The organism is Alteraurantiacibacter palmitatis (assembly GCF_037154115.1).
In the GTDB taxonomy this organism is placed as follows: domain Bacteria; phylum Pseudomonadota; class Alphaproteobacteria; order Sphingomonadales; family Sphingomonadaceae; genus Alteraurantiacibacter; species Alteraurantiacibacter palmitatis.
Map to the genome: position 1 here is coordinate 56916 of NZ_JBANRO010000004.1, position 56416 is coordinate 113331.

General features: G+C 63.7%; 54 protein-coding genes (2 of these 54 only partly in view). 29 read left to right on the forward strand and 25 right to left on the reverse strand.

Translation table 11 applies throughout. The features are described from left to right. From gltB to WFP44_RS05520, 3 genes are all read left to right on the forward strand, one after another. Positions 1-4166 carry the 3' portion of a glutamate synthase large subunit gene (gltB, locus tag WFP44_RS05510; protein ID WP_452039003.1) on the forward strand. 478 nt of this gene lie to the left of the window's left edge, so only the last 4166 of its 4644 coding nucleotides appear in the window; the start codon falls outside the window, past its left edge; the stop codon is at positions 4164-4166. A gap of 13 nt (positions 4167-4179) precedes the next feature. Beyond that, positions 4180-5616: a glutamate synthase subunit beta gene (locus WFP44_RS05515; protein ID WP_336925408.1), complete on the forward strand. Its 1437-nt coding sequence runs from the start codon at positions 4180-4182 to the stop codon at positions 5614-5616. Between the two features lie 115 nt (positions 5617-5731). Beyond that, complete coding sequence (locus WFP44_RS05520; RefSeq protein WP_336925409.1) at positions 5732-6223, forward strand: 2,4'-dihydroxyacetophenone dioxygenase family protein; 492 nt, start codon at positions 5732-5734, stop codon at positions 6221-6223. Positions 6224-6226: 3 nt separating this feature from the next. Here WFP44_RS05520 and WFP44_RS05525 read toward each other — a convergent pair whose 3' ends face one another. The 3 genes from WFP44_RS05525 to WFP44_RS05535 all read right to left on the reverse strand — a co-directional run bounded on the left by WFP44_RS05525 (position 6227) and on the right by WFP44_RS05535 (position 8827). Continuing rightward, the gene (locus tag WFP44_RS05525) at positions 6227-7084 is read right to left on the reverse strand and encodes a sulfotransferase domain-containing protein (RefSeq protein ID WP_336925640.1); all 858 of its coding nucleotides are present in this window, start codon (positions 7082-7084) and stop codon (positions 6227-6229) included. 81 nt (positions 7085-7165) lie between these two features. After that, complete coding sequence (locus WFP44_RS05530) at positions 7166-8101, reverse strand: TauD/TfdA dioxygenase family protein (RefSeq protein WP_336925410.1); 936 nt, start codon at positions 8099-8101, stop codon at positions 7166-7168. A gap of 42 nt (positions 8102-8143) precedes the next feature. Continuing rightward, positions 8144-8827: a uracil-DNA glycosylase gene (locus WFP44_RS05535; RefSeq protein ID WP_336925411.1), complete on the reverse strand. Its 684-nt coding sequence runs from the start codon at positions 8825-8827 to the stop codon at positions 8144-8146. 57 nt (positions 8828-8884) lie between these two features. Between WFP44_RS05535 and WFP44_RS05540 the strand changes: the two genes are divergently transcribed. From WFP44_RS05540 to WFP44_RS05550, 3 genes are read left to right on the forward strand one after another with little or no spacing between them, the layout of a single operon-like run. Continuing rightward, positions 8885-9502 (forward strand): ribonuclease D, encoded by a 618-nt coding sequence (locus tag WFP44_RS05540; protein ID WP_336925412.1) that lies wholly within the window; start codon positions 8885-8887, stop codon positions 9500-9502. A 27-nt stretch (positions 9503-9529) separates the two neighbouring features. Further along, positions 9530-10234, forward strand: coding sequence for an LPS export ABC transporter periplasmic protein LptC (locus tag WFP44_RS05545; RefSeq protein ID WP_336925413.1), 705 nt, complete (start codon positions 9530-9532; stop codon positions 10232-10234). Between the two features lie 41 nt (positions 10235-10275). Beyond that, a complete protein-coding gene (locus WFP44_RS05550) occupies positions 10276-10836 on the forward strand; it encodes an LptA/OstA family protein (RefSeq protein ID WP_336925414.1) in 561 nt (186 codons plus the stop codon). Positions 10837-10857: 21 nt separating this feature from the next. Here the strand turns inward: WFP44_RS05550 and WFP44_RS05555 are convergent, their stop codons facing one another. From WFP44_RS05555 to WFP44_RS05570, 4 genes are all read right to left on the reverse strand, one after another. Further along, on the reverse strand, positions 10858-11571 hold the full coding sequence (locus WFP44_RS05555; RefSeq protein WP_336925415.1) for a hypothetical protein: 714 nt from the start codon (positions 11569-11571) through the stop codon (positions 10858-10860). Beyond that, positions 11568-12926, reverse strand: coding sequence for an O-antigen ligase family protein (locus WFP44_RS05560; RefSeq protein WP_336925416.1), 1359 nt, complete (start codon positions 12924-12926; stop codon positions 11568-11570). The genes WFP44_RS05555 and WFP44_RS05560 overlap by 4 nt, the downstream gene beginning before the upstream one ends. A 136-nt stretch (positions 12927-13062) precedes the next feature. Continuing rightward, the gene (locus tag WFP44_RS05565) at positions 13063-13329 is read right to left on the reverse strand and encodes a hypothetical protein (RefSeq protein WP_336925417.1); all 267 of its coding nucleotides are present in this window, start codon (positions 13327-13329) and stop codon (positions 13063-13065) included. 117 nt (positions 13330-13446) lie between these two features. Beyond that, the gene (locus WFP44_RS05570) at positions 13447-13971 is read right to left on the reverse strand and encodes a lasso peptide biosynthesis B2 protein (RefSeq protein ID WP_336925418.1); all 525 of its coding nucleotides are present in this window, start codon (positions 13969-13971) and stop codon (positions 13447-13449) included. A gap of 166 nt (positions 13972-14137) precedes the next feature. Between WFP44_RS05570 and WFP44_RS05575 the strand changes: the two genes are divergently transcribed. Genes WFP44_RS05575 through WFP44_RS05595 form a run of 5 tightly spaced genes read left to right on the forward strand, consistent with a single transcriptional unit; the run spans position 14138 to position 18515 of the window. After that, positions 14138-16033: an asparagine synthetase B family protein gene (locus WFP44_RS05575; RefSeq protein ID WP_336925419.1), complete on the forward strand. Its 1896-nt coding sequence runs from the start codon at positions 14138-14140 to the stop codon at positions 16031-16033. An 8-nt stretch (positions 16034-16041) separates the two neighbouring features. Beyond that, positions 16042-16185: a hypothetical protein gene (locus tag WFP44_RS05580; RefSeq protein ID WP_336925420.1), complete on the forward strand. Its 144-nt coding sequence runs from the start codon at positions 16042-16044 to the stop codon at positions 16183-16185. A 40-nt stretch (positions 16186-16225) separates the two neighbouring features. After that, on the forward strand, positions 16226-17347 hold the full coding sequence (locus WFP44_RS05585) for a class I SAM-dependent methyltransferase (RefSeq protein WP_336925421.1): 1122 nt from the start codon (positions 16226-16228) through the stop codon (positions 17345-17347). Positions 17348-17358: 11 nt separating this feature from the next. Beyond that, entirely contained in the window at positions 17359-18219 is an 861-nt protein-coding gene (locus WFP44_RS05590) for a hypothetical protein (protein ID WP_336925422.1), read from the forward strand. Further along, entirely contained in the window at positions 18219-18515 is a 297-nt protein-coding gene (locus WFP44_RS05595; protein ID WP_336925423.1) for a PqqD family protein, read from the forward strand. Before WFP44_RS05590 ends, WFP44_RS05595 begins: the two co-directional genes overlap by 1 nt. Before the next feature lie 19 nt (positions 18516-18534). On the opposite strand, the gene WFP44_RS05600 is transcribed toward WFP44_RS05595, so the two are convergent. After that, a complete protein-coding gene (locus WFP44_RS05600; protein WP_336925424.1) occupies positions 18535-20244 on the reverse strand; it encodes an ABC transporter ATP-binding protein in 1710 nt (569 codons plus the stop codon). Continuing rightward, positions 20241-21347, reverse strand: coding sequence for a nucleotidyltransferase family protein (locus tag WFP44_RS05605; RefSeq protein WP_336925425.1), 1107 nt, complete (start codon positions 21345-21347; stop codon positions 20241-20243). The genes WFP44_RS05600 and WFP44_RS05605 overlap by 4 nt, the downstream gene beginning before the upstream one ends. A gap of 338 nt (positions 21348-21685) precedes the next feature. Here WFP44_RS05605 and rfbA point away from each other — a divergent pair, with 338 nt between their 5' ends. Genes rfbA through WFP44_RS05650 form a run of 9 tightly spaced genes read left to right on the forward strand, consistent with a single transcriptional unit; the run spans position 21686 to position 29708 of the window. Continuing rightward, entirely contained in the window at positions 21686-22567 is an 882-nt protein-coding gene (gene rfbA / locus WFP44_RS05610; protein WP_336925426.1) for a glucose-1-phosphate thymidylyltransferase RfbA, read from the forward strand. A 12-nt stretch (positions 22568-22579) separates the two neighbouring features. Continuing rightward, the gene (gene rfbC / locus WFP44_RS05615) at positions 22580-23125 is read left to right on the forward strand and encodes a dTDP-4-dehydrorhamnose 3,5-epimerase (protein ID WP_336925641.1); all 546 of its coding nucleotides are present in this window, start codon (positions 22580-22582) and stop codon (positions 23123-23125) included. Then, a complete protein-coding gene (rfbD, locus tag WFP44_RS05620) occupies positions 23122-23979 on the forward strand; it encodes a dTDP-4-dehydrorhamnose reductase (RefSeq protein ID WP_336925427.1) in 858 nt (285 codons plus the stop codon). Before rfbC ends, rfbD begins: the two co-directional genes overlap by 4 nt. After that, positions 23972-25027: a dTDP-glucose 4,6-dehydratase gene (gene rfbB / locus WFP44_RS05625; RefSeq protein ID WP_336925428.1), complete on the forward strand. Its 1056-nt coding sequence runs from the start codon at positions 23972-23974 to the stop codon at positions 25025-25027. Before rfbD ends, rfbB begins: the two co-directional genes overlap by 8 nt. Positions 25028-25049: 22 nt before the next feature. After that, the gene (locus WFP44_RS05630; protein WP_336925430.1) at positions 25050-26507 is read left to right on the forward strand and encodes an oligosaccharide flippase family protein; all 1458 of its coding nucleotides are present in this window, start codon (positions 25050-25052) and stop codon (positions 26505-26507) included. A 2-nt stretch (positions 26508-26509) separates the two neighbouring features. Then, the gene (locus tag WFP44_RS05635) at positions 26510-27382 is read left to right on the forward strand and encodes a capsular polysaccharide synthesis protein (protein ID WP_336925431.1); all 873 of its coding nucleotides are present in this window, start codon (positions 26510-26512) and stop codon (positions 27380-27382) included. Further along, positions 27379-28284: a sulfotransferase family protein gene (locus tag WFP44_RS05640; RefSeq protein WP_336925432.1), complete on the forward strand. Its 906-nt coding sequence runs from the start codon at positions 27379-27381 to the stop codon at positions 28282-28284. Before WFP44_RS05635 ends, WFP44_RS05640 begins: the two co-directional genes overlap by 4 nt. A 7-nt stretch (positions 28285-28291) precedes the next feature. Beyond that, a complete protein-coding gene (locus WFP44_RS05645; protein ID WP_336925434.1) occupies positions 28292-29137 on the forward strand; it encodes a sulfotransferase family 2 domain-containing protein in 846 nt (281 codons plus the stop codon). After that, complete coding sequence (locus WFP44_RS05650; RefSeq protein WP_336925435.1) at positions 29130-29708, forward strand: acyltransferase; 579 nt, start codon at positions 29130-29132, stop codon at positions 29706-29708. Before WFP44_RS05645 ends, WFP44_RS05650 begins: the two co-directional genes overlap by 8 nt. Here WFP44_RS05650 and WFP44_RS05655 read toward each other — a convergent pair. Both WFP44_RS05655 and WFP44_RS05660 read right to left on the reverse strand, forming a co-directional pair. Continuing rightward, complete coding sequence (locus tag WFP44_RS05655; protein WP_336925436.1) at positions 29705-31846, reverse strand: hypothetical protein; 2142 nt, start codon at positions 31844-31846, stop codon at positions 29705-29707. The two genes, WFP44_RS05650 and WFP44_RS05655, sit on opposite strands and share 4 nt — an antisense overlap. Beyond that, positions 31846-32121 (reverse strand): spike base protein, RCAP_Rcc01079 family, encoded by a 276-nt coding sequence (locus WFP44_RS05660; protein WP_336925438.1) that lies wholly within the window; start codon positions 32119-32121, stop codon positions 31846-31848. Before WFP44_RS05660 ends, WFP44_RS05655 begins: the two co-directional genes overlap by 1 nt. Before the next feature lie 139 nt (positions 32122-32260). Between WFP44_RS05660 and WFP44_RS05665 the strand changes: the two genes are divergently transcribed. Next, positions 32261-33583, forward strand: coding sequence for a hypothetical protein (locus WFP44_RS05665; protein ID WP_336925439.1), 1323 nt, complete (start codon positions 32261-32263; stop codon positions 33581-33583). A 45-nt stretch (positions 33584-33628) separates the two neighbouring features. Here the strand turns inward: WFP44_RS05665 and WFP44_RS05670 are convergent, their stop codons facing one another. From WFP44_RS05670 to WFP44_RS05685, 4 genes are all read right to left on the reverse strand, one after another. Next, entirely contained in the window at positions 33629-34603 is a 975-nt protein-coding gene (locus WFP44_RS05670; RefSeq protein ID WP_336925440.1) for a glycosyltransferase family 2 protein, read from the reverse strand. After that, positions 34600-35811: a glycosyltransferase gene (locus WFP44_RS05675; RefSeq protein ID WP_336925642.1), complete on the reverse strand. Its 1212-nt coding sequence runs from the start codon at positions 35809-35811 to the stop codon at positions 34600-34602. Before WFP44_RS05675 ends, WFP44_RS05670 begins: the two co-directional genes overlap by 4 nt. Before the next feature lie 106 nt (positions 35812-35917). Further along, positions 35918-38137: a GumC family protein gene (locus WFP44_RS05680; RefSeq protein ID WP_336925441.1), complete on the reverse strand. Its 2220-nt coding sequence runs from the start codon at positions 38135-38137 to the stop codon at positions 35918-35920. Between the two features lie 14 nt (positions 38138-38151). Next, a complete protein-coding gene (locus WFP44_RS05685; protein WP_336925442.1) occupies positions 38152-38901 on the reverse strand; it encodes a polysaccharide biosynthesis/export family protein in 750 nt (249 codons plus the stop codon). Between the two features lie 224 nt (positions 38902-39125). On the opposite strand from WFP44_RS05685, the gene WFP44_RS05690 reads away from it, so the two are divergent. Continuing rightward, entirely contained in the window at positions 39126-39695 is a 570-nt protein-coding gene (locus WFP44_RS05690; protein WP_336925443.1) for a hypothetical protein, read from the forward strand. On the opposite strand, the gene WFP44_RS05695 is transcribed toward WFP44_RS05690, so the two are convergent. The 4 genes from WFP44_RS05695 to WFP44_RS05710 are packed head-to-tail and all read right to left on the reverse strand — an operon-like array spanning position 39631 to position 43918. Continuing rightward, positions 39631-40905, reverse strand: a complete 1275-nt coding sequence (locus WFP44_RS05695) for a glycosyltransferase family 4 protein (protein WP_336925444.1) — start codon at positions 40903-40905, stop codon at positions 39631-39633. The two genes, WFP44_RS05690 and WFP44_RS05695, sit on opposite strands and share 65 nt — an antisense overlap. Then, positions 40902-42167, reverse strand: a complete 1266-nt coding sequence (locus tag WFP44_RS05700; protein WP_336925445.1) for a nucleotide sugar dehydrogenase — start codon at positions 42165-42167, stop codon at positions 40902-40904. Before WFP44_RS05700 ends, WFP44_RS05695 begins: the two co-directional genes overlap by 4 nt. Further along, the gene (locus tag WFP44_RS05705) at positions 42164-42859 is read right to left on the reverse strand and encodes an FkbM family methyltransferase (RefSeq protein WP_336925447.1); all 696 of its coding nucleotides are present in this window, start codon (positions 42857-42859) and stop codon (positions 42164-42166) included. Before WFP44_RS05705 ends, WFP44_RS05700 begins: the two co-directional genes overlap by 4 nt. A gap of 39 nt (positions 42860-42898) precedes the next feature. Continuing rightward, positions 42899-43918: a nodulation protein NodZ gene (locus tag WFP44_RS05710; RefSeq protein WP_336925448.1), complete on the reverse strand. Its 1020-nt coding sequence runs from the start codon at positions 43916-43918 to the stop codon at positions 42899-42901. A 284-nt stretch (positions 43919-44202) separates the two neighbouring features. On the opposite strand from WFP44_RS05710, the gene gmd reads away from it, so the two are divergent. Together gmd and fcl are read left to right on the forward strand one after the other, a co-directional pair. After that, positions 44203-45273, forward strand: a complete 1071-nt coding sequence (gene gmd / locus WFP44_RS05715) for a GDP-mannose 4,6-dehydratase (protein WP_336925449.1) — start codon at positions 44203-44205, stop codon at positions 45271-45273. Beyond that, positions 45273-46205: a GDP-L-fucose synthase gene (gene fcl / locus WFP44_RS05720; protein ID WP_336925450.1), complete on the forward strand. Its 933-nt coding sequence runs from the start codon at positions 45273-45275 to the stop codon at positions 46203-46205. The genes gmd and fcl overlap by 1 nt, the downstream gene beginning before the upstream one ends. A 41-nt stretch (positions 46206-46246) precedes the next feature. Here the strand turns inward: fcl and WFP44_RS05725 are convergent, their stop codons facing one another. From WFP44_RS05725 to WFP44_RS05745, 5 genes are all read right to left on the reverse strand, one after another. Continuing rightward, positions 46247-47701, reverse strand: a complete 1455-nt coding sequence (locus tag WFP44_RS05725; protein WP_336925451.1) for a sugar transferase — start codon at positions 47699-47701, stop codon at positions 46247-46249. 216 nt (positions 47702-47917) lie between these two features. Next, entirely contained in the window at positions 47918-48952 is a 1035-nt protein-coding gene (holA, locus tag WFP44_RS05730; protein ID WP_336925452.1) for a DNA polymerase III subunit delta, read from the reverse strand. Beyond that, entirely contained in the window at positions 48949-49452 is a 504-nt protein-coding gene (lptE, locus tag WFP44_RS05735; protein WP_336925453.1) for an LPS assembly lipoprotein LptE, read from the reverse strand. The genes holA and lptE overlap by 4 nt, the downstream gene beginning before the upstream one ends. After that, positions 49449-51992, reverse strand: a complete 2544-nt coding sequence (gene leuS / locus WFP44_RS05740) for a leucine--tRNA ligase (protein WP_336925454.1) — start codon at positions 51990-51992, stop codon at positions 49449-49451. Before leuS ends, lptE begins: the two co-directional genes overlap by 4 nt. Positions 51993-52015: 23 nt before the next feature. Next, positions 52016-52492 (reverse strand): DUF3576 domain-containing protein, encoded by a 477-nt coding sequence (locus WFP44_RS05745; protein ID WP_336925455.1) that lies wholly within the window; start codon positions 52490-52492, stop codon positions 52016-52018. 363 nt (positions 52493-52855) lie between these two features. Here WFP44_RS05745 and WFP44_RS05750 point away from each other — a divergent pair, with 363 nt between their 5' ends. From WFP44_RS05750 to WFP44_RS05765, 4 genes are all read left to right on the forward strand, one after another. After that, positions 52856-53617 carry a hypothetical protein gene (locus WFP44_RS05750; protein WP_336925456.1) on the forward strand — a complete coding sequence of 254 codons (762 nt, stop codon included), beginning with the start codon at positions 52856-52858 and terminating at the stop codon, positions 53615-53617. Between the two features lie 128 nt (positions 53618-53745). Then, the gene (gene phbB, locus WFP44_RS05755) at positions 53746-54468 is read left to right on the forward strand and encodes an acetoacetyl-CoA reductase (RefSeq protein ID WP_336925457.1); all 723 of its coding nucleotides are present in this window, start codon (positions 53746-53748) and stop codon (positions 54466-54468) included. 52 nt (positions 54469-54520) lie between these two features. Continuing rightward, complete coding sequence (locus WFP44_RS05760; protein ID WP_336925458.1) at positions 54521-55324, forward strand: ion transporter; 804 nt, start codon at positions 54521-54523, stop codon at positions 55322-55324. After that, complete coding sequence (locus WFP44_RS05765; RefSeq protein ID WP_336925459.1) at positions 55324-55590, forward strand: ribbon-helix-helix domain-containing protein; 267 nt, start codon at positions 55324-55326, stop codon at positions 55588-55590. The genes WFP44_RS05760 and WFP44_RS05765 overlap by 1 nt, the downstream gene beginning before the upstream one ends. On the opposite strand, the gene WFP44_RS05770 is transcribed toward WFP44_RS05765, so the two are convergent. Continuing rightward, positions 55584-55796: a hypothetical protein gene (locus WFP44_RS05770; protein WP_336925460.1), complete on the reverse strand. Its 213-nt coding sequence runs from the start codon at positions 55794-55796 to the stop codon at positions 55584-55586. The two genes, WFP44_RS05765 and WFP44_RS05770, sit on opposite strands and share 7 nt — an antisense overlap. Before the next feature lie 142 nt (positions 55797-55938). Between WFP44_RS05770 and WFP44_RS05775 the strand changes: the two genes are divergently transcribed. Beyond that, positions 55939-56416 carry the 5' portion of a UTP--glucose-1-phosphate uridylyltransferase gene (locus WFP44_RS05775; RefSeq protein WP_336925461.1) on the forward strand. Its footprint extends 398 nt past the window's final position, so the window shows 478 of its 876 coding nt (coding positions 1-478); it begins with the start codon at positions 55939-55941; its stop codon lies beyond the right edge, outside the window.

Genomic DNA, 56416 nt, shown 5'->3' on the forward strand with positions numbered 1-56416 from the left:
ATCAGGATGCGTTCGAACGCAAGCTGGTGGTGATCCGCAAGCAGACGCAGAACCCGCTGGCCGCGCTGGCGGAAAAGCACAATCTGCCGGGCCTGACGCAGCTGTATATGCCCAGCTTTTCCAGCCGCACCATGGTCTACAAGGGCCTGCTGCTGGCCACGCAGGTGGGCAGCTTCTACGAAGATTTGCAGAACCCGGATTGCCAGTCGGCGCTGGGGCTGGTGCACCAGCGCTTTTCCACGAACACCTTCCCCAGCTGGCGGCTGGCGCATCCGTTCCGTTTCATCGCCCATAATGGCGAGATCAACACGGTGCGCGGCAACACCAACTGGATGAATGCGCGCCGCCGCACGATGGAAAGCGAACTGCTGGGCGCGGATATGGACAAGCTGTGGCCGATCGTGCCGCATGGCCAGTCCGACACGGCCAGCCTCGACAACGCGCTCGAACTGCTGGTGGCGGGCGGCTATCCGCTGGCCCACGCGATGATGATCCTGATGCCCGAAGCCTGGGCCGGGAACCCGCAGATGGAGCCCAAGCGCCGCGCCTTCTACGAATACCATGCCGCGCTGATGGAGCCGTGGGACGGCCCGGCCGCCGTGGCTTTCACCGATGGTCGCCAGATCGGCGCCACGCTGGACCGCAACGGCCTCCGGCCCGCACGTTTCTGCGTGACCAAGGATGATCTGGTCTGCCTCGCTTCGGAAAGCGGCGTGCTGCCCTTTGCCGAGGAAGACATCGTGCGCAAGTGGCGCCTCCAGCCCGGCAAGATGCTGCTGATCGACATGGAAGAAGGCCGCATCATCGAGGATGAGGAACTGAAGGCCAGCCTCGCCAATGCCCAGCCTTACGAGGAATGGCTGCACAAGGCCCAGTACAAGCTGAAGGATCTGGAGGCGATCGAAACCTCCAGCGAAGCCGTGCGCCTGTCGGACGAGACGCTGCTCGACCGGCAGCAGGCCTTTGGCTACACGCAGGAAGACATCGCCAAGTTCCTCGAACCGATGGCGGTGAACGCGGATGATCCCATCGGTTCGATGGGCACCGACACGCCAATCGCCGTGCTCTCAAACAGGAGCCGCCTGCTCTACGATTATTTCAAGCAGAACTTTGCGCAGGTCACCAACCCGCCGATCGACCCGATCCGCGAGGAACTGGTGATGAGCCTGCTGTCGATGATCGGCCCGCGCCCCAATCTGCTGGGCATGGATGCCGGCACGCACAAGCGGCTGGAGGTCGAGCAGCCGATCCTGACCAACAAGGACATGGAGAAGATCCGCTCGGTCGAAGCCAGCCTCGACGGCGCGTTCCGCACCGCCACCATCGACATGACATGGGACGCGGAAACCGGTGCCGAAGGGCTTGAGGCCGCGATCAAGGAAATGTGCTGGGCCGCGACCGAAGCGGTTTTGCAGGATCACAACATCCTGATCCTGTCCGACCGCGCCGCCAGCCCCTCACGCATTCCCATGCCCGCTTTGCTGGCGACGGCTGCCGTGCATCACCATCTGGTGCGGCAGGGCCTGCGTATGCAGACCGGCCTTGTCGTGGAAACCGGCGAAGCGCGCGAAGTGCATCACTTCTGCGTGCTGGCGGGTTATGGCGCGGAAGCGATCAACCCCTATCTCGCCTTCGAAACGCTGGAAGCGATCCGCGCGGACAAGCACGCCGATCTGGCGCCCGAACAGGTGCAGAAGAATTACATCAAGGCGATCGGCAAGGGCATTCTGAAGGTCATGTCCAAGATGGGCATCTCGACCTACCAATCCTATTGCGGCGCGCAGATCTTTGACGCGGTGGGCCTGTCGTCCGCCTTTATCGATCAGTATTTCACCGGCACCGCCACCACGATCGAAGGTATTGGCCTGCCGCAGGTGGCGGAAGAAACCGTGCGCCGCCATCAGGCCGCGTGGGGCAACAACCCGATCTACCGCAATATGCTCGATGTGGGCGGGATCTACCAATATCGCCTGCGCGGCGAGGATCATGCCTGGACGCCCACCAATATCGCGCACCTGCAACACGCGGTGCGCGGCAACAAATGGGCCGATTACGAGGCGTTTGCGCGCAGCATCAACGAACAGTCCGAACGGCTGCTGACGATCCGCGGCCTGATGGAGCTGAAGAAAGCGGACAAGCCGCTGGACATCAGCGAAGTGGAGCCGGCAAGCGAGATCGTGAAGCGTTTTGCCACCGGCGCGATGAGCTATGGCTCGATCAGCTGGGAAGCGCACACCACGCTGGCCGTGGCGATGAACCGCATCGGCGGCAAATCGAACACCGGCGAAGGCGGCGAGGATCCGGCGCGCTTCACGCCGCTGGAAAACGGCGATTCGATGCGTTCGGCGATCAAGCAGGTCGCCTCGGGCCGTTTCGGCGTGACCACCGAATATCTCGTCAATTCGGACGATATCCAGATCAAGATGGCGCAGGGCGCAAAGCCCGGCGAAGGCGGCCAGTTGCCGGGGCACAAGGTCGACAAGACGATCGGCGCCACCCGCCACTCGACGCCGGGCGTGGGCCTGATTTCGCCCCCGCCGCACCACGACATCTACTCGATCGAGGATCTTGCCCAGCTGATTCACGACCTCAAGAACGTCCAGCCCACCGCACGCATTTCGGTGAAGCTGGTGTCCGAAGTGGGCGTGGGCACAGTGGCTGCGGGCGTTTCCAAGGCGCGCGCGGACCATGTGACGATTTCGGGCTATGAAGGCGGCACCGGCGCATCGCCGCTGACCTCGCTCACCCATGCCGGTTCCCCGTGGGAGATCGGCCTTGCCGAAACGCAGCAGACCCTCCTGCTCAACGATCTGCGCAGCCGTATTGCGGTGCAGGTCGATGGCGGCCTGCGCACGGGCCGCGATGTCGCCATTGGCGCGCTGCTGGGCGCGGACGAGTTCGGCTTTGCCACCGCCCCGCTGATTGCGGCAGGCTGCATCATGATGCGCAAGTGCCACCTCAACACCTGCCCGGTGGGCGTGGCAACGCAGGACCCGGTGCTGCGGGCGCGTTTCGTCGGCCAGCCGGAACACGTGATCAACTACTTCTTCTTCGTGGCCGAAGAACTGCGGCAGATCATGGCCGAAATGGGCTTCCGCACGCTGGATGAAATGGTGGGCCGCGTGGACCGCATCGACATGAAGCGGGTGGAACGCCACTGGAAGGCGCAGGGCATTGATCTGTCGCGCCTGCTGCGCCGCATCGAAGTGCCCGCGGGCAAGGAACTGCGGCACACCGAAGGGCAGGATCACGGCCTCGAGAACGCGCTCGATAACGAGCTCATTCAGGCCGCACGTCCGGCGCTGGAACATGGCGAGACGCTGGTGCTCGATTTCCCGATCCGCAACGTCAACCGCACGGTGGGCACCATGCTGTCGGGCGAGATTGCGCGCCGCTTCGGCCATGCGGGTCTCAAGCCCGATCAGCTGCGCATCAACTTCACCGGGGTCGCCGGGCAGAGCTTCGGCGCATGGGCCGCGCACGGCCTGACGCTCGATCTGGTGGGCGATGCCAATGACTATGTCGGCAAGGGCCTGTCGGGCGGGCGCATCATCGTGCGCCAGCCCGCGGGCGTTGACCGCGATCCCACCGCCAACATCATCGTGGGCAACACGGTGCTGTATGGCGCGATTGCGGGCGAGGCCTATTTCAACGGCGTTGCCGGTGAACGCTTTGCCGTGCGCAATTCGGGCGCCATTGCGGTGGTCGAAGGCACGGGCGACCATGGCTGCGAATACATGACCGGCGGCGTGGTCTGCGTGCTTGGCCCCACGGGCCGCAACTTTGCCGCCGGGATGAGCGGCGGCATCGCCTATGTCTATGATCCGGATGGGACTTTCGCCAACCGCTGCAACATGGCGCAGGTGGAATTGCTGCCGATCGACGCCGCGCCTTCTGTGATGGAGGGCACCGGCCGGCCGCAGCAGCGCGCGGTGAGCGTCACCGATTTCGGGATGGGCGATCCGCTTTATCACGATGCCGAACGGCTGCGCATTCTGGTGGAACGGCACAAGCTGCACACCGGCTCGGCCCGCGCGGCGGAATTGCTGGAGAACTGGGACGAGGCGCTGGCAAAGTTCGTCAAGGTCATGCCGACCGATTACGCGCGCGCGCTGAAGCAACTTGAGGCCGAGCGCGAGGCCGTCGCCTCTGTGGCGGCGGAATAAAGGTTACGATACGATGGGTAAGGAAACCGGTTTTCTCGAAATCGACCGCCAGGATCGCACCTATGCCGATCCCAAGGAACGGCTGCAGCATTACAAGGAATTCGTGATCCCGCATCCCGAACCTGCGCTGCGCGCGCAGGCGTCGCGCTGCATGAATTGCGGCATTCCCTATTGCCACAATGGCTGCCCGGTGAACAACATCATCCCCGACTGGAACCATCTGGTCTATGAAGGGGACTGGAAGAACGCGCTGGAAGTGCTGCATTCCACCAACAATTTCCCCGAATTCACCGGCCGCATCTGCCCCGCCCCGTGCGAGGCGAGCTGCACGCTCAACCTCACCGACCAGCCGGTGACGATCAAGAGCATCGAATGTGCGATTGTCGATCGCGGGTGGAAGGAAGGCTGGATCGAGCCGCAGGTTCCCGCCAAGAAGACGGGCAAGAGCGTGGCGGTGGTCGGTTCCGGCCCGGCGGGCATGGCCTGTGCGCAGCAATTGGCCCGCGCGGGCCATTCGGTGACGCTGTTTGAAAAGGCCGACCGGATCGGCGGCCTGCTGCGCTACGGCATTCCCGACTTCAAGATGGAAAAGCACCTCATCAATCGCCGCGCGGTGCAGATGGAGGCCGAAGGCGTCACCATCCGCACCTCCACCGAAGTGGGCGTGGATGTCTCGATGAAGTCGCTGAAGGAAAACTTCAACGCCGTGGTAATGGCAGGCGGCGCGGAAGATGCGCGTATGCTCAACATCCCCGGTGCAGAGCTTCCCGGCGTGCGTCTGGCGATGGAATTCCTGACCCAGCAGAACAAGCGCGTGGCGGGCGACAGCGAGGAACGCGCCGCGCCGCGCGGAACGCTTGTGGCCACGGGCAAGGACGTGATCGTGATCGGCGGCGGCGATACCGGCTCCGACTGCGTGGGCACCTCCAACCGGCAGGGCGCAAAGTCGGTCACCCAGATCGAAATCATGCCGCAGCCTCCGGAAAAGGAGAACAAGCTGCTGACCTGGCCCGACTGGCCGATGAAGCTGCGCACCTCCACCAGCCACGAAGAAGGCGTGAACCGCGACTGGGCCGTGCTCACCAAGGAAGTGGTGAGCGAGGACGGCGTGGTGACCGGCCTGAAATGCGTGCGTGCCGACTGGAGCGAGGGCAAATTGCAGGAAGTGCCGGGCAGCGAATTCGTGCTGAAGGCCGATCTGATCCTGCTCGCCATGGGCTTTGTCGGCCCGCGCAAGGCCGGCATGGTTGAACAAAGCGGCGTGGCGCTGGATGCGCGCGGCAATGTGATGGCCGATACCGACAGCTACCGCACCACCGATCCGCAGATCTGGGCCTGCGGCGATATGCGCCGCGGGCAATCGCTGGTCGTCTGGGCGATCCGCGAAGGCCGCCAATGCGCGCGCAGCGTGGACGAGGCGCTGATGGGCGTTTCCGAATTGCCGCGCTGACGCTGGGGCAAGGCTGAACATTTGCGGGGCGCGAAGGCTACGGGCTTTCGCGCCCCGCTTGTTTCCTCACCCGGCCTTTGGCACTCTTGCGCAAACACAAGAGGAGAGGCCGCGCATGATCCCCGAAAGCTACCACGCCGATACCGATGCCCTGCCCTGGGCGGAAAGCTGGGCGGATGACCCGGCGATCCGGCTGAAACTGCTGATGGCCGATGTCGAAGGCGGGCGCTTTGCCGTGCGGATGGGCTTTGCGCCGGGGACGCAGGTTTTCCCGCACAAGCATACGGGCGAAGTCCACGCCTACACGCTGGCGGGCAAGTGGTCCTACCTCGAATATCCGGACAGCCCGGCCAATGTGGCAGGCTCCTACCTGTTCGAGCCGCCGGGCAGCACCCACACGCTGAAAGTGGCCGATGATGCGGACGGGGAAACCGATATTGTGTTCGTGATCTATGGCGCGCTGCTGCATCTGGATGAAGGCGGCAACCCGGTGGCGATCACCGATGCCGCCAGCGTGATCGAGGAATATGGCCGCCGCCTGCGCGATGCGGGCGTGGATGCACCCAAGGTGCCGGTTGGCGGGTCGATGGGATACCGTGCGGTCTAGGCGCTAATCCAGGTCGTAGCCCAGCTGTTCCAGCAGCGGGCCGGCCTTGGCAACAAAGCGGCGGTTCTGTTCGGGTGTGAAAACATTGCGCCAGCCGCGCGGGGCGGGCTTCTCTCCCGCCGGCTGAACCTCATCCGCCTCATCGGCTGAGTTTACACCGCCTGAAAACTGCGTCTTGCGGGCACTGCGGAAGGTGCGGAAGGTCTGGTGCACCTTGTCGAGCGAACTGTCCGCCACCGCGGCTTCCACCTGCTCGGCGCTCAGTTCCAGGCCGCAAAAGGCAAAAATCTGCGCCGCCGTGCCCACGGGATCGGCGCGCATATCCTCGAACCGGATCAGCAGCAGATTGGGATGGCCACGATGCGCCACCCACGACCCGGCATTATGCGCCCACGAACCATAACGCACCCGGCCAGCCAGCGTCTTTGTCAGAAAATCGTCGAAGCTGCCCTGATAGCGGTGAATGTGCCGGAAGTAATCGTAATAGGAAATGGTCGAATCGCGCCCGTCGCGCACGATGTAGACAACCTTCCCCTTCAGGAAATACTCCGAATACGGCAGATGCGACTTGAAGAAGCGCAGACCGCCCGGCAGCGGCTTCATCCAGGCCAGCCGCTTGCGGAATTCCAGCGCGTCAATCGTGGGGCTGGCATTCTCCAGCGCGGCAAAGCCCGAGACCTCGCCGCGCATGGTGGCGTGGTAGACGATATGGCGAAGCCAGGTATTGCCCGATCGCGGCCACGAAAACAGGAAGCGGTCCTGCGGCTGGACGTCCATCCATGGGACGCCGGCGACCCGGTGGATCAAATCGCGTTTGACCTTGCGCACCATGCGCACGGCCACTTTCACCTTGTTCCCCATCACCTGCCGCTTGCCTTTCGCAAAAGGATGGCAAGGGCTTAGGTCAGCCACTCCTATTGTGCAAGTGCAGCATAAGCAGCCCTATTTGGCGGATGCCTGCTCCTCCGCCGCGCGGCGTGATGCAGCGAACATTTGCGTGAAATGGTCGTCCGGGGCAACAACCCCCGCCTCGCGGATGGTGGTGCGGCGCATATCGCGGCGCCACGCCGTATCGTCGAAATCGCCGGCGCGGTGCATGGTGCACAGATTGTCCCAGATGCTCATGTCGCCGGCGCAGTATTCCACCGCGATCACATATTTGTCCTGCGTGGCGTGTGCGTTCAGCTCGTCGATCAGCGCACGGCCTTCTTCGCGGCTCAGCCCCACAATGTCCCGCGCATGTGCACCCAGATAGAGACCGCGCCGCCCGCTGGCCTTGTGCTCCATCACCACCGGCTGCACCGCGTGCGGCATGGCGTCCAGTTCCTCCTCCGTGGTGGGATATCCGGCTTTCATGCGCGAATAGAAGTAGCAATGCCGCGCCCGGAGCCCCTCCAGCCGTTCCTTCATGCTCTGCGGCAGATCTTCGTATGCGCTGCGTGTATCAGCAAACAGCGTGGGCGCGGATATGCCCGGAGGCGGCGCTTCATGGCACAGCAACAGCGCCTGTGCGCTGCGCACTTTCATGTAGCTGCTGTCAATATGCCAGAGGCGGTTGCCAGCATTGATCAGGCGGCGCAATTCGTTGTCTATGATCCGCCCATCGGCATCGATGTTGCTGGCGTCGAACAGCTCGGGATGGGCAAAGCGCGGCGGCTTGCCCTTGTGCACCGGGGCAAGTTCGACATGGCCGAAGATCCGGCTGAAGGCGACATGGCCGGCATCATCCAGCCTCGTATCGCGCCACACGGTGACGCCCCATTCATCCTGCGCGGCACGGATGGCGGCTTGGGTTTCGGCATCCAGCGGGCGCGTGATGTCCACACCCGAAATCTCGGCACCGAAGCGGGGTGACAGCGGGCTGATGGCAAGCGGCATGGCAATTCCTCTCCGTAGGCTGCTATATCCTTAGCTTCCTAACTAATCCAGCCGCCAATCGATCGCGCCGCGCCCGGCGCTATCCAGAAAGGCATTGGCGCGGCTGAACGGGCGCGACCCGAAAAAGCCGCGATGGGCCGATAGCGGGCTGGGATGCGCCGACTGGATCAGCAGATGCCGCCCGGATTGCAGCGCCGGGATGCGGCTCGCCTTCTTCTGCGCGTGGGAGCCCCACAGGATGAACACGCTCGGCACCGCCCGTTCGGCGACGGCCCTCACCAGTGCATCGGTGATGGCTTCCCACCCGCGCCCGGAATGCGAGGCGGGCTGGCCGTCCTCCACCGTGAGGCAGGCATTGAGCAGCAATACCCCTTCCCGCGCCCAGCTTTCCAGATTGCCATGTGCGGGCGGCTCCACCCCCAGATCGGCGCGCAATTCCTTGAAGATGTTCTGCAAGGAGGGCGGCGGGCGCACACCGTGCGGCACCGAAAAGGACAGGCCGTGCGCCTGTCCCGGCCCGTGATAGGGGTCCTGCCCCAGGATCACCGCCTTGACCGAATCGAGCGGTGTCAGTTCCAGCGCGCGCAGCCGCGCCCCGCGCGGTGGATAGATCGCCTTGCCCGCCGCCTCCTGTTCGCGCAGCCAGCCGCCCAATTGCCGCGCCGCCGGCGTTGCCAGCACAGGCCCGAGCGCCGCGCGCCAACTCTCCGGGATTGCCTGATCCATTCTGCGCTCCATCGCGCCCTTTCCCTCTGCACCCAATCCGCCTAAGGCAATCAGGCTATGGCTGTCTATTTCCACGAAGAAGATCTGCCCGCCGATGTGCTGGCGCCCGGCCCGGTTGCGGTCGACACCGAAACCATGGGGCTGGTCACCCACCGGGACAGGCTCTGCCTGCTCCAGATCAGCGACGGCGGCGGAGACGAACATCTGGTGCGTTTTGCCAGAGGCAGCGCGTTTGATGCCCCCAACCTCAAGGCCGTGCTGGCCGATCCGTCGCGGCTGAAGCTCTACCATTACGCCCGCTTCGATCTGGCGGCGATCCGGCATTATCTGGGCGTGGTGGCCGCGCCCGTATTCTGCACCAAGATCGCCAGCAAGCTGACGCGCACCTATACCGACCGGCACGGCCTGAAAAATCTGGTCAGCGAATTGCTGGGCGAGGATATTTCCAAGCAGCAGCAATCGAGCGACTGGGGCGCGCCTGTGCTGAACGAGGCGCAGCGCGAATATGCTGCGTCCGATGTCCGCTATCTGCACCGCCTGCGCGATGTGCTGATCGACCGGCTGGAGCGTGAAGGGCGGCTGGAGATGGCGCAGGCCTGTTTCGATTTCCTGCCTACGCGCGCCGCGCTGGATATGGCCGGATGGATCGACAAGGATATCTTCAGCCACGAGTAAGGCTGGCTTTGCCACGGGCGGGACTGCATGACCATTCAGGCTGACAGGATGAGGGGCCGCCGCCAGGCCTTTGCCGCCCCCGGTTCGCGGCTTGACCGGATCGTGCGGTTTCTGGCGGTGGCCCTGCCCGCTGGCGTGGGCGTGGTGGCGGCGATGATGCTGATCACACCGCTTGGCCCGCGCGGCGAAGTGTCCTTCCTGCTCGATCGCAACAAGGTGGCCATCGCGGATGACCGGCTGCGCATGGACAATGCGCTGTATCGCGGGGTGGATGGACAGGGCCGCCCCTTCTCGATCGAAGCGGGCGATGCCGTGCAGACCAGCAACACCGTGCCGCTGGTGGAAATGCACCGCCTGGTGGCGCGCATCGTCCTCCCCGAAGGTCCGGCCGTGCTGAGCGCGGCGGCAGGCACCTACAATATCGAGACCGAACGCGTGACCATTCCCGGCACGGTGCAGTTCACCGCCAGCGATGGCTATGCCATTACCGCCAGCAATGTGTCGGTCTTTCTGCCCGAACGCCGCCTGCTTGGCGAAGGCGGAGTAGAGGGTGTTCTGCCGGCGGGCACGTTCTCGGCGGACCGGATCGAGGCCGACCTGCCCGCGCGCAATGTCGCGCTGATCGGCAATGCAAGGCTGCGCATGGTGCCGGGGCAGATGCGTCTCCCCAGCGGCTTTTCGGTTGGCCTGAACGGCGGGCGGCCGGACAGCAAGGGTGGGCCGCGGCAATGATACGCTTGCACCATGTCTCTGATCGGCTATCGCTCGACGGCATGAACAACACGCGCCGCCTCTCGCTTGCCGCCCTCGCCCGCCGCGGATTGCTGGGCGGACTTGTCGCCGGCGCGGCGGGCGCGCTGGGCTTCGGCTCGCTGGCCGGCGCGCAGTCCATCGCCGGGTTCAATTCCAACCAGCCCGTCAGCTATGCCGCCGACCGTATCGAATTGCAGGACCGGCAAAAGCGCGTGGTCTTGTCGGGCGATGTCGTGATCCAGCAGGGTGACCTGCGGCTTACCGCGCAGCGCACAACCGTCGCCTATACCGATCAGGGCAGTTTGCAGATCCAGCGCATCGATGCGACTGGCGGCGTGGTGGTCACGCGCGGGGCCGAACGCGCGAGCGGCGCATCGGGCGTTTACGATTTTAACCGCCGTGTCATCGTGCTGGCGGGCGGCGTGGCGTTGCGCCGCGGCACCGACACGCTGAACGGCGGACGTCTGGTGATCGACCTCAACACCGGCCTCGCCAGCGTGGACGGCAGCGCGGCCGGATCGGGAACAGCGGGCGGAAGCGGCCGTGTTTCGGGCACCTTCAGCGTTCCGCAACAGAATTGACCGCCGGGCCGCACAAGCGGCCTAACCGCGCTGGCAATTCAGTTCCGCAAGACGCGCGGCCCCTTCGTAATCGCGCGCACGCCGCAAAGCGCTGACCGCGCTATCCCGCAGGGGACAGGCAAGGCCGCCCTCCTCATTTGCGGCAAGGCGCAGCATTTCCTCGTAACCGCCGGACGGAAACAGGCGCGGCCGGGCAAGCACGCCGGCCTGCCAATAGCCGGGCTGCGCGAGCTGCCGCGCCAGCGCGGCCCGGCCCTGGGGCGTGGCCGCCAGTTCGGCCAGGATTGGCTCGGTCACATCGGCCCCGGCGGCGCCCGTTGCGAGCAGCGCGGCAAGGCGCTGCGCCGCCGCGTCGGGATTGCCCGCCAGCAGCGCGGCACGTGCCATCGCGGCCTGGGAATAGGGTTCCCGCCAGCCGCGCCGCCCGGCTTCCTCCAGCGCGGCAAGGCCCGCATCGCTCATTCCGGCGCGCAATTCAGCCTGCGACAGCAGCGTCAGATGTTCCGCGGGGAGCGGGCGCGCGCGCACCAGTTGGCGCGACAGGCGCAAGGCCTCCTCGGACTGCCCATGGACCATTGCATCTTGCGCCAGATGCACCAGCGAAAAACTGCGAAAGGGTGTCGGCACCAGCGGGGCCAGTTGAGGGGCGTAGCGCGAAGCGCGGTCAATCTGCGCAGCCCCGATCACCAGGCCCATAACCGCCAGCGCGCCGATCCAGGCGATGCGGCCCATCATTCGGCCTTCTCCCGCAAGCGTGTTGCCAGCAACACCACCAGCAAGCCCGCCATGCACAGCAGCGTCTGGTTGCGCAGCGGGTAATCGATCAGCGCTTGCGCAGCGATGGCTATCCCGGCCATGCCCGCGCCGACACCCGGCCACCACGGCCCGCGCCGCAAATGCTGCCAGCTGGAAAAGAGGACGAAGAGAAGCCAGCCCGCTGCCAGCACCAAGCCGGCAATTCCCGATTCGAGCGTTACCTCCAGCCAGTCACTGTGCGCCCGGCCCGCCTTGCGCGGGGACACATATTCCAGCGATTCGTGCAGCTGGAACACCTCGTCAAATGTCGCCGCACCGCTGCCTGCGGGCCAGTATTGTCCGGCTGCATAGAGCGTGTCTTCCCACATTTCCGGCCGGTCAGTCCGCCGGTCCTCGAACCGGACGATGGCATCGGCTACGCGCCCGCCCTGCGCGGCGGAATAGGCAATCGCGCCCAATGTCAGCGCCCCGCCAAGCGCCAGGAACAGGCCGACGGCGGCAACCTTGCGGTCGGCGCGCGGCCCGCGGCGCAAGGCAAAGGCGATCAGGCGCAAGAGCAGCAGCGCCAGCGGCAGGGCGGTCAGAACCATGCTCGATCGTGACTGGGTGAGGATCGCGCCGATCAGCAGCAATACGGCGAGGATTCCGCCTGCCAGCAGAACACGGGGCCGCGCGGGATCGGCCAGCGTAAGGGCAAGGCAGGCCCCGATCACGAAGAACAGGCCGGTGGAATTGCGGTTTGCAAAAGTTGCGTAGAGAATATTCGGCCCCGGATCGACTGGATAGAGCAGGCCGTAGGTGTTCGCGCCCTGCAATTGCACCGCGCCCAGCACCAAGGCAGCAGCACCGCAGGCAACCGCCGTCCAGGCCAGCGCCCGCTTGTCGGCATCGGACAGGGTGGAGCCAAGCGCAATCAATGTGGCGGGGACGATCAGGCTGGCAAAGGCCGTCAGGGTGCGGCTCCGGTCGAGGCTGAGGGCAGCCCACTGGCCGTCACCCAGGCCCGCGAGCATATGCGAGGCAAGCACCGCCTCGCGCCCCGGCAGCGCCTGCCAGATGGCGGGCGGCAGAGGAACAAGCTGCACCAGCGGCAATGCCAGGGTCAGCAGAACCAGCAGCCGCAGGAAGAACGGCGCATGGACTGCGAAACGGCCCACCGCGGGGCCGTTGGCTGCCAGCAGCAGCAGCGCGAACAGCTGAACTGCCAGATTGTTGAGACCATAGGCGACCCCGCCGCCGCCCAGCAGAAACGCCAATACGATCAGCGCTTGCAATTGCACCCGCGGGGATAAGATGCGCCCGGCCGTGCCCAGACCAGGCCGGGCTGCCGACATTATGCCGCCTGATTGAGCGAGGGTTTCCGGGTCATGCATGACGGGCTGCGATCAGGACGCGCAAAGCAGACACGAAAAGGCGGGCTGCACACGCTGTGCAGCCCGCCTTTCTCCAAAACGCATTGCGATCCGCGAATCAGGCGCCGGCGGACGCGTCGTCTTCCTGATTTTCGATGATGATGATGATTGCGGCACCGACCACGCCGAACAGAACCACCAGCAGCGCTTCGTCAATGTCGCCCACAGCCTTGCGAGCAGCGCCGATCGGCGAGGACTGGCGGGTCATTTCCGCAAGAGGAGCCAGCGAAACGCTGGCATCGGCGGCGCGCGTGTTAGCCTGGGCCGCGATCGGGGCCAGAAGCAGGCCAGCAGCAGCAGTGCTTGCGAGAATGGACTTGAACATCTTCCAGCTCCTGTAAAGTAACTCGTGATCGAATTGTTACCGCACTGCACAATGGATTGCAACGGCTAATAGGCAATTTCCCTTAGTCTGTTGCCCATATGCTGCAATGCAAGCCGCTCAATCGGGTTCCCCGGATTTGCCGAGCGCCGAATCAATGGCGCGCGATTCGGCCTGGGATTCGTCGCCATACAGCACGGCATAATCATCAATGTCGCCCCCTGTAATGATGCAATTGCCACTTTTCAGCCAGGCATGGGGCGCAAACCCTTCGCCGGGGGATTTCTTCGCGCCGATCACGATCTGGGCCGAAATACCGAATCGGCGCAGCAATTCCTGCGCCGCCATCGCCTGCACCAGACAGTCGGAACGCCACGGCACCAGACCCGCCATGCGCGGAACCGCGCGCGCCAAATGGGCGCGGACCGCGCTGTGCCTGGCCCGATCCAGCCGGGGAGCCTTGCCAGAAAGCTGCGCGGCCGCGTTCCGCGCACCCAGATCGTGCCCGACCACATGGCGCAGCTGCCACCGTGCCCGCGCAAGCTCGCAGGCAGCGGCGGCCCCGGCCACAGCGAACCAGGCCATCTTTCCCAGGGTCCAGCGCCGATCAGCGCTGGCCGGAACCGGGAGGCGTTCGAGAATCATGGCGGGCCTCGTCGCACGAAGCACGCGTCCTTGCCAAGCCAGGCGAGGAAGAGCAGGCGCAAAGGCGGTTGGTGACATTGCAGCGGCAAGAACCTAACTCCGGGCAACAGATCGGCCACGCGTGCACAATCCGGCGCGCGCCATATCCCGAAGGAGCCTTTCACATATGAGCGGGATTGCCGCGATCTTCCACGCCGACGGCCGCCCCGCCGATGCCGGTGCGATTCGCGCGATGACGCAGGCAATGGCCTATCGCGGGCCAGATGGCATCGCCCACCATGTGTCCGGCCCGGTCGCGCTTGGCCATCTGCAACTGCTGTCGACCGCGGAACAGAGCACTGGCCCGCAAATCGCCGCCAGCGATGATGGGCAAATTCAGGTGGCGATGGATGGCTACCTGACCAATCCCGACGAACTGCGCGCCGATCTGTCTGCCAAGGGCTATCCCACCCGCAACCGCAGCGATGTGGAAATCGGGCTGCGCGCCTACGAGGCATGGGGCACGGATTGCGCCGTGCATCTGGAGGGCGAGTTTGCCCTCGTGCTGTGGGATGGCCGCCAGCACGCGATCTTCTGCGCGCGCGATCATCAGGGGCTGCGCCCGCTGCTCTATCAGTGGGATGGCGCGCGGCTGCTGGTCGCCTCGGATGCGGCGGGGATACTTGCCGTGCTGGAGAGCCAGCCGCAGCCCAATATCGGCTATCTGGCGGAATATCTGACGGGGCAATTCTACACCCGCGACGAAACCGCGTGGACCGGGATATCCCGGCTGCCGCAATCCTGCAGCATGGCGGTTGCCGGTTCGGGCCCGAAAGTCTGGCAATACTGGTCTTTGCCTTTGCCGGACCGCCCGCTTTACCGGCTCGAAGCCGATTATGTGGAGCATTACCGGGCGCTTCTGGCGGACAGCGTTCGGCGCACGGCGCGCACGGATCGACCGCTGGCGATCGAGGCCAGTGGCGGGCTGGATTCAACGGCCCTTTTCTGCATGGCGGTGCATCTGGAGCGTCAGGGCGCATTTCCTGCCCCGTCGATTCGCGGCTACACGCTGGCCGGGCCTGCCGGCACCGGCGCGGACGAGGTGCAATATCCGCGCGCCGTGGCGGCCGAACTTGGCGTGACGATTGCCGAACGCCCCTATTTCATGCCGCCGCTGTCCTGGTTCGACGCCAATGCGAACACAGCGCGCGATCTGCCGCTGATGCCAAACGGCATCATGTCGCGGCTGGAGGAGGAGGCCATGGTGGCCGACGGATGCCGGGCCTGCATCAACGGGGTGGGCGGCGACCAATGGCTCGACGGCTCACCCTATTACTACGCCGAACTGGTGCGCCACGCTGCAATCGACGATCTGTGGGACGCCGCAGCCAAGGATATCGCTGCCTTTGGCTGGCGCGAAACGGCCCGCATGGCATGGCGGTTCGGCGCGGTCGCGCTGCTTCCGCAGGGGGCGCGCACGCCGGTGCGCCGCCTGCGCGAATGGCTTCGTCCGCGGCCCATGCCCGCACTGGAAGCGCTGCTGACCCCGGAAGCACAGGCCACGCTGGCGGAACGGCGCGCGCGGCATCGTAATGAAGCGCATCCCGACCATCATACGCGCCTTAGACTGTCGAAATGGAGCTACCCCTATTGGTCGACCATGTTCGATCACAATTCCCGGCAGGCCGCACAAGCGGGCCTGTCGCAGCGGCATCCCATGCTCACCCGCCCTTACATCAGCTTCATGGCAAGCGTACCCGAACATTTTCTGCTGCAGGCTGGGCAGACCAAGCAATTGCACCGCAAGGCATTGGCGGGCATTCTGCCCGACATGGTGCGCCTGCGAACGGACAAGGCGTGGACCGACTGCACATATGAAAATCTGTGTGAAGCGATAATTGATCGGCTGGAAGGGGAACCGGCAGCCGCCGCAGACATTCTTGTTGCAAAGGCGCAACGAAAACGCATCTGCGAAAGATACCGCAATGCAGCAATTGACAGCGACCTGCCCTTCACACTATGGTCGCTCTACGCAGTTACCACTATGTTAATTCCGGCATCTAGCGAGCCGCAACTAAAGTGAGACAAGAGATGAGCAACGACATTCGCACCCCCAAGGCCGCTTATGCCCGCCCCGAACTCACCGTGTTCGGCTCGGTCCGCAACCTGACCGGCGGCAGCGTCGGCGGCGCAGGCGACGGTATGTCGGCCATGCAGGTCATGGTGATGGTGTAAGGATCGTAACTGCTTTTCCAGCGGGTAATGCCTTCACGACATGACTTCCCCGCTGGAAGAACATTACGGATACCTTGCTATTGCTGGCCGCGCGGAGCTTTACCAGGCGGCCATATCCCAAACGATCACCCCCGGTGATACAATCGCCGACCTCGGATGCGGGGTCGGCGTTTTGGGTTTGCAATGCCTGCGCGCGGGCGCTTCTCACATATATGGCATTGATTACACCGACGCGATCGAGCTGGCGCGCGAAACCATGCTGCGCGCCGGTCTGGACGCCCGCTACACCGCTATTCGGGACTCGACCTTCCGGGCAGTTCTGCCGGAAAAGGTAGACGCGCTGATCTGCGACCATGTCGGCTTTTTTGGTTTCGATTACGGCATAATCGACATGGTGCGCGACGCGCGCGTGCGGATGCTCAAGCCCGGCGGCGCGGTGATTCCCCGGCGGATCGATCCGATGATCGCAGGCGTTTCCAGCGATTCGTGCCGCGCGCTGGCCCAGCAGTGGAACGAGGCGGACTTTCCGCCCGAATACCGCTGGCTGAACGCCTACGCCCGCAACACCAAACACGCGCACAATATCGAGACGGCGGATCTGTGCTCGCCTGCGCTGACGGTGGCCAATGTGGCGCTCGATGCCGATGGGCCGGATCGCTATTCCTTCAAGGGCACGCTGGAAATTGCCCGCGATTGCCGGTTTGACGGGCTGGCAGGCTGGTTCAATTGCGAGCTGGCCGAGGGCGTGTGGATGACCAATTCGCCGCTGGCCGAAGGGCACATCGCGCGCAGCAATGTGTTCCTTCCCTGCCTGCAATCCTTTGCGGTGAAGGCGGGCGATATAGTCGGCGTTTCGCTGCGCTTCACCACAGCGGGCGACATGATTGCCTGGACAGTGACCCCCCCCGGCGGCAAACCGCAAAAAATGTCCACATGGAACAGCCGCATCCTGACCCAGGCCGATCTCGCAGCCGATGCGGGCAAGCCGCCCGTGCTCGATCGCAACGGCAGGGCGCGCCTTGCCGCGCTGGCGCTGGTGGATGGCAAGCGCACGGCGGCGGAAATCGAGGCGCAGGTTATCGCGAATCATCCCGGCCTGTTCCCCACGGCTGAAGAAGCCAGCCGCTTCATCCGGGTCGAGCTGGGCCGGCTCGGCCTGTGATTGCGCCTGCTTTGGAGACGGAGGGCTGGCAGCTTGGCCCGGTTCGCCCGCAGCAGCCGGTGGGCTTGCCGCCCTATGACCGCTGGACCGATCCCGACGGGGAGACGATAGGCGAGTTCTACCGCTTCGTGTCGCACTTCTTGGTGCGTTTCCCCGACCGGGCGGATTTCGAGATCGCGGCCGGAACGCTGGATGTGCGCGCCTTCCCGGCAGAGGAGGGACTTGAAGAAGTTACCGATTCGCTGTTTCACAATGCCATCGTGCCGCTGGTCGGCAATTACCGGGGCCAGCTGCATCTGCACGGCAGCGCGGTGGTGATCGATGATGCGGCCTATGCCTTCATGGGCTTGTCGCGCCGGGGCAAGACCACGCTTGCGGGCGCCTTTGCCGCCGCAGGCCATCCCTATCTGACAGAGGATGTCGTCGTGCTGCAACACCGCGAGGGCGAGGCCTGCCATGTGCAGCCCACGCGCCCTGTGCTGCGCCTGTTTGCCGACAGCGCGCAGCATCTGCTCGGCGCGGATGTGGAAGGCGTGGATGACGAGGCGAAATCTCCTGTGCAGGCCGGTGGTCGCCTGCCCTTTGCCAGTCGCAGTTTCCCGCTGGCCGGCATCTATCTGCTGGGGCCGGGCGAAGCCGAAGATGTGCAGATCGCAGGACTGGCGGAACACACCGCGCTGGCCGAATTGATGCAAAATGCCTTCATTCTCGATGTGGAAGACAAGCCGCGCCTGCGTCGCCATTTCGCCTTGCTGGCGGGACTGGCGGCCGAAACGCCCTGCTATGCGCTGGACTTCCCCCGTGAATATGAGCAATTACCGCAAGTAATCGGCAGCATAATTGCCCACGCCCGCAACGAACGGACAAAGTGATGAACGCGACCCCTGTAAGTGCTGATGCCATTTTGAGCGCCTCTGAAGACGCTGTTGCCCGCGAAGTGGGCGGCGAACTGGTGCTTATGCATCTGGCCAGCGGCACCTATTTCGGGCTCAACCCCGTCGGCGCGCGAATCTGGCAATTGATCGAGGACGAGCCGCGCACGCTCGCCAGCCTGTGCGAGGTCATTGCCGAGGAGTTCGATGCGCCGATCGATGTGATCGAACAGGATCTGGCCGCACTGGCGGGTGATCTGGCCGCGCACAGTCTCGTCGAGGTGCAGGCGGCCTGATTTCGCGCGGCGCGGCCGCCTAGGCGCCTTTTGGGTGCCTTTCGGTAACCGCCCTGATCCGCCCTTCATGCAGGTCGACGATCCGATCGGCCAGCGCCAGGCTGGCCGGGCGGTGCGTGACGATCAGCACGGTCCGGCCTTTCAGCCCCTGCTTGCACGCTGCCACGAATGCTGCCTCGGCATCGAGGTCGAACATCGAGGTCGCTTCGTCAAACACCAGCACGGGCGGATCAGCCAGCAGCGCACGGGCCAGCGCAATGCGCTGGCGCTGCCCGCCGGACAGGCGCACGCCGTGGTCGCCAATGCGGGTTTCCAGACCCTGTGGCAGCATCTCCACCAGCGCCCGCGCCTGCGCCAGATCCACCGCTGCGGCCAGCTGCGCCTCGCTTGCATCGGGCAGGCCGTAGGCAATGTTTTCGCGCACCGTGCCGGCAAACAGCAAAGGGCGCTGCGGAACCAGTCCAATCTGGCGGCGCAGATGCTGCAGCGGAATGGCCGAAATATCCTGCCCGTCCAGCGTGATGCGCCCGCTGTCAGCCTCGTAAAAACGCAGGAGCAGGCTGATCAGCGTGGATTTTCCCGCTCCGTTGTCGCCGGTCAGCGCCACGATTTCCCCTGGTGCGACAGCAAGCGAAATGCCGTCCAGCGTCATGTCGCGGCCCGGATAGGCAAAGCGGACATCCTCGAACGCCAGCGCCCCCTGCGCCCGCCGCACCCCGGTGGGATTGTCGTCGTATCCGCGCTCCTCCGCCTCGGCCATCACGGCTTCCAGCCGGGCCAGCGTTCCGCCTGCCCATTGGGTGTAGCCATACAGATCGGCCAGCGATCCCATCGGGCGCGTCAGCAGCGCGGCATAGAGAAGCAGGCTGAACAATTCGGCCGGATCGCGCGCCTCCTCGCCCGCACCGCCCGCCAGCAGCAGCACAAGGATCGCGGCGAAACCCGCCAGCAGGGCGACGATCGGCCCCAGCATCGCCTTCAACCGCTCCTGTTCGAGCTGGATCTTCCGCGAGGCTTCCGCCAGCCGGGTGAAAGCCGCCGATTGCGCCTGCTCCTGCGCGAAGGACTTGGTCGCCATCATCATTTCGAGCTGCTGCTCGGCCAGCACGATCAGCGCGGTTTCGGCATCGCGCGCCTCGTATCCCAATTGCCGCAGACGCCGCCCCACCAGTTTCACCGCCAGATAGAACAGCGGCAGCAGCAACAGCAGCACCAGGCCGGTGGCCGGATCAAGCCGGAACATCAGCACCGCCGCGCCCGCCGCCGTCACCAGCATCGCGGGTAGGCGCGCCAGCGTGTTGGCAAGGAAATTCGACAGGCTGGCGACTTCAAAAGTGGTGAGCGACAGCAATTCGCCCGCATTGCTGTTGTCGTGAAACGGCACGGGCAGGCGCAGGATGTGGCGGTGCGCGGCAATGCGCAGATCGGCCAGAATCCGCCCCCCCGTGGCGGCAGACAGGATAGCGCCTGCAATGGTCAGCCCGGTTCCCGCCACCAAGGCTGCGGCCAGCAGCACAAGGATCATGCCCATGCCCATGCCCATGCCCATGCCCATGCCCATGCCGGCGGCAGCAGCAGTCCCACTTCCTTCCACGACCCGGCCCAGCAATTGCCCGGCCAACCACGGAATCGCCAGCGTCACCGCCGATGTCAGGAGGCTTACCGCGGCAATCGTCAAAAGCGGGCGGCGGTAGGGAGCCGCCTGCCGCAGCAGATAGGCAGGCGTCATCCGGCCTTGCCCTGCTGCACCAGCAGGTTCCACAGACCGGCGACAAGACGGTGAAGGTAGAGCAGGCCCAGCGGCCAATGCGCCCTGCCCGGATATCGGCCTTGCATGAAATTGCGCGGCGGAAAGGCGTGCGCCAGCAGCAACCGCACACGGCTTGCCATATCGCGGGAAGCGCCCAGGTCATCGCGCAGGCGCGCCGTGCCGCTGCCGAGTTCGAGATAGGACGTAACAGGGTTTGCCTGCGGTTCCGCCTCCAATCGCGTCATCACGGATTCGGGCAAGGGCGTGCCCAGCGCCTTTTGCGCATGGCGCAGCATCTTGGCGCAAATGGGGGCGAGCCCGCGCTCCACGCCGATCCGTGCGATCTGCTCCCAATCGGCAGGGGTATTGCGCAAGGCGAGCAGATGCGCGTCAAGCAGCCAGATCAGGCGGCCATCCGCGAACATCATCTGGTCATCCACCAGATAGCCATTGGTACGGTGCAGCGCCTGGTTGACCAAACCGCGCATGAACAGCAGCGCAGGCGAAGTGGTGCGCGCACCGGCTGCCAGCCGTGGCAGCGGCGTGGCGCTGGCAAAGCATTCCTCCACATCGAGCAATTGCCGCAGGAACGGAGCGGCCACCACTTCCCAGTGCAGGTCGATGCAATGCACAAAGCCTATGCCGGTATCGTAAACCCAGCTTTCCTGCCCGAAGGTCGCGTCCTGCGTGCGGACAAGACCCATATCCGCCAGAATGGCGCGGGTCGCCGGCAGACTGCTTTCGCGCACCAGTATGTCGCTGTCTCCGCGCCGCCGCATGGCCGGCTGATCATATACCAGATAAGCCAGCGCCGTGCCTTTCAGGACAAGGCATTCGACCCCTGCCGCATCCAGCCTTGCCAGCACAGCCAGAAGGCAATTGCGGTGGGAGAGTTCCCACAACGCCTGCAAGCGCGCCTCGTCCCGCAAGCTGGATAAAATCGACCGCGGCCATGCGTGCACAGCGGGCGCCATTTCGAGCAATGCCAAGGCAATGCCATGCATCCGGATGCGCGACCACACCAGCCGCGCAGTGGCATCATTGCCCAGATAAGCGGAGAGACCGTCTGCGCCGCCTGCCATCAGGCCCGCCAGACACCGGTCCACCGCTGCAGGAGACAGCGTTGCACTTTCCCCGCTTTGCCGCCTGGCTCCGGCAGCGCCAGATTTTGGTGAGGGGCTCGAAAGCGGCAATTCGCAAGCGTCCTGTTATTGCGCGGCGCAGCATCGCGCGCCCGTTGCCTTGTGGAAAATACCGGCCCTGCCGTCAATCCGCGCTGGTCTTCTGCTGCAATATGGCACCGTTATGTGGCATTGCATCCCAATGCAATGCTGCTGCATGGCCCTGACAAGGGCGTTGACGGCATTGCACTATGCTGCAATGCAGCGATGCAGCGCAGATAGGGGAAAGTGCGGATTTCATGGCTCAGTCCCACCGCAAGGGTATTATTCTGGCTGGCGGTTCCGGCACACGGCTTTATCCGCTGACGCGCGGCGTATCGAAACAGTTGATGCCGGTATTCGACAAGCCGATGATCTATTATCCGCTCAGCACGCTGATGCTGGCGGGAATCCGCGACATCCTGATCATCACCACGCCCGAAGATTCCGCGCAGTTTCAGCGCGTTCTGGGCGATGGCGCGGATTGGGGGCTGGCCATTTCCTATGCCGTGCAGCCTTCGCCCGACGGGCTGGCGCAGGCGTTCCATATCGGCGCGGATTTCGTGCGCGGGGGGCCGAGTGCACTGGTTCTGGGGGACAACATCTTTTACGGCCACGGCCTGCCCGAATTGCTGCACAACGCCAATGCGCGCAACGAGGGCGCCAGCGTGTTCGCCTACCGCGTGGGCAATCCCGAGGCCTACGGCGTCGTCGCCTTTGACGAGGATGGGCGCGCCATCTCGATCGAGGAAAAGCCCGCAAGCCCCAAATCCAATTACGCGGTGACGGGCCTCTATTTCTACGACGAGACAGTGGTCGACCGTGCGCGCGACCTGAAGCCTTCCCCGCGCGGCGAACTGGAAATTACCGATCTCAACCGCCTCTACATGGATGACGGCCAGCTCAATGTCGAAATTATGGGGCGCGGTTTTGCCTGGCTGGATACCGGCACGCACGGATCGCTGATCGATGCCGCGCAATATGTCCGCATTACCGAGGAACGGCAGGGCCTGAAGATCTGCTGCCCGGAAGAAATCGCCTGGCGGCAAGGCTTTATCGACGATGCCGGGCTGGAAAAAATCGCCCAGCCGCTGATCAAATCGGGCTATGGCGACTATCTGATGCAATTGCTCCGGCACTAGGTACGCTGCGTGATGCACATCATCCCTTGCGATATCGAAGGCCCGCTGATCATCGAACCGCGCGTGTTCGGGGATGAACGCGGTTTCTTTCTGGAAAGCTGGAACGCCGCCGGTTTTGCCGCCGCCGGGCTGGACCTGACCTTCGTGCAGGACAATCACAGCCGCAGCCAGAAGGGCGTGCTGCGCGGCCTGCATTTCCAGAACCCTGCGCCGCAGGGCAAGCTGGTGCGCGTGGTCAGCGGGGCGGTGTTCGACGTGGCGGTGGATCTGCGTCGCTCCTCGCCCACATTCGGCAAATGGGTGGGGGCGGAACTGAGCGGGCAGAACAAGCGGATGTTCTGGGTGCCCGAAGGCTTTGCCCACGGCTTCCTGACCTTGGAAGACAACACCGATTTCCTCTACAAATGCACCGCGCCCTATGCGCCGCAGAACGAACATTCGCTGGCCTGGGACGATCCGGATGTCGGGATTGCGTGGCCGCTCGCGGGGCTGGAGGTGAAGCTTTCGGCAAAGGACATGGCCGGTGTGCCACTGGGCCGTGTGGAGGCTTTCGCGTGAAAGTGCTTGTCACCGGCAGCGCGGGCCAGCTTGGCCGCGCCTTGCAGACCAGCGCCCCGCCTGCCTGCGAGGTGACCGCAGTCGACCGGGCGGAGCTCGACCTGGCCGATGCCGCGGCCGTAGGCGCCTTTGTGCACGGGCTGAAGCCCGATCTGCTGGTCAACGCCGCTGCCTATACCGCCGTGGACAAGGCCGAGAGCGAGGAAGCGCTTGCCCATGCGGTCAATGCCGATGCGGTGGCCGCCATGGCCGAAGCGCTCAGGGCAACCGGCGGCAGGCTGGTGCAGGTCAGCACCGATTTCGTGTTCGATGGCTCCAGCCCTCGCGCCTACCGGCCCGATGACGCCCGCAATCCCCTATCCGCCTATGGCCGCACCAAGGCGGCGGGCGAGGATGCGGCGGGGCCGGATGCGCTGATCGTGCGCACAGCATGGGTTCATGCGGCAGGCGGGGCCAATTTCGTTCGCACCATGCTGCGCCTGATGGCAGAGCGCGAGAGCTTGCGCGTGGTGGCCGACCAGATCGGCGCGCCCACATGGGCGGGCGGACTTGCGGCCACGATCTGGGGACTGGTGGCAAAGGATGCGCGCGGCATCTTCCACCATACCGATGCCGGCACTGCCAGCTGGTATGATTTTGCCGTGGCGATACAGGAAGAAGCGCTGGCACTGGGCCTGCTTGCGCGTGCGGTGCCTGTCATCCCCATCGCCACCGCCGATTACCCCACGCCCGCCACGCGCCCCGCCTTCTCGCTGCTCGATTGCAGCGCGACGCGCGCGGCTCTGGGCGATGGCTATACGCACTGGCGCACACACCTGCGCGCCATGTTGAAAGAGGAACTGGCACTTGGCTAATCTGCTCGTCACCGGCGGCGCGGGCTTTATCGGCGGCAATTTCGTCCATTACTGGGCGAAGGCGCATCCGGGTGACAGCATCGTGGTGCTCGACTGCCTGACCTATGCAGGCAACCGCTCCACCATCGCCGGGGTGGAACAGGCCGAGCTTGTGGTGGGCGACATCCGCGACACCGCGCTGGTGGAGAAATTGTTGGCCGAACACAGCATTTCCACGCTGGTGCACTTTGCCGCCGAAAGCCATGTGGACCGTTCGATCAGCGGACCGGATGCCTTTATCGATACCAATATATTGGGCACCAACAGCCTGCTGAAAGCCGCGCGCAAGGTTTGGCTCGACACCGGCAGCGGCACGCCCCACCGCTTCCACCATATCTCCACCGACGAAGTGTTCGGATCGCTGGGCCCGCATGACCCCGCCTTCAGCGAGACGACGGCCTATGCGCCCAACTCGCCCTATTCGGCCAGCAAGGCCGCGTCCGACCATCTGGTGCGCGCCTATCACCACACTTTCGGGCTGGAAGTGACCACCACCAATTGCTCGAACAATTACGGCCCCTATCAATATCCCGAAAAGCTGATCCCGCTGTTCCTGCTGAACGCGCTCCATGGCCGCAATCTGCCGATCTATGGTGACGGGATGAATGTGCGCGACTGGCTTCATGTCGAGGATCATTGCCGCGGCATCGAGGCGGCGTTGGCGCGGGGCAAGCCGGGCGAAACCTACAATATCGGCGGAGGCGAGGAATTGCCCAACATGGCGGTGATCGATCGCATCTGCGCCGAAGTGGACCGCGCCTTTGCGGAAATTGACGGGCTGGCGCAGCGTTTCCCCGATGCCCCGGCCGCGAAAGGCCGCCCCACGGCAGAGCTGAAAACCTTCGTCACCGACCGCGCGGGCCACGACCGGCGCTATGCCATCGACGAAACCAAGGCGCGCGCCGAGCTGGGATATGTGCCCGCGCACGATTTCGAGAGCGGGCTTGCGGGCACGCTGCGCTGGTATCTGGACAACGAGGCCTGGTGGCGGCCGCTGGTGCGGGCGTGAGGGACGCCCGGAGGCACAAGGGATGAAAATTGCCCGCAATGCGGCGCTCAATGTGGCCGGCGATCTGTCACCGATCATCACCACGCTTATCTCCGCGCCGCTTTACCTGTCCATCTTGGGGCAAGAACGTTACGGCGTGCTGGTGCTGGTGTGGACGATCACCGGATATCTCGGCTTTTTCGACCTCGGGCTGGGCCTTGCCACTCGCTACGAAATGGCCCGGCGCAGCGCGATTTCCGCGCAGCAGCAATATGACGTGCTCTGGACATCCACGCTGCTCAGCCTTGGCCTTGGGGCGCTGGGGGCGATGGTCATGTATCTGGCAGCGTGGTTTGCCTTTGGCACTCTGATAGACATGGCCCCTGACCTGCGCGCGGAAACGCTGAGCGTACTGCCGTGGATCGGCGTTATCGTTGCACTCAATATCCTCAACGGCGTGATGTTTGGCGCGCTCAGCGGACAGGAACGCTTTCTGGCTGTCAGCCTGATGAAATTGGCCAGTTCCGCCCTGTCGCAATTCGTTCCGCTGATTGCCGTGATCTTGCTGGGCGCAAGTCTGGGATGGGCGGTTCCGGCATCGGCGCTCGGCACCTTGCTGCTCACACTGATGCTGGTGCCAAACGCGGCGGCAGGATTCGTCGGCCGCTTCCGGCCACGCTTCCTGCGGCAGGATGTGAAACAGCTTTTCAGTTATGGTTTGTGGTCAAGCGGGGCATCCTTCGGGCGGCAGATGCTCTCCAATGGCGACCGCTTTTTCATCGGCTCGCTGCTGGGCGCAGGATCAGTAGCGCTTTACACCGTACCGATGAGCCTGATGCAGCGGGCAGCGACAATTCCGCGATCGGTGGTGGAAGTCATTTTCCCGCGTATCGCCAGGGCGAAGGCGGATGATCTGGCCCAAATGGCACGACGCGTGACCGCAGCAAACATGGCCTTCGGCACATTGCTGTCGGTCGGGGCGGTTCTGGCGATTCACCCGTTCATCAGCATCTGGATCAATCCGCGCTTTGCCGATGAGGTGGGGCTGGTGGCGGAGCTGGCGGCAATTACGATCCTGTCGCGCACCTCGTTCCAGATCCCAGCGATGATCCTTCATGCATCGGGCAGGCCGCGCGTGACGATGACAATCCTGATGCTCGAACTCCTGCCCTTTTTCGCCGGGATATATTTCGCCACTCTCTATTTTGGCGCGACAGGGGCCGTCTGCGCGGTGCTGGCGCGCGGCTTTATCGACGCCTTGCTGTTGAGCTGGCGGGCGGGTACCCTTGGACAGATGGCCCCGATCCTGTTGCAATCGGTCGCGATTGTCGCCGCCGCGGTCATGCTTGCGCAGGCGCTGCCGCAGATTTCGCCCGCTGCAATTCTTGCCAAGGGCGTATTCGGTCTGACGGCGTGCGGCTGGGCGCTCTGGGTTGCGCCGGACTTGCGCAACCTTGCCACCATCGTGCTGCAAAAGCTGCGCCGCCAGAGGAGAGCCTGACCATGACGCTTCCCCGCTATATCCGGCTCAAGCGGGCGCAGGGGCTTGCGGGCAAGGTGCAGCGGCGGATTGTGCGCGCATTGGGCATGGCGCGGCCGCACCAGCCGTTCATCCCCGCGCCCGTTCCGCGCCGCCTGTGGCTTTACTGGGATCAGGGTTTCGCGGTGGCTCCCGGCATCGTGCAGGCCTGCGCCACGCGCTGGCAGGCCATGCATCCCGGCTGGGATGTGCGCCTGCTCGACAGGTCGCAGGTGGACGGGCTTGTCGCCATGCCCCCGCTTCCCGATGGCATACTGAAGGCGCATTACGCCGATGTCCTGCGCACGCGCCTGCTGGCGACACATGGTGGCGTCTGGGCCGATCCCACGATCTGGGTGTCGCGCCCGCTGGACGAATGGCTGCCCTTTGCCGCGCAGGCGGGCTTTTTTGCTTTCACCTGGATTGCCGGCGACCGCCCCTTTATCGGTCACACCTATTCCCGCACCATCGGCAACTGGTTTCTGGCCGCCGCGCCGGGCAATGCCTTTGTCAGCGCGTGGGACAGGCAGGTGCAGGCTTACTGGCAGGGGCGTGGGAAAACCGACAATTATTACTGGCACAACGACGCCGCCGAATATGTCGCGCGGCGCGATCCGGCCGCCAGAGAGGTCTGGGACAGGATGCCCAAAATGGGCGCCATGCCGCCGCATCTGGTCTTTGCGCTGTTTGCGGGCCGGATGGAGCCGGGCCGCGAGGCCGAAATGCAGCAGGCCATCACCCAGCGCAGCATACCGCTGCACAAGCTGAGCTGGCGGCTGGACGACCGCTTTGCCGAGATCGCGGCATTCCTCACCGCGGCTGAGGAGGCGGGCACGCAAGGGAAGGCAGGCGCATGACGGTGCCCAATCTGTTCATCGTGGGCGCGCCCAAATGCGCCACCACCGCGCTGACGACCTATCTGGTTGCGCATCCCGATATTCGCAGTATGCCCAAGGAGCTGCATTTCTTCGGCTCCGACCTCGATTACCGCCTGCCCGGCGGACGCTGGGACAAGGCGCGTTACGAAGGCTGGGCGGCGAATTTGGCAAAGACGCACCGCATCGTGCTCGACGCTTCGGTCTTCTATCTTTCCTCGGAAAAGGCGGCAGCGGAAATCCACGCCTACAACCCCGATGCCAAGATCATCATCATGCTGCGCAAACCTGCCGACATGATCCGATCGCTGCATCAGCAGATGCTGAAAAGCCGCGACGAGGATATTGCCGATTTCGAGCAAGCGCTGGCGGCAGAACCGGATCGGATTGCCGGACGCCGCATTCCTGCTGGTGCGATTGGGGTGGATGGGTTGTTCTACCGCCGCGTGGGATCCTATGCCGAACAGGTGCAGCGCTATGTCGATGCCTTCGGGCCGGATCAGGTGCTGGTGATCCTGTATGACGATCTGCGCGCCGATACGCGCGGCACTTATGAACGCGCTTGCCGCTTCATCGGGGTGGAGCCTGATCCTGAGGTCAATCTGGACCCGGTGAACGAGGCGGCGGTGGTGCGCTCGCCGCTGCTGGTGGAATTCCAGCGGCGGGTGGTCTATCGTTTCAACCTCTACCGGCTGGCAAAGAGGTATTTGCCGAGCGGCCTGCGTTCCGCCTTGTGGAAGCGCTGGCAAGGCCAGCTTTATGCCAAGGGCCGGGCGGAAGCCCCCGATGCCCGCATCATGGCGCAGCTGACCGCCGAATTCGTGCCCGATGTGACCCGGCTGGAGGGGATCATCGGCCGCGACCTGAGCAGCTGGAAAGTGTGAGACGCCCGTGATCGTCAGCGACACCTACCACTTTGCCTTCATCCATATCCCCAAATGCGCGGGCACCACGGTGCGCGCGGCGCTGGAGCAGTTCGACGAGCGGCAGGACGAGATCACGCGCGGGCTCACCGCCCATCCTTCACGCCCGTTTACTTATGCGCCCGCACCCGGTGTAGCCTTTGCCGATTTCCACCATCTGACGCTGGGGCAATTGCAGCGCTGGTTTCCCGCCGAACTGGCGCGCATTGAAGCCAGCCGTTCCTTTGCGGTGATCCGCGATCCGCATGAGAGACTGATCTCCTCGCTCTCCCAGCGGCTGAAGCAGTTTCACGGGCTGGCGGTGGAGGATTTGCCGCCCGCACGCTTTGCCGGGGCGCTGGATGAGACGCTGGCGCAGCTTGGCGATCTGCTGGATGCACGCGATGATCTGCCCTTCGATTTCGTGCATTTCCAGCCGCAGGCCGATTATATCCTGCTGGACGGGACGCGCGTGGTGGAGCAGCTTTTCGGCATGAATCAGATGGCGCAGTTCCAGGCCGCGATTGCCGCGCACTTTGCGCCCCATGACATCACCATCGCGCCGTTTCACCTGATCCGCGAAAACACGTCCAAGTCGCACCGCTACAAGGCGCTGCACCGGCTGATGACCGCGAACGAAGGCGCAACACGCACCGCAAAGGCGATACTGCCCAAATCGCTGAAGAAGCGGCTTCGCGGTGCACTCTATCAGGAGCGTGGGGATGCCCTGCGCGATCTGGCGCAGTCGCCAACCGTGCGCGGCTTTGTGGCACAGCATTACGCGCGCGATCTTGAATTGTGGGCGCAAACGCAAGAGGGGGCGGGCCATGGGTGATGGCGATCGCCGCGCGCACAAGCGCAAGCTTGGCAAAGGGGACCGTGGCAAACGCCTGCTGCGGTCAATACTCGATCCGCGCGCTTGGCTCCACTTGCTCAAAATCGTCAATTATCACAATTATATGCACGTCATGCCCTTGCGGCAGATTACGCTGGGGAGCGATCCGGGGATCAGCCCGGATGCGGTGTTCAGCAATGCCGAACGCATCACCATCGGCAACCGGGTGCGGATCGGTTCGCGCTGCCATTTGTGGGCAGGCCCGTCCACGGGGCGGATCATCATCGGGGACGATGTGCTGTTCGGCCCTGAAGTGATGGTGACGGCGGCCAGCTATGATTACAATCACGGCCAGCCGGTGACCGATCAGCCCATGAACGAGGCGGATATCGTGATCGGCAATGATGTGTGGCTGGCCACACGCTGCATCATCCTGCCGGGTGCACGCATTGGCGACGGGGCGATCATTGCCGCAGGGGCGATCGTCAAGGGAGAGATACCGCCCATGACGATCGCCGCCGGATCACCCGCCCGTGTGGTGGGCGCACGCAGGATTACCGGGCCAGCCTAGACCTGGGTCAAGGCGCCTGCGGGAGCCAGTTCCGCGCGCTTCAGATGCGTGCGGTCAAACGGCACCACGGGCGGTTTAAGGTTTTCCAGCAGGGCCCCCGCCGGGCGGAAATTGCCCGCCAGGTAATTGCCGAAAAGCGTGTCCGGCCCGCCGCCCGAACTGATCCGCGCCGCGCCGTTCAATTCGATCTGCCCGGCGTGGAAATGGTTGTCCTTCACCACCATGTCGGGATCGGGCCCACCGCCGCCGAACCAGTTGAACCCTTGCAGCGCATTGCACGCGGTGAGCGCATAACCGGCAATATCCCATCCCGCGCTGTCGCTGCGCATCACCAGCTTCTGGTTCACCATGGTGTTGTGCACAAAGACGAGGTGGCTGCCCGTCCAGCCGCCCTTGCCATATTGGCTGAGCGCGGTGGCATCGTTGCTGTTCTGGCGCACGATATTGTTCACGAACATCATGTCGTAGGATTGGCCCGGCACCCCGTTCTGCGCGATCGGCCCCAAGAAGAACGCCTGCACCTCCACCCCGTCACACACATTGCCCCAAAACACGATGTTCTCCAACCGTCCGGCGGCGTGCTGGAAGAAATCGGAATGGCGGGCAAAGCGGGTGAACAGGCCCAGCGCCGTGTCCTTGGCGCTGGTGGCCTCGAAGGCGCTGGACGGGCGCCCGGCCGTGGAAATGCGCGCGCAGCGCCAGTCGGCCTTGTCGGGATCGGCGGTCAGCCTGGCGCTCCAGCCCGGATCGACCGCCGCAAGCGTGGTGTTGATCCAGTTCACCAGATCGGCGGCGCTATACCCATCCCCCAAATCGCCGGTGTAATAATTGAAACTTGAACCAGTCACGAAGCTGCGCGCATTGCCGCCCCATTCAAACCAGAAAGTCACGCCATTGGCATCCGCCCCGCCGGTGCGGCGCACCGTGGCCGTGGGCGCGCTGCCGGTATAGGTCACTTCCAGCATGGGATGATCGACATAATAAAACGCGGTGGAATGGTCAGTGATCACGCAATCGACGCAAGCCCGCACGCCCGCCGCAATGTCATAGGTGATGCTGTTCGCGGTGCAGCCGCGCGCCAGTGACAGACCGATGAAGGCCCCGGAAATATGGCTCACCTCAACCTCGGTGAACCACGGATTGGCGAGGACGCGCTGGCCATTGTCATGGATAGGCCCGCCGCGCTGCATTTCGTAGCGGCCTTCCGGGCTGGTGCTGGTCAGCTTGCAGCCATCCAGCCAGTGCATCCCGTCACCCAGCGCCATGGTGCTGCCATCCACCTGCTTCATGTAGCGCAGATCAATCGTAAGGTTCGCGCCGCGAAAGCACCACGGAAAGCTGTTGTTGCGGATGCGCGCATCGGTATCGGTGGTGTATTCAAGCCGCCCGATGCTGGCCTCGACGCCTTCGGCCACCTCCACGGTGATATAGCCCTTGTGCGTGGTGCGGCTGCCGCCCGTGTTCTCCAACAGCTCGTATTTGCCCGGCTCCAGAATGGTGATGCGCGGATTCTTGTCGATCACCGGATTGGACTTGCACCAGGCGGACGCCGCGTTGAGCGACTGAAAGCGCTGGCCGGGGATTTCTGGCAGGCTGGGGGCCACCTGCAATTCGATCAGGTGCCTGGCGGGCTGGGGTGCATAAAGAAAGGGGCCGATCACGCGGCGCTGCATTGTCGTGTCGCGCGGGATGGCCTCGAAATAGACATGGCCGAAACCGTTGCGCCCGTCATGTTGCAACCAGGCCCACCAGCCGAAATAGGTGCGCGGGATGCCATTCGCGTCGCGGAAAGTCTGGAATGTGGGGTGCAGCACGTCCGCGCTGCTGCCTTCGTAATGCAGCACGACCTTTTCCAGCCCCAGATTGTTCATCAGGGTGCCGTTGTCGTTGGCCATCGCCACCACGCCCACAAGCTGGCGGTCGGTGAACCATTGGCGCGGCGGGGTGATGAGGCGGATGGCGGGCTTGGCCGTGATCCGCTCCGGATCGGTGGGAGGTGCCGAGGCGGCAAAGCCGGTTCCTTCGATACCCGTCCACTGCGCACCCGGCGCAACCACGGTCATCAGCCCGGCACCCGTGCCCGGCGGCAGGCTTACTGCCCCGCGGCTCGCTCCGAAGCCAAAGCCGATGCGTCCCATCAGGCCATGCCCACAATATCGGTTGCCGTGGTGCCGCTTGCCCGCACGAAACGCGCCCGCACATCCAGCACCGACCCGGCGGCAAGGTTGCGGAAGATGACATCGTCCGCCGCATTCAGCGCACGCAGCACCACATCACCGGCAGAGCCGATATAGATCGCCTTGGTCGCCCGCGGCAATTCGGCTGCGTCATCCGGGGTAATGGCAAAGCATTGCGTGGCAGGGGCCATGGGCGAATCCGCGAAAGCCTGGAAGTCATCCTTGAGCATCGTCATTTTCCAATTCTTGGTTGCAAAAAGGGACTGGAGGCCTGTTCGCTGCGAAAGCCTGTAGGAAAGGAAAATCGCACTTTTTGCTATCCTTGCAATCGACGGGAGGTTAGGTGAAAAGCTAGGCAGTCAGATAGGCCGGAACATGGCAACCGCGCCCCTTGCGCACAATCAGATTGGCAGCTTGCCCGCCGCCTCGGCACCGGCCGCTTCGGCTCGGGGGGCAATGCTTCTCGCCTTTATCTTCTACCTTTTCCTGCTGCCGCGCCAGTTCAACCCGGAATTGGGTGCGTTCCTCATCACACCGGGCCGCACAGGCCTTTTGCTGGGCGCTTTCTGGGTCATTGCTGCCTATGTCCGGCGGGAAGTGCGTTTTCTTCTGCCCGATGCGTGCATTCTTGGCATGATCGTGTGGATCTTCCTTTCCCTATACCTCACGATGGGAATTGAATCGGCCATTAGCGGTTCAATCAGCCAATTGCTGGATATCGCGCTGGCCTATTTTGTTGGTCGCGCGCTTATCCGCACACCGCGAGATTTTCGGCTGTTCCTGATTCTGATCGCACCCGGAGTTGCGATTACCGGGTTCATTATCACGGCCGAATCCGTGCTCGGATCCCCGTTCATGCAGGAAGCTGCCTTTGCCCTGACCGGTATTGGTCGCCCCCCGCAGAATATCTTCCGCTTCGGATTCCTTCGCTCGCTCGGCCCGTTCCCTCACCCGATCCTTGCCGGGACCATTATGGGCAGCTTGCTGCCATTATATGCAATGTCCGGTATTCGCGGCTGGCCCAAATGGCTCGGTATCCTCGCACCGTTCAGCGGCATATTCACCTGGAGTTCGTCCAGCTTCGTCTCTCTCTTCGCCAGCATCGGGCTGATTGTCTATAACTGGCTGACCGAGATGATTTCCAATCTGAGCTGGCGGCTGTTCCTGCTGGTGCTGGGGATGGTGATGGCGATTGTGGAACTCCTGTCGCAATCGGGCCTGTTCCGTTTCGTCATGCGCTATGCGGCGTTTAACCAGGGTTCCAGCTATAACCGCGTACTCATCTGGAACTGGGGCACTGAATCGGTGATGGCCAATCCCTTGTGGGGCATCGGCTACAATGATTGGGTGCGTCCGCGCTGGATGAGCGCCTCGATCGACAATTACTGGCTCTTGCTGACAATGCAGCACGGGTTCGTCGTGCTGTTTCTCTTGCTTGGCGTGTTGCTTTATTCGCTGATCCGGCTGGGGAAAACGGCGACACGCTTGCCGCTTGTCGACCAGCGCCTGCTTATCGGTGTTGCGATTTCGATCGCCGTCTATGCGGTCGGGGCATTTTCCGTGTCCTTGTGGCTTACCGCGCAATTCTGGTTCTTCGCGCTTCTTGGGATTGGTGTAAGCCTTGGCTCGATATCCGCGCCAGCGCGGGCAGCCCCGGCTTCGTCGGGCCCGGCATTGACCAAGCCTTCACTTCGCTGATCGACGCGCGGCCGGCCAATTGGCCTGATGCCGCGGCACGCTGACTTACAACCGGGGCAATTGCCTGGTCAGCAATCCCTTTTGCGGATCGTAGCCGTGCACCCACAGATGCGGCCACCGGGCAATGACGCGGTAGGCCTCGCCCAGCTTGGCCAGCCGCGGATTGCGCCTGCCCAGCAGCTTTCCGGCAAGATAGCGTTCAACCGCCGCAATCCAGATCAGCCCCGCGCCCACCAGCCAGCCCGGAAAGCCCCAATGCTTGCGCACATATTCCATGATTCCGGTGGTCATATAGAGGAGCCGGCGCGGTGATGTGCCCTGCCCATGCGCGATCATATGTTCACCCCTGGCATCGGCCAGCCGCCACAACGGAAAGCCCATGGCGCGCAGCCGCTGGAACAGGTCCACTTCCTCGCAATAGAGAAAGAAGCGGCCGTCAAAGCCTTCCGCCTGGTCCCAGGCTGTGCGTGACAGCATTACAAAGCCGCCGGAAAGCACGTCCACCTGCTCGTCACGCGACAGGTCGGGGACGGCGCGCCCTGCAATCGACAGGCCGATCGCCGCGCTCGCCAACTGGCGCAGCGTGGGTATGGCAATCGAATTGCTGGTGTCCGGCACCCCCCGCTCATCGTGTGACACGCCGCCCCATGCACCTGCATCGGGATAACGCCGCGCGCCATCCATCAGCGCATCAACCGCGCCTTCCATCATGAAGAAATCGGGATTGAGAAGGAGGAGATAGGGCGCACGCGCATGGGGCGCCAGCAGGTTGTTCGCGCGGGCAAAGCCGATATTCCCCTGCCCTGCAATGACCCGGACATGGGGGAATGTCTGCGCCACCATGGCCCCCGTCCCGTCCTCACCATTGTCCACCAGCAGGATTTCGACCGTTGTGGACTGCGCAGCGGGAGCCACCGCTTCGATACAGCGCCGGATCGTAGCGCGCGAATTATAGGCCACGATCAGGATGGAAACCTGCGGCGCGTCTGTCGCGGCTTCTGCGCCCGGAGAGCTCATCATGACGCCCCTTGTGATGCGTGCAGAGCGGGTGCGTCAAGCACCCCGGAAAGCGCCCCGGCATAGCTCGCCCCGATGGCCGCGCGCGTGAAACGGCTGGCGCCAGCGCTGATCTGCCATTGGGCAAGCGCATTTTTGATTTCCGCCTCCTCGCGGGCGAGATGCAGCATGGCGGCGGCAATCTCTGCCGGATCATGCGGGTCGACCGCGATCGCAAAGGGTGCGCCCTCGAAATACCCGTCTATCGCGCGTCCCCGGGGATAGATCACCGGGCATCCGGCAAACAACGCCTCGACAAATACCATGCCGAAGGTTTCGCGCCGCGAAGGCAGCAGAAGCCCGGTCGCCCGGTTCATGCGCGCAGCCATCGCATCGCGCGGCAAGGGGCCTTCGAAGGCCAAACCCTGCACCGCGCCGGTGGCTGCCCGCGCGGACATCTGATCGCTTGCCGAACCGCCGCCCACAACCGCGAGCGCGAGTTCCGGCCGCTGACCACGCGCGCGGTCGAGCGCACGCGCCATGCCGGCCAGATTCTTGCGGCGATGGCTGGCAAGGTGAAAAACCGACAGCAGCGAATCCGGCACGATCCGGGGCGGCAGGACTGTGTCGAGTTCGGTCGGGCAGGGCAAGATGCACACCGGCCCCTGACGCTTGCCCAGCAGCGCTTCGACCGCTGCCAGCGACCACGGGGCAAAGGAACATACCAGCGCGGCCTCGTGAAAGATCCGGGCAAACCGCGCACGAAGATCCGGGCGCGCCGCCAGGATCTTCGTATCAGTGTCGCCCTGAATGGTGAGCGCGAAGGGAATTGCCAGCCGCTGCGATGCCCGCGCGGCAGCAATCCCTTCCACCGTCAGCTTGTGCCCCACGACCAGATCGGCGCCGCCGCTTTCCTCCACTCGCCGCGCAATGACATCGCCCAGCGCGGCAAGCAGCGCATGATGCCAAAGCCCCTTGCCCGGCGCGCGGTACGCCATCGCGATTCCATCGGGGAAGGGTTGATCCTCGATATGCAGGGCAGGCGTGCCAAAGCCACGCACGCACAGGGATGCCAGACGCGCGGCCCCCACAGATCGCCGATTGAGCGAGATGACCCGATTGGCAAAATGCGTGTCGATCAGGTGAACAAGATTGCGGATAGCCGCCGTCTTGGCCGGCACAATCGGATCGGGATAATCGGCCGAAATGTGCACCAGACGAGGCTTCAGCATGGTCACATGAACCTTCCGGGGCAGGTTCGCACCCCCATGCAAAAGACGGGGTGGGCGGGCTTCGGGTCCATGCTGATGGCCGTGCCCCGCGCCACCCGTCCTGCGCTTAATCTTCGCGGTTATACGAGTAGTAGCGGTATTGGTAATTATAGGCCTGACCGGCTTCCAGCGCGCGGAACTTCGTCAGGATGGCGCCGGCGAAGGTCGCGTTCACATCCTGCAGGCGGCGCACCGCAGCGCGTGTCTCGCGCGCATGGGCGCGATTGGCCTCGATCACCATGACCACGGCATCGACAAAGCGCGAGAGCAAGGGCGCATCGGCAATACCCAGCACGGGCGAACTGTCGACCACGATCACATCGTAACGCTGCCGTGCCTTCTGCAGGAATTCGTAAACCAGTGCGGACGAGAGTATTTCCACCGGGAAAGGCGGAATCTCGCCCACCGGCAAGACATCGAGATTGCTGTCGCCCGGCTGGAATACCGCGTTTTCAAGCGCCACACGACCGTGCAGCACATCCACCACGCCCACATCGGAGCGCGGCCGGTCGAACATTCCGGACAGAGCGGGGCGCCGCAGATCCATATCGACAAGCAGCACCTTGCGGCCAATCGCCGCGTATTTCGTCGCAATCGCAGCCGAGGAGGTTGTCTTGCCTTCGCCCGGCTGGGTACTGGTGAACTGGATAACCAGATTGTTGTTCACGCCCAGGCGGTAATCCAGCGATGCCCGGATCGATGCATAGGCTTCGCTGATCGGACTGAAGCGGTTTTCCAGCTCGGCGATGGTTTCGTCCGGCGTGTAGGGGGTCTGGCCCAGCGCAGGCAGACCGAGCTTGTTTTCCACATCCTCGACCGACCGGAGCCGGTCATCCAGCGTTTCGCGAAGCACCGCCAGGGCAACGGCCAGCGCAAGGCCCAGAACCAGCGCAATCAGCAGGTTGCGGGTCAGATTGGGCGACGAAGGGACACGCGGAACGGTTGCTTCGTCAAGCAGGCTGAAGCGCGAGCTGCGAAGGTTGGCTGCGGCAGAAAGCTGGTTGTAGCGATCAAGCAGGCTGGCAAGCTGAGTCTGGAGCGAGGCAACCTGCCGGTCGATCTGGTTGAATTCGACCCGGCGATCCTGTTCCTCCAGCGAGGCATCGGATGCGCGCACAAGCTCCTGCTGGAGCGCGGCTTCCTGCCGCCGCGCAATTTCGTATTGGCTGCGGATACTGGCCTTGATCTCGGCACTCAGCGTCGTGATCGACTGGTTGATCGTCTGGATTTCGGATAGCAGTTCGCGCACGGGCGGGTAGTCGTCGCGGTACCGTTCGCGCAGCTCGGCAAGGCGCGCATTGCGGTCATTGAGCTGCGAGCGCAGAGTCTGGATCGCACCGTTCTGCTGCACTTCGGGAAGATCGGTCGCCGGCACATTTGCCACCGCGCGCCAGCGCTCCTCCGCCGCGATGCGCGCGGCGCGTGCGGTGGTCAGCTGACGATTGACTTCGATGACATTTCCGGCCGCGAGGGTGGGCGCGGTGCCGCTCGCTGTTGCCGTTGCGCTCTCGCCCGCGGCGGCCGCTCCACCGGAAATCGGCTGGCCGATAATGCGGTTTCCGCGCGCATAGGCGATCGCCTGGCTTTCGGCATCCTGCAATTGCTGGCGGACCGTGGCGATCTGCTCTTCCAGATATTGCCGGGCAAAGGAATTGGCCTCGATGGACTGGTCTACATCATCCATCATCACCTTCTGCGCATAGGCATTGGCAAGGCGCGCCGACAGGGCCGGGTCGGTGGAAGTGAAGGAGATTTCAATGATCTGGGTGTTGTTGATCATCGCGGCCGCGACCCCGCCGCGAAGGAAATTCGCCGCCAGTTCGCGCCGCCGCTCGGGCGTTGCATCCGCCACATTGCCGACGATGTCCGGATTATCCTGCAAATTCAGTTCGTCGACCACGCGCAGAGCCATGGTGCGGCTCTGTATCCGCTCGGTCAGGGTGCGCATGAATTCCAGATAGAAGCTCCCCGAATAATACGGGGTGGCGAGGTCCTGACCCTCCACGATGACAGATGTCGATGGCTCAACCGCGAGTTTTGTCTGCGCCTGATAAAGCGGCGTGGCGAGCAGGGTGGCGACAAAACCGGCCAGCAGGGCCGCGCCCACGATGCCAATCAGGATGAGGCGCTGGCGCCAGACCATCGCGCGAATCATCGCCAGGTTGAACAGGGTTCCCTGTTGGCCTGCCGGACGGACCGCATCCGCACCCGGCATGAAGCGTTCGGCAAAGGCCGGAACGCCTGCGCCCGCAGCGCCAAGCGGTCCTTGCGGAGAATTATGCTGCATTGGGGAGCCTCAACCTACAAGCGGGTGAACAGGGCGAAGACGGGAAGGGTTCGCAGCAAATCCTGCCAGAACTGGGCCAGACCATCGGTCCCTACGACAATCCGGTCACCCGGCAGCAGGACGGGGTCCAGCATGGTGCCGGCCTGGATTGCCGAATAACTGAACTTGGCGATTTCCATGCCTTGCGGCGTTTCGCGGAACACCGCGATTTCTTCCCGCGCGGCGACACGATCAGCTCCACCGCCCAGCGCAATGCCGCCCGAAAGCCGGGTTCCAGGCAGGAAGGAGTAGACGCCCGGACGCTGCACAGCGCCTTCCACCGTGATCTGATGGGAGGCATAGGACACGATATTCACCGTGACACTGGGGTTGCGCAGATACCGCGCGCCAAGTTCGGTCGCGATCTGCTGTTCAAGTTGCGCCAGCGTCAGGCCGGCAGCGCGCACTTCGCCGATCAGCGGAAACGACACCGTACCCTCGGCCGAGATTACCGCATTGTCGAGCGAGAGCTCTTCCTCGCGAAACACGCTCATGCGGATAATGTCGTTCGCGCGCAGGACATAGGCGGCGGGACGATCGGTCGAGGTAATCTGCTGGTTGGCAGCGGTGTCCGCACTGGTGACAGCTATTCCAGGCATGGCCTTGGGGCCGCTGGCGCAGGCTGCGGCAAGAGCTGCCAGAACACAGACCATCGCCGCCTTCATCATTCGATCAAACATGGAAAGCGATACCCGCCCTTCGTACCACAGAATGCCGCCGCTCATCGAATAGGGTGCCCTTTGCAACGGCCAGGCCAATCCTACGCAATTTTGCTTGGTGATGTCCAAGCACGTTTGATGTTGCAATGCAATAGGCCCTCCTTGCCCCAAGCCGGCACGGTTCTGTATTGCTACGCATTCCCACTTAGGGCAATTCCGCCCTGAGCCCAACCCTTTACTTCGCAAGCGACCATATTGGCTGGAATTGTGCCAACGGAGCCTGTTCTTTCGTGACGATATTTGCCGCTTTCCTCTATGTCCTGATCGCCGCTTGTGCGCTTTTTGCTGCGCACAATGCCGGACGGCTGGGAATGGGCAATCCGGACCGGATGACCTGGCTGGTGGTGGCGGCGGCCTTCGGCATATTCGTGGTTCTGCGACTTGCAGGAGTTGAGGAAATCCTGCGCGACCACTTGCGTGAAATGCTGCGTTCGGGCGGCGTTTACGACGAACGGCGCGATATCCAGAGACCGCTTGCGGCCATCGCCTTCGTTGTGATCGGCGCCATGGGATGGCTGGCGCTGCGCAGTTGGCCGGGAATGCGGTCGCGGTCGCGGCTCTGCAAATGGATTGCGTGCTGGGCCACGGCGGGTTTCGTGCCGCTTTACATCTTGCGGATACTCTCGCTGCACGCAGTCGATGTGTTGTTGTACCGGGGCCCGGTGCGCCTGAACTGGGTGCTGGACGGGGCGCTGTCCTTGTTCGCGGGCGGAGCGGCGCTGGCCTATGTCGTATTCATCCGGCAGGGTGCGCGCCGGCGCCAGGCGCAGGAAGGCCGAGAGCGAGGGTATAAGCGCTGAGCAGCGGGGCGATCTGGTGGCCCCAGTTGAGTTCTGTCTCCACACGTTTCCGGCCAAAGGCACCCATCGCCGCGCGGCGGGCGGGATCCGCCAGCAATTCCTCAATCTTGTCGGCAAAATCAACCGGATCGTTCGCCCTGGCATAGAGCGAAGCATCCTGCGCGGAGAAGCGCCCCTCGGTCACATCGAATTGCACTATGGGCTTTTCGAGGCTCATATATTCCATGATCTTGTTCATGGTGGACTTGTCGTTCATCGGGTTCACCCGGTCGGGGTTGACGCCGATATCCATGGTGGAAAGCACGTCGAACAGGTCCTGATCGGGCGCGCGGCCCGTAAAGTGGATGTAATTTTCCAGCCGCTTTTGCGCCGTCAATTCCTTGAGTTTTGCCAGGCTTGGCCCGCCACCGACCAGCACGAACTGGATGTCGCGCCGGCCCTTCTCGTGCACCAGATGGGCAGCCGCGTCGATCAGCAGGTCAATCCCTTCCTGTTCGCCCATTACGCCGACATAGCCCACCAGATAATCCTTGCCGCGCTTCCAGGCGGGCACCGGTTCCACCCGTTTGAGGCGCGACAGATCAGGGCCAGAGCGCACCACAAAGACCCGTCCGGGATCCATCCCGCCCCGTTCAATGGCAATCTGGCGGTAGGACTGGTTTGTCGCCATGGACACATCGGCGCATTTGAACGTCAGCTTTTCGAACAGCACCATCAACCGCCAGAAGAAGCCGCGCTTGCCGAACTTGGCCTCGTACAGTTCCGGGTTGATGTCGTGGTGATCGAAGATGTATTTCACGCCCAGCAGCTTGAACGGCAGCGCCACCAGAAAGATCAGGTCGGGCGGGTTGCAGCCCTGGATCACGTGGATCCCGCGCGTGAAGTAGATCTTCCACGCCAGCACCGTTTCCCAGAACAGCGCCGCGCCATATTCCAGCAGGAAACCCAGCGCCCCGTCCGCCTCGATGGGAAGCGAATGGCGGTGGATGTGGACGCCCTCGATCTCCTCGTAGCTTTTCTCAAATCCCTTGCCCTTGGGGCAAATGACCGAGACCGTGGCCCCTGCCGCTTTCAGCGTGCGCGCTTCCTGCCACACGCGCCGGTCGAAAGGCAGCGGCAGGTTTTCCACCACGATCAGCACGCTCTTGCCTGCCAGCGGCTGGCCGGCGATTTCGGTCGGGAAAGCGAAGTCGGCGGCGGTGTCGCTCACGCAATGGCGCTCACATCAATCACGGGCACGCCGCCCAGATCGAGCGTATCGACCAGCCGGTTGGTCGCCACAGCCAGCGCATAGTCGCCGCTTTCGGCGGTCGCCTTGTCTACCAGCAGGCTTTCGATCGACGGGAGGAAGGCAAAGGCATAGCCCAGATTCGCGCCCACCAGATTTTCCGGCTTCAGCCCCGGATCATAAACGTGCAGCCTGTATCCGGCATCGAGCAGCTTGCGCGCCATGTCCACCGCCGGGCTTTCGCGCAGATCGTCGGTATCCGCCTTGAAGGCAAGGCCCACCAGCAGCACCTTCGCACCCGGCTCCAGCCCTTGCACGACCTGCTGGAACTGGTGATGCTTGTGCGCCTCGTTGCTCCGCAGAAGCGAATCGACCAGATGCGTGTTGGCCCCGATATCGGCGGCGATATGCTGCAGGGCGCGCACATCCTTGGGCAGGCACGATCCGCCAAACGCGCCGCCCGGCCGCGTGTAATAGGGCGAGATGTTGAGCTTGGTGTCCGCCACGAAGATCTTGTGAACCTGGGCGGCCGAAATGCCCAGATTCTGGCACACACGGCCCACTTCATTGGCAAAGGCCACCTTCACCGCGTGCCAGGTGTTGTCGACGAATTTGGTGATTTCCGCCTCGCGGATGCCGACATGGAAAACCGGCGCATCAATCCCCTCGTGCAACCTTTCCATATTGGCCGAGGGCGTCCCGTCCAGCGTGCCCAGCACGATCTTGGGCGGGTCGAAATAATCCTTGATCGCGCTCGCCTCGCGCAGGAATTCGGGATTGTAGACCAGTTCGACAACCTTGGCCGTATCGTCACCAAAGCGGGCGCGGAAGATCGGCAGGATGATCTGCTCGGTCGTGCCGGGGCGCATGGTGGAGCGATAGGCGAGCGTCAGCGGGGCCGCGCGATCCGGTTTGATCGCGCCGGCAATCGCGCGTGTCACCTGCGCAATATAGCTCATATTGTGCGCGCCATCGACGCCGCTGGGCGTGCCCACGCAGACAATGGCGATATCGCAATCGTCCAGTTCGGCGCCGATCTCGCGCACCGCCGACAATCGGCCTTCGGCGCGGGCCTTGGCAATCAGATCGGCCAGCCCCGGCTCGTGCACGGGGGAACGGCCGTCATTGATCGCGGCGACCTTGCCTTCCGACACATCGACGCCCACCACCGTATGCCCTTGCGCGGTTATGCAGCCCGCCGCCGTGCATCCGACATAGCCCAGCCCGAAAATCGCAACTTTCATGCGCTGTGTCCCTTTGCTGCGTCATGCAGGAAGACGCAGTTTTCCTTGTCCCGCCGCACCAGCATATATCCAGCCTGCTGCAACCGCTTCACGATGGGCCGCACGCGGGAAAGCGGCGCGGGTGAATCGAATTCGACGCACAGCGTGGCGGGATAGATCCTGTCATCAAGCATCCGGCTGAGAACCGGCAGCCAGCTCCCCTCGATGTCGATCTTGAGCAGGTCGATCCGGTCATGCCCCAGCCGCTGCATGATCGTGCCAATCGTCAGGCATTCGGCCTCGAAATAGTCGGATGTGTTGTGCAGGTTCTCGATAAAGAAATTGACGTGGCGCGGATCGGCGGGCGCGTGGAAACGCATCACCTCGTTCCGGTCGAGCAGGCCCCAGGGATGGAAATGCACCCGGCCATGGTTTTCCTGCTCGATATAGGCAATGGCGCGCGGCGTCGGGTCAAAGCTGTGCACTTCCAGCCGCTTCTCCTCCGCCAGCGCGAAATCGAACGTCGCATCCAGCCCCACGCCGCCGCAATAGGCGATGGAGCCAGGTGCAATATCGGCGGGCACCCACCAGGCGGCGTGCCCCTGCCCATACATCTGCAAGGCGCGTTTCGTGGGCCGGATCTGCGTTTCGAGCCAGCGGCGTGAAATCAGGCGATTCGCCCTGCGCCATGCCTGCCCCAGTTTTACGAGCATTGCTTTCCCCGTTGCCGACAGCGCCGCCTACCCATGATTTCAGGCACGGGCCTGGAACCAGCGTTTGGTGACAACCTTGATGTTGAACCGATCGACATCGTGTTGCCGATCTTCCGGAATGCGTCCCATCAGCGCAGCGCAGACCGAGAAGGTCGAATGGCGGCTGTGCACCAGCCATTGGCAGCGCGCGAGCGCCCACATATCCGCAAGCGCGGCGCGCGCCTCTGCTACCGGATCGGCAAAACTGCTGCTCGAGAAATGCAGCGCTGCGCCATCGCTCGCCAATGTCTTGGGCAGCGAGAACGTGTCGGCGTGGCGGGCGAGCACCGCGTCCTGCGCCTCCTGGCTGTCGGTCGCCAGAAACAGCGCGGCATCGGGATTGGCGCGGCGGTATTCGTCGATAGCTGCAAGGATTGCAGGCAGCGGGGCCTTGCGGTCGGTGAAGCGGATATGCACCCCGATCACCGGCTTGCCGATGGCGGCGAACAGCGCATCGACGCTGTCGCGCACCGCCGCCACAGGAGTAAAGAACCGGTCGAGATAGCGGGCGGCAATCGCGTCCTCGCTCTGGCCTGCAAAGCGCCGATCGCGCGCCAGCCGCGCAGCGAGCCGCGGCATTTTGGGCAGGTAGGACCAGAACACGGCCACATCCGCCGCCGGATCGGGCGCGGACAGATCGACACACAGCTTGCGGTAAACAAACGGGCTGCGGTGCGCCTTGGGAAAATGCGCGCGGATCAGATCCACCGGCTGGCGATCCATTTGCCCCGACCAGATGGCGGGAGCCGCCACATCGGCGCTGTCGAAGAGCGAGGGATCGCCGCTTGCGCCGCCCTCGAACAGCAGGGGATAGAGGTTCTCGCCCTGCGGGACATACATACCATCGCGCCAGTCGATACAGGGGACCCGGCCATGCAGGTCGGCATAGACGCAGCCGGTGACGCCCGAGAGCATCCGGTTGCCCAGCCCGCCCTTGGCCTTGATGACGAGCGCGCGCGGCAAGGCACCGGACGGCGCAGGGTGCCATGCCTGCTGCAATGCGGGGTCAGCGGCGTTCATGCTGCACCTGCTGCCATTGGCGCGGCTGGATCGGGATTTTGGCGCCTTTTGCTCATTCGCGCCGAGTCATAGGGGCAATTACCTAGTCTGAGCAACGGCTTTGCAGCATAAAATTCGCACCGTATTTCGCGCCTTTGGTCGACACACTGGGAAAGTCGGGGCAATTTTTGCCGCAGCGCACAAAAATCGGCCCGATTCGAATTGCCAGCCTATCTAGGCAAAGCTACTGATTGGCCGCCGGAAAGACGCCGGCCCGAAAGACCAGAAAGGTTCAGGACGACCTCATGCCTTCCCCTTCGAAGAGAGCAATCATTACTGGCGTCACCGGGCAGGACGGCGCCTATCTATCCAAACTGCTGCTGGAAAAGGGATATGAGGTGCACGGCGTGAAGCGGCGTTCGTCCAGCTTCAATACTGGCCGAATCGAGGATATCTACCAGGATCCGCACGTCGATAACCGCCGGTTTCACCTGCACTATGGCGATCTGACCGATTCCACCAATCTCATCCGCATCGTGCAGGAAGTGCAGCCGACCGAAATCTACAATCTGGCGGCCCAAAGCCATGTCGCGGTAAGTTTCGAAACGCCCGAATACACTGCCAATGCCGATGCCATCGGCACGCTGCGCCTGCTGGAGGCGATCCGTATTCTGGGGCTGGAAAAGACCTGCCGCTTCTACCAGGCTTCGACCTCGGAACTTTACGGCCTCGTGCAGGAAGTGCCGCAGCGCGAAACGACGCCCTTCTATCCGCGTTCGCCCTATGCCGCGGCCAAGCTGTATGGCTACTGGATCACGGTGAATTATCGCGAGGCTTACGGGATGCACGCCAGCAATGGCATCCTGTTCAACCACGAAAGCCCGCTGCGCGGGGAAACCTTCGTCACCCGCAAGATCACCCGCGCCGCCGCCGCCATTTCGCTGGGCCGGCAGGACCGGCTCTATCTCGGCAATCTGGATGCCCAGCGCGACTGGGGCCATGCCGAGGAGTATGTGCGCGGTATGTGGCTGATGATGCAGCAGGACGAGCCGGACGATTACGTGCTGGCTACCGGCGAAACCACCTATGTGCGCGATTTCGTGCGCTGGGCGTTCGAGGATGCGGGCATCCCGATCGAGTTCCGCGGCGAAGGCGTGGACGAGAAGGGCTATGCCCTGTCCGACGGGCGGGTGCTGGTGGAAGTCGACCCGCGCTATTTCCGCCCGACCGAAGTCGATCTGCTGATCGGCGATCCCTCCAAGGCGCACCAGAAACTGGGCTGGCGGCACGAGACGCCCGTGCGTGAACTCGCACGCGAAATGGTGCTGGCTGACCTCGAAGTCATGCGTAACGAGCCGATTGCCGGGTTCGACTGATGGGTTACGACCTTACGGCCAAGCGCATCTATGTCTGCGGCCACAAGGGCATGGTCGGATCGGCCATTGTCCGCAGGCTGGCGGGCGAGGGTTGCGAGGTGCTCACCTCCGACCGCAGCGTGGACCTGCGCGAACAGGCGCTGGTGCGCGAATGGTTTGCGGCAAACCGGCCCGATGCGGTGATTGTGGCCGCTGCCAAGGTGGGCGGCATTCTGGCGAATGACACCTACCCGGCCGATTTCCTGTATGACAACCTCATGATCGAGGCGAATGTGATCGAGGCGGCGCGGCAATCCGCGGTGGAGAAGCTGCTCTTTCTCGGCTCCTCCTGCATCTACCCCAAGCTGGCCCCGCAACCGATCCCCGAAGACGCGCTGCTGACCGGGCCGCTGGAACCCACCAACGAATGGTATGCGATCGCCAAGATCGCCGGGATCAAACTGTGTCAGGCCTATCGCCGGCAATATGGCTGCGACTATATCAGCGCCATGCCGACCAATCTGTATGGCCCCGGCGACAATTTCGACCTGAATTCCAGCCACGTCCTCCCTGCCCTGATCCGCAAGGCGCACGAGGCAAAGCTGGCCGGCGCGCCTTCAATCGAGATCTGGGGCACCGGCACGCCGCGCCGCGAATTCCTACACGTGGACGATCTGGCAGATGGCTGCATCTTCCTGCTGCAAAACTATTCGGGCGAAAGCCATGTCAATCTTGGCTCGGGCACCGATCTGCCGATTATCGAGCTGGCGCAGTTGGTCTGCGAAGTGGTCGGCTTTACCGGCGCCATCACCAGGGACGAGAGCAAGCCCGACGGCACCCCACGCAAATTGATGAGCGGCGAAATGATCGCCGCCATGGGCTGGCGCCCGCGCATCGCATTGCAGGATGGCATTGCCGATGCCTACCGCGCCTATCTGGCCACGCTCAACTAGAATCGGCTCACCGAGACGCTGGCCGGCGCGGCGCCCGCGGCTCAGAATGCCCGGTCGTGCACCAGCACCTTCACCGTGGCGAAGATGATCTTGATATCGCCCCACAGGCTCCAGGTGTTAAGATATTCCATATCGGCATTGAGCCGGTCGGTCAGATCACGCTCGGTATCGGTGGCGCCGCGAAAACCGCGCACCTGCGCAAGGCCGGTAATGCCGGGGCGCAGGCAATGGCGCTGCCAGTATTTGCGATCCACCTGCCAGAACATCTTCTCGCCCGCCTGCGACCCCAGCGCGTGCGGGCGCGGGCCGACAATGCTCATCTCGCCTGCGATCACGTTGAAAAGCTGTGGCAATTCATCAAGGCTGGTCTTGCGCAGGAAACGGCCCACACGGGTGATGCGGTCATCATCCTTTGATGCGGAACGGCGGCCTGCCGCGTCCGCCTTTTCCACGCGCATACTGCGGAACTTGTAGATGTCGAAAAACCGGTTGCCGCGCCCCATGCGCCGCTGGCGGAAGAAGACCGGGCCCTGATCGTCGAGTTTGATTGCCAGGGCGCACAGCGCCAGCACGGGCGACAGGACGGCGAGCGCGGCCAGGGCAACCGCCAGATCGAACAGCCGCTTTACCACGCGCGAGCGCAGGCTGAGATGCCCGCGCGACACGACCAGCGCGGTCACATCGGCGCCAGGGTGACGCGCAATCGCCAGCGCACCGATCTGGTGCGCGAACTCGCTGATGACTTCGCCATGCAGGCCCGAACCGCGCAGCACTTCCGACCAGGCAAGCCGATCTTCCTCGGCGCAGCTGACAATAACCATGTCCATATTGCGCAGATATTTGGAGAGCCGGTCGAGCGCGAGCGGATCGTCGAGATCGGGTCGCAGCCCATGCTCGGCAGCGTTGACGCGGTAGAGATCGGGAATGGTCACGGCCGGGCCGCCGGCGTCGATGAAGAGGCGGTTGGTCGCGCTGGGCCCCCATTGCGAAGTCACATAGCGCGCCACGGCATAACGCAGAAGAACAATGCCAACCGCCGTGATGCCAAGACCGGCAATCACCACCACGCGGGAAAATTCGGCATTCGCCTTGGCAAAGAAGGCGAAGAAATTGAACATCAGCGCCGAAATCGCCAGCGCCGCCAGCGCACGGCCCGCCGCCATCCGCCAGTTGGTCAACCCGTCGAGCGAATAGGTAGCGTTATAAAAGGCAATGGTCTGGAACAGCGGCAGGATCAGATAGGCCGGAAGCATCTCCTCGTTCCTGAACTGGACGGGAGAATACAAGCCGATGACCAGCGCGAAACTGCCCAGCAGCACCACCACATCCGCCAGCAGCAGCATCATGTAGAGCTGGAGCCGCCGCCGTTCGAGCGACAGTGCAAGGCCCTGCGAAGGCGCGCGAGGATAACGGGGCGCAGGAATATCCGGATCGGCAAGCGCAAGGCTTGTCTGTGCTGAATCGACTTTTCGTAAAGGTACGGCAGTCAATTCCATTGGCGTGACGAAACCCCCAAGTCACCTGATCTATGTGTTTCTCCGTATAGCGATTTTACTATTTGGCAACCAGCCGATATTGCAAGTGCGAAAGCGCCGTCCCGACAGGGGGCGCATTTTCTGCACGGTTCGCCTTGATCGTCGCGCCTCGACAGCCCTGCTGCCACGCAGTTGTGACCGGTTTGCGACTCGGTCTGGCTGGCGGACGGCTGCCCCTCAGCCCTTCTTCTGCACCGCGAACCGTGCGATTCCGGCAAGCGACTGCGCGAGGATCGTTTCGGCTGCCTGGCTGTTCGCCAGAAGCGCGCGGTGCAGATCGGCCAGCCGCGCCACCAACCGGTCCAGCTTTGGCGCAGGCCAGCGCGGCAGCATCGCCTCCAGCGCCTTGCGATTGCCGAACACCCTTTGCTGATTCATCAGTGTTGCCAGATCCATTCCCGGCTGGCGCCGCGCGACCAGACCCGCCATTTGGGCCGCGCGCCTTTCCAGCGCCAGCACCACGCCCAGCGGATTGATGCCCACCTCGCGCATCCGGCCGATTTCGGCCGGCACGCGGGCGAGATTGCCGCTGAGGACGGCGTCCACCAGCGGATCGAAATCGGCATCCTCGCGCACCGCCAGAATGGCGTCGAGATCGGCATCCTCCACCTGCCGCACCGCCAGGGGCGAAGCATCGAGATAGAGCGCCAGCTTGTCGATCTCGCTCTGCGCCAGGCGCAGATCCATGTCGGCGGCGCGCGCGATCCGTTCCGCGATCTGCGATCCGCAGCGCAAGCCCGCCGCGCCCGCCATGCTCGCCACCGCGTTGTGCACATCCTCCGGATTGGGCGGATAGAACATTGCCACCAGCGCATCGCGCCGGTCGATCAGCAGCTTGGCGGTGCGCGATTTATCGGTGGCGGATGTGGCGATGACGAAAACCGGGCACGCGCCCTTTGCCTCTCCCAGATCGGCCATTTCGACAAAGGTTTCGACAGCCTTGGCCGCCTCCTCTCCGGCCACGCGCGCCACGATGTGCCGCGCGCCGCCGAACAGGGATGTGGATCGCGCCTCGTCAAGCAGCCGCGCAGGGTCGGCCTTCAGCTCGGCGCCCGAAAGCTCCACCCGCTCGCCGGCATCGGGCAGCAGGCTGATGGCGCTGGCAAGCGCGGTGGCCGCGCCGCCTTCATCCGGCCCGCAGAAAAACCAGAGCGCTATGTCACCGGCAGAGCGGCGCGCGACCGAGGCAAAATTGGCCTGTGTCGCCTTCATCTTTGCGTGAGGGTGAGCGTCAGGCGCGAGACGATGCGGTCAGCCACCTGTTGCGCCAGATTTTCGAGCGCAGTCTGCTCCGCCGCGATGGTGGCGAATTCGGAACTCACCACATCGATCCCCGCATCCGATCCCGCCGTGGCATCGAGCAGGATTTCCCCGCTGGCCAGATCCACCAGCTGGTAGCGCGCGCGCAAGGTGCGCCGCTCGCGCCCGATCGTGTCGTCGGTGAGCAGGCCCAGCCCTTCGAGCTGGTCGTCAAGCAGCACATCCAGCCGGTATTGCGGATTGCTCACCGCAGCCCCGCCATGGCCCAACCGGTCGTTCAGCGCGCTGCGCACCAGAAAGCCCTCGCGCCCCTGAATAGGGGCGACTTCGATGGCGTTCAGCCCCTGCGCCAGCGCGCCGCCGGCCCCGCCGGCATAGACAGGCCGGAGGCCGCAACCCGAAAGCGCCGCCAGCATGATGAGCGCTGCGCAAAGGGCCGTGCTGCGCCTCATGTAACGATATTCACCAGCCGGTCGGGCACCACGATCACCTTCTTCACGGCCGCGCCATTGATGGAACGCTGCACCTTCTCGCTGGCGAGCGCAAGCGTCTCCAGCTGATCCTTGGGCAGGCCCTTGGCGACGGTGATCGCATCGCGCAGCTTGCCCATGTGCTGCACCGCCACCGTCACCTCGTCATCCACCAGCAGGGCGGGATCGACCGCGGGCCACGCGGCATTGGCGATAAGTCCTTCACTGCCGAGCCCCTTTTCATTCAGGGCGGCCCACGCCTCCTCCGCCAGATGCGGCATCATGGGCGAGACAAGCAGCAAGATGCCCCGAATCGCCTCGTTGCGGTCAGCCGAAGGGGCGGCCTTTTCAATGGCCGAGGCAAGTTCGTAGATGCGCGCCACGGCCTTGTTGAAGCTCAGCGCCTCGATATCGGCGGCCACCGCCGCCACGCTCTGGTGCAGCTTGCGGCGCAGGGCCATGTCTTCGCCGCTGGCGGCGGCGTCATATTGCCCGAACAGCCGCCACAGCCGCTGCACGAAGCGCGCACAGCCTTCGATCCCGGCTTCGGACCAGGGCAGATCGCGTTCGGGCGGACTGTCGGACAGCATGAACCAGCGCACCGCATCCGCGCCGTAATCGGCAATGATGTCTTCAGGGTCGACGACGTTCTTCTTCGACTTGGACATCTTGATGACCTTGCCGATATCGACCTTCTGGCCATCGGCCTTCAGTACTGCGCCCTCGCTGCTGCGTTCGACTTCGGCGGGGCTGAAATAGACCTCGCGCACTCCGTCCTTGCGGCTGTAGGTCTCATGCGTGACCATGCCTTGCGTGAAGAGCGAGGCGAACGGCTCCTTCACCTCCACCGCGCCGATATGCGCCAAGGCGCGCGTCCAGAAACGGGCGTAGAGCAGGTGCAGGATCGCGTGTTCGATCCCGCCGATATATTGCTCCACCGGCAGCCATTGCGCCACTTCGGCCGCATCGAACGGCTTGTCGGCCGGCTGGCTGGCAAAGCGCAGGAAATACCAGCTGGAATTGACGAACGTGTCGAGCGTATCGGTCTCGCGCCGCGCCGGCTTGCCGCATTGCGGGCAATCGACGTGCTTCCAGGTGGGATGCCGGTCGAGCGGGTTGCCCGGCACCGAAAAGTCCACATCTTCGGGCAGTTTAACCGGCAACTGATCCTTGGGCACGGGCACCACGCCGCACGCCTCGCAATGGATGAAGGGGATGGGTGTGCCCCAGTAACGCTGGCGCGACACGCCCCAATCGCGCAGGCGCCACACGGTCTTGCCCGTGCCCCGCCCCTCGGCCTCCATCCGGCGGATCACTTCGGCCTTGGCCGCAGCCACGCTCAGTCCGTTGAGAAAATCGGAATTGACGCAGATGCCATCGCCCGTCTCGGCCTCGGCCAAAGGCGCATCGGCCAGATCGGGGCTGGCAGCGATCACGCGGGTGATCGGCAGGCCGTATTTGCTGGCGAATTCGAAATCGCGCTGGTCATGCCCCGGCACCGCCATCACTGCGCCCGTGCCGTATTCCATCAGCACGAAATTGGCGATGTAGACAGGCAGGTATTCGCCGGTGAAGGGATGCCTGGCGCCGATGCCGGTATCGAAGCCCAGCTTTTCCGCCGTTTCCAGCTCCGCCGCAGTGGTGCCGCCCTTCTTGCACTGCTCGATGAACTTTGCCGCGTCGCAATTCACCGCCGCAACGCCCTGCGCCAGCGGATGATCCGCTGCCACCGCCACGAAACTGGCGCCAAAGATCGTGTCGGGCCGCGTGGTGTAGACCGGCAGGCGCTCGCCATTGGACAGGTCGAAGGAAAACTCCAGACCGGTGCTCTTGCCGATCCAGTTTTCCTGCATCACGCGGACCTTTTCGGGCCAGCCTTCCAGGGTGGACAACCCGTCCAGCAGATCCTGCGCAAAATGGGTGATCTTGAGGAACCACTGGTTCAGCTTGCGCTTTTCCACCAGCGCGCCCGAACGCCAGCCGCGCCCGTCCACCACCTGTTCGTTGGCAAGCACCGTCTGATCGACCGGGTCCCAGTTCACCGCGCTTTCGCGGCGGTAGACGAGGCCTGCGGCATACAGATCAAGGAACAGTGCCTGTTCGTGCCCGTAATAGCTGGCATCGCAGGTGGCGATTTCGCGACTCCAGTCGAGCGCGAAGCCCAGCTGCTTGAGCTGCCGTTTCATCGTGGCGATGTTGTCATAGGTCCAGCCGGCGGGGTGGACGCCCTTTTCCATCGCCGCGTTTTCGGCGGGCATACCGAAGGCATCCCAGCCCATCGGGTGCAGCACTTCAAAGCCGTTCAGCTTCTTGTAGCGCGCCAGCACATCGCCCATCGTGTAATTGCGCACATGGCCGATATGGATGCGCCCGGATGGATAGGGGAACATCTCCAGCACATAGCTTTTGGGCTTTGCGCTGGCGGAATCGGCCTCGAAACAGCGGGCCTCGTCCCAGGCGGCTTGCCAACGGGCATCGGCCTGCCCGGCATCAAACCGGACATCAAAACGCGGATCGGTCATGGCAATACCTGCAGGCTAAAGAATCAGCCGATGGCCGAACGACGCAGATCGCGCGCCTTCGTCAGGATGATGTCTTCCAGCCGCTGCACCGTGGCGGCCTGCACCGGCGCATCCACCCAGACGCCATTCTGCAAGACCTGGCGGCTGGCGCCGACCCGCACCGCATCGGCACGCAGTTCGGCATCAAGGATAGAGACCGACACCTTGACCCGTTCGTTCGGGCTGGCCGGATTGGCATACCAGTCCGTCACGATCACGCCGCCCGCGCTGTCGGCCTGGGTCAGCGGCATGAAGGCCAGTGTTTCGAGGCTGGCGCGCCACAGATAGGAATTGACCCCGATATTGGTCACCTGCGCCGCAGCCATATCTGCCACCGGGCGGCGATCGCCGCCACCGCAGGCGGCAAGGCCCAGCACGGCTGCGCCCAGCACGGCCGCGCGCAAGGCGCCCTGCGCAGAAAAATTGCCGTTCACACCCAAATGTTTGCTGGAAATGGCCATGCGTAATCCCGTAATTGTCCAAAGCGGCGCGCAAAAGCACCCAGAGCGCCTCTATAGCCCTCCAGCGCCGCGCGGCAAGGCGCAGTGCGCGCAGCGGTGGGAATCTGCCGTCCGGCCGTGAACCCGCGCTGAACTGGCCGATGCCGCGCGCAATGCAGGAACCGCGCAACCCGCACTTTGTTGACAGGATGCAACACCCGGCAAAAAGCGCGCTGAGCCGGTCATTGCCCTCTGGCCTTTGTCGGGCAGCGGGCCTAGGCAAATAGTCGGAGGAATAGCCGGATTCGATTCGGCATGGCTCAGCCTGCGTTCAGGCAAGCTCATGCAGATGAACCGGCAAGAGGGACGAGCAGGCACCACGTTGTGAACAAGACCGCCACCACCAGCCGTAAGGGCCGATTGATTGCCGCTGCGGCAATATGCGCCTTGGTGGGCGCACTTCCCAGCGCGGTGATGGCCGTTGGCTTGCTGAATGGCGGTGCGTCTGGCGTGGCAACGCCGGGAACGATAGCTTCCTTTACCCCCGCGGATGCCGACCCTGCCCTTGCCCGCATGATCGAATCGCGCAGTGTGAGCGGCGCACGCATGATGCGTTTCACCCCTGCGGGCGCCATCAACGCCCCGGCGGACCGCACCGTGACCGTTGTGGTCCGCGTGGATGGCGAGGCGGCACGCGCCATTTCGGTGCGCAATGCCATCGGCGCCGTACGTGCCGAAACGCTGGCCGAAGCCGAAAGCGCGATCACGCCCACCCGCTATAATCTGGGTCTTGCCCGCGGCTACCGCAGCTTTGCCCAGGCCCCCGCTTTGTCGCAGCCGCTTTCGGAAGCCTCGATCCCCGATCTGTCCACCTATGCCCCCGCTGCCCGCAGCGAGGAGCCGAGCCGGTTTGCAGCGCGCGTTGCGATCGAGGAAGAGCGCCGCGCCGCGCCCGTTGCTCCGCAAACGCTTGAATCGCTTGCGGATCAGCGGATCGATGTGGCGGGCAGCTACCGCCTCACGCGCAATCTGGATGTGCGCGCCGGCGTGCGCTACGAACAGGATCGCAACCGCATCGCGCCCGTGCCCAATGTGGACCAACAGGACAGCCAGGCGGTTTACGTGGGCACGCGCTTCCGCTTCTGATCCCGCGCGCCCGCGCATCGCCAGCGAAGGAACCCCGCCCCGGCGGGGTTTTTTCTTGCCCGATTCGCGCGCGGCCCTAGCAATATGGCAAGGCAAGGGCCGCATCTGATTCGAAAGGGCAAAACCACATGGCACGTGTCGCAATCGTCACCGGCGGAACAAGGGGCATCGGCCGCGCAATTTGCGAAGCGCTGAAGGCCGATGGGATGACCGTAGTGGCCAATTACGCGGGCAATGCGGAAAAGGCGCGCGCCTTCACCGAGGAAACGGGCATCCCGGCCTATCAATGGGACGTGGGCGATCATGAAGCGACGCTGGCCGGATGCGCCAAGGTTGCTGCGGAAGTGGGGCCGGTCGATGTGCTGGTGAACAATGCCGGCATCACCCGCGACGGCACGCTGCTCAAGATGAGTTATGACGACTGGACCGATGTGCTCAAGATCAATCTGGGCGGCTGCTTCAACATGGCCAAGGCCTGCTTCCCGCATATGCGCGACCAGAAATGGGGCCGCATCATCAATATCGGGTCGATCAACGGGCAGGCCGGGCAATATGGCCAGGTGAACTATGCCGCCGCCAAGAGCGGGATCCACGGCTTCACCAAGGCGCTGGCGCAGGAAGGCGCGCGGTTTGGCGTGACGGTCAACGCGATTGCGCCGGGCTACATCGACACCGATATGGTGGCCGCCGTTCCGGAAAACGTGCTGGAAAAGATCGTCGCCCGCATTCCGGTGGGCCGTCTGGGCCATGCCGACGAAATCGCCCGGGGCGTTTCCTTCCTTGCCTCGGAAGATGGCGGCTTCATCACCGGTTCCACCCTGTCGATCAATGGCGGGCAGCATATGTATTGAGGGGCGGCGTTCCCCCTGTTTCGTGGCTGCAAAGGGCTGTATGCCCGGCACAATGAACAGCCTTCCCACCCAGATCACACTTCGCCAGCGCCTGCGCGAACTGCTCGAAACCCGGCGTTTCGAACATACGATCACCGCAGTGATCGTGGTCAACGCCATCGCGCTGGGGCTGGAAACATCGCCCACGATGATGGCGCGCTTTGGCGGCGCGATCCTGGCGGTGGATCGGATTGCGATTGCCATTTTCGTGGCCGAACTGGCGATCAAGCTGTTTGTCTACCGGCTGGCATTCTTCCGCAATGGCTGGAACATCTTCGATTTCGTCATCGTCGGCGTGGCGCTGATCCCGGCCTCGCAGCAATTCGGGGTGCTGCGCGCCCTGCGCATCCTGCGCGCGCTGCGGCTGATTTCGGTGGTGCCATCGATGCGTAAGGTCATTGTCGGCCTGTTCAGCGCCATCCCCAGCATCGGCACGGTGATCGTGATGCTGGGGCTGCTGTTTTACATCAGCGCGGTGATGGCCACCAAACTGTTCGGCCCGACCTTTCCCGAATGGTTCGGCAGCTTTGGTGCCTCGCTCTATTCGCTGTTTCAGATCATGACGCTGGAAAGCTGGTCGATGGGGATAGTGCGCCCGGTAATGGAGGAGCACCCGCTGGCGTGGACATTCTTCGTGCCCTTCATCCTGATCACAAGCTTCATCGTGCTCAATCTGTTTATCGGTGTGATCGTCAACGCCATGTCCGAGGCGGCAGGCGAGGAAGCGCATAGCGAGCGCGAACAAATCCTGCGCGAATTGCGCGCCTTGGCGGACGAGGTGCGGGCGCTGCGCGAAGCCGCGGGCAAATCCGGGTGATGTCAGCGCCCACGCCCTATCACCCACCGGTCAAGCGATCAGTGGAGATTGCCGGGCACAAGACATCGGTCAGCCTAGAGCCGCTGTTCTGGGACGCGCTGCGCCAGGCGGCCCAAAGCGAAGGCCTTCCCATCAATGCCCTTGTCGCACAAATCGATGCGCAGCGCATTGCCTCACCCAAACCGCCGGGCCTGGCCAGCGCAATCCGCCTGTGGCTGGCGGCGCGCTGGCTGGCAAACGATGGCCAATATGGCGCCGATCAATAGGTCGACGGCGGATCGCTGGCGGGGAAACTCTCGTCAATCCGCTGGTCCACCTTCGACCAGCCCTGCTGCGGGGGATTGGTCATCGCATCCGGGCCGGCATCGCGCACCGTCGCGCCGGCGGTTTCGGCCTGCTCCTTAGTTGCGAGGTAATATTTGTAGGCGACATAGCCTGCTGCCCCCAAAAGGGCTGTCTTGATCAAAGTCATGGAACACCTTGTCCTTTCTGCCTGTACAACCCACAAGATGGGCAAGGGGTTCCGCCAGCGGGGATCAGGACAGCGCAGGGTTGCCCCGGCCGGGCGCAGACAAGCCGTCAGCTCACCTTTGGCCTTTTGAACAGGATTTTGGATGACCGAGAAGAAGCCGATCCGCAAAGCGGTGTTCCCCGTTGCCGGGCTGGGCACGCGTTTCCTGCCTGCGACCAAGGCGATCCCCAAGGAATTGCTTCCCATCGTTGACCGCCCGCTGATCCAGTATGCGGTGGACGAAGCGCGCGAGGCGGGGATCGAGCAGATCATCTTCGTCACCGGGCGCGGCAAGACCGCGATCGTCGAACATTTCGACATTGCCTACGAATTGGAAAATACCATGATCGAGCGCGGCAAGTCGCTCGCCGTGCTCGAACCCACGCGCGCCACGCCCGGCGATATCATCACCGTGCGCCAGCAGGTGCCGCTGGGGCTGGGTCATGCGATATGGTGCGCACGCGCGATCGTGGGCGATGAACCCTTTGCCATCCTGCTGCCCGACGAACTGATGGTGGGCCAGCCGGGCTGCATGGCGCAGATGGTGGAGGCCTATAACGAAGTGGGCGGCAACCTCATCT

Bases quoted from the DNA above. Each gene is read 5' to 3' on its own strand.
- WFP44_RS05710 (WP_336925448.1), bottom strand. From the start codon at position 43,918: ATGAACGCCGCTGACCCCGCATTGCAGCAGGCATGGCACCCTGCGCCG.
- WFP44_RS05705 (WP_336925447.1), bottom strand. From the start codon at position 42,859: ATGCTCGTAAAACTGGGGCAGGCATGGCGCAGGGCGAATCGCCTGATT.
- WFP44_RS05765 (WP_336925459.1), top strand. From the start codon at position 55,324: ATGTCAGCGCCCACGCCCTATCACCCACCGGTCAAGCGATCAGTGGAG.
- WFP44_RS05725 (WP_336925451.1), bottom strand. From the start codon at position 47,701: ATGGAATTGACTGCCGTACCTTTACGAAAAGTCGATTCAGCACAGACA.
- WFP44_RS05630 (WP_336925430.1), top strand. From the start codon at position 25,050: ATGAAAATTGCCCGCAATGCGGCGCTCAATGTGGCCGGCGATCTGTCA.
- WFP44_RS05675 (WP_336925642.1), bottom strand. From the start codon at position 35,811: ATGCTGAAGCCTCGTCTGGTGCACATTTCGGCCGATTATCCCGATCCG.
- WFP44_RS05550 (WP_336925414.1), top strand. From the start codon at position 10,276: ATGAACAACACGCGCCGCCTCTCGCTTGCCGCCCTCGCCCGCCGCGGA.
- rfbA (WP_336925426.1), top strand. From the start codon at position 21,686: ATGGCTCAGTCCCACCGCAAGGGTATTATTCTGGCTGGCGGTTCCGGC.
- WFP44_RS05745 (WP_336925455.1), bottom strand. From the start codon at position 52,492: ATGGCCATTTCCAGCAAACATTTGGGTGTGAACGGCAATTTTTCTGCG.
- WFP44_RS05530 (WP_336925410.1), bottom strand. From the start codon at position 8,101: ATGCCGCTTGCCATCAGCCCGCTGTCACCCCGCTTCGGTGCCGAGATT.
- WFP44_RS05535 (WP_336925411.1), bottom strand. From the start codon at position 8,827: ATGGATCAGGCAATCCCGGAGAGTTGGCGCGCGGCGCTCGGGCCTGTG.
- WFP44_RS05600 (WP_336925424.1), bottom strand. From the start codon at position 20,244: ATGACGCCTGCCTATCTGCTGCGGCAGGCGGCTCCCTACCGCCGCCCG.
- WFP44_RS05555 (WP_336925415.1), bottom strand. From the start codon at position 11,571: ATGATGGGCCGCATCGCCTGGATCGGCGCGCTGGCGGTTATGGGCCTG.
- WFP44_RS05650 (WP_336925435.1), top strand. From the start codon at position 29,130: ATGGGTGATGGCGATCGCCGCGCGCACAAGCGCAAGCTTGGCAAAGGG.
- WFP44_RS05545 (WP_336925413.1), top strand. From the start codon at position 9,530: ATGACCATTCAGGCTGACAGGATGAGGGGCCGCCGCCAGGCCTTTGCC.
- WFP44_RS05565 (WP_336925417.1), bottom strand. From the start codon at position 13,329: ATGTTCAAGTCCATTCTCGCAAGCACTGCTGCTGCTGGCCTGCTTCTG.
- rfbC (WP_336925641.1), top strand. From the start codon at position 22,580: ATGCACATCATCCCTTGCGATATCGAAGGCCCGCTGATCATCGAACCG.
- WFP44_RS05570 (WP_336925418.1), bottom strand. From the start codon at position 13,971: ATGATTCTCGAACGCCTCCCGGTTCCGGCCAGCGCTGATCGGCGCTGG.
- WFP44_RS05760 (WP_336925458.1), top strand. From the start codon at position 54,521: ATGAACAGCCTTCCCACCCAGATCACACTTCGCCAGCGCCTGCGCGAA.
- WFP44_RS05670 (WP_336925440.1), bottom strand. From the start codon at position 34,603: ATGATGAGCTCTCCGGGCGCAGAAGCCGCGACAGACGCGCCGCAGGTT.
- WFP44_RS05700 (WP_336925445.1), bottom strand. From the start codon at position 42,167: ATGAAAGTTGCGATTTTCGGGCTGGGCTATGTCGGATGCACGGCGGCG.
- holA (WP_336925452.1), bottom strand. From the start codon at position 48,952: ATGAAGGCGACACAGGCCAATTTTGCCTCGGTCGCGCGCCGCTCTGCC.
- lptE (WP_336925453.1), bottom strand. From the start codon at position 49,452: ATGAGGCGCAGCACGGCCCTTTGCGCAGCGCTCATCATGCTGGCGGCG.
- WFP44_RS05660 (WP_336925438.1), bottom strand. From the start codon at position 32,121: ATGACGATGCTCAAGGATGACTTCCAGGCTTTCGCGGATTCGCCCATG.
- WFP44_RS05580 (WP_336925420.1), top strand. From the start codon at position 16,042: ATGAGCAACGACATTCGCACCCCCAAGGCCGCTTATGCCCGCCCCGAA.
- WFP44_RS05560 (WP_336925416.1), bottom strand. From the start codon at position 12,926: ATGTCGGCAGCCCGGCCTGGTCTGGGCACGGCCGGGCGCATCTTATCC.
- gmd (WP_336925449.1), top strand. From the start codon at position 44,203: ATGCCTTCCCCTTCGAAGAGAGCAATCATTACTGGCGTCACCGGGCAG.
- WFP44_RS05665 (WP_336925439.1), top strand. From the start codon at position 32,261: ATGGCAACCGCGCCCCTTGCGCACAATCAGATTGGCAGCTTGCCCGCC.
- WFP44_RS05540 (WP_336925412.1), top strand. From the start codon at position 8,885: ATGGCTGTCTATTTCCACGAAGAAGATCTGCCCGCCGATGTGCTGGCG.
- WFP44_RS05605 (WP_336925425.1), bottom strand. From the start codon at position 21,347: ATGGCAGGCGGCGCAGACGGTCTCTCCGCTTATCTGGGCAATGATGCC.
- WFP44_RS05525 (WP_336925640.1), bottom strand. From the start codon at position 7,084: ATGGGGAACAAGGTGAAAGTGGCCGTGCGCATGGTGCGCAAGGTCAAA.
- WFP44_RS05520 (WP_336925409.1), top strand. From the start codon at position 5,732: ATGATCCCCGAAAGCTACCACGCCGATACCGATGCCCTGCCCTGGGCG.
- WFP44_RS05685 (WP_336925442.1), bottom strand. From the start codon at position 38,901: ATGAGCGGCGGCATTCTGTGGTACGAAGGGCGGGTATCGCTTTCCATG.
- leuS (WP_336925454.1), bottom strand. From the start codon at position 51,992: ATGACCGATCCGCGTTTTGATGTCCGGTTTGATGCCGGGCAGGCCGAT.
- WFP44_RS05635 (WP_336925431.1), top strand. From the start codon at position 26,510: ATGACGCTTCCCCGCTATATCCGGCTCAAGCGGGCGCAGGGGCTTGCG.
- WFP44_RS05655 (WP_336925436.1), bottom strand. From the start codon at position 31,846: ATGGGACGCATCGGCTTTGGCTTCGGAGCGAGCCGCGGGGCAGTAAGC.
- fcl (WP_336925450.1), top strand. From the start codon at position 45,273: ATGGGTTACGACCTTACGGCCAAGCGCATCTATGTCTGCGGCCACAAG.
- WFP44_RS05680 (WP_336925441.1), bottom strand. From the start codon at position 38,137: ATGCAGCATAATTCTCCGCAAGGACCGCTTGGCGCTGCGGGCGCAGGC.
- WFP44_RS05575 (WP_336925419.1), top strand. From the start codon at position 14,138: ATGAGCGGGATTGCCGCGATCTTCCACGCCGACGGCCGCCCCGCCGAT.
- WFP44_RS05640 (WP_336925432.1), top strand. From the start codon at position 27,379: ATGACGGTGCCCAATCTGTTCATCGTGGGCGCGCCCAAATGCGCCACC.
- WFP44_RS05585 (WP_336925421.1), top strand. From the start codon at position 16,226: ATGACTTCCCCGCTGGAAGAACATTACGGATACCTTGCTATTGCTGGC.
- phbB (WP_336925457.1), top strand. From the start codon at position 53,746: ATGGCACGTGTCGCAATCGTCACCGGCGGAACAAGGGGCATCGGCCGC.
- WFP44_RS05595 (WP_336925423.1), top strand. From the start codon at position 18,219: ATGAACGCGACCCCTGTAAGTGCTGATGCCATTTTGAGCGCCTCTGAA.
- WFP44_RS05770 (WP_336925460.1), bottom strand. From the start codon at position 55,796: ATGACTTTGATCAAGACAGCCCTTTTGGGGGCAGCAGGCTATGTCGCC.
- WFP44_RS05515 (WP_336925408.1), top strand. From the start codon at position 4,180: ATGGGTAAGGAAACCGGTTTTCTCGAAATCGACCGCCAGGATCGCACC.